This window comes from Actinomadura oligospora ATCC 43269 (assembly GCF_000518265.1).
GTDB classification, from domain to species: Bacteria; Actinomycetota; Actinomycetes; order Streptosporangiales; family Streptosporangiaceae; genus Spirillospora; species Spirillospora oligospora.
The window spans coordinates 1-54,420 of the sequence record NZ_JADG01000013.1 but is presented as its reverse complement, the minus strand read 5'-3'; the positions used below and the strand labels follow the sequence as shown (position 1 = coordinate 54,420).

The 54,420-nt window shown below is 72.2% G+C and carries 61 protein-coding genes (1 of these 61 only partly in view); 27 read left to right on the top strand and 34 right to left on the bottom strand.

Annotated features, from left to right (window positions below; genetic code table 11):
- Positions 1-644, top strand: partial view of an ABC transporter permease gene (locus P696_RS0122310; protein ID WP_026414075.1) — the final stretch only. Its footprint begins 1,732 nt before the window's first position; the window shows 644 of its 2,376 coding nt (coding positions 1,733-2,376); its start codon lies off the left edge, out of view; the stop codon is at positions 642-644.
- Here the strand turns inward: P696_RS0122310 and P696_RS0122305 are convergent.
- Genes P696_RS0122305 through P696_RS0122295 form a run of 3 tightly spaced genes read right to left on the bottom strand, consistent with a single transcriptional unit; the run spans position 641 to position 4,251 of the window.
- On the bottom strand, positions 641-1,498 hold the full coding sequence (locus tag P696_RS0122305) for a hypothetical protein (protein WP_026414074.1): 858 nt from the start codon (positions 1,496-1,498) through the stop codon (positions 641-643). The genes P696_RS0122310 and P696_RS0122305 overlap by 4 nt on opposite strands.
- Before the next feature lie 35 nt (positions 1,499-1,533).
- Positions 1,534-3,459, bottom strand: coding sequence for an FtsX-like permease family protein (locus tag P696_RS0122300; protein ID WP_157429855.1), 1,926 nt, complete (start codon positions 3,457-3,459; stop codon positions 1,534-1,536).
- Positions 3,460-3,471: 12 nt separating this feature from the next.
- Complete coding sequence (locus P696_RS0122295) at positions 3,472-4,251, bottom strand: ABC transporter ATP-binding protein (protein WP_051468002.1); 780 nt, start codon at positions 4,249-4,251, stop codon at positions 3,472-3,474.
- A gap of 172 nt (positions 4,252-4,423) precedes the next feature.
- On the opposite strand from P696_RS0122295, the gene P696_RS0122290 reads away from it, so the two are divergent.
- The 3 genes from P696_RS0122290 to P696_RS47310 all read left to right on the top strand — a co-directional run bounded on the left by P696_RS0122290 (position 4,424) and on the right by P696_RS47310 (position 6,965).
- The gene (locus tag P696_RS0122290; RefSeq protein WP_026414071.1) at positions 4,424-5,074 is read left to right on the top strand and encodes a maleylpyruvate isomerase family mycothiol-dependent enzyme; all 651 of its coding nucleotides are present in this window, start codon (positions 4,424-4,426) and stop codon (positions 5,072-5,074) included.
- 135 nt (positions 5,075-5,209) lie between these two features.
- Positions 5,210-5,803, top strand: coding sequence for a TetR/AcrR family transcriptional regulator (locus tag P696_RS0122285; RefSeq protein WP_026414070.1), 594 nt, complete (start codon positions 5,210-5,212; stop codon positions 5,801-5,803).
- Positions 5,804-5,936: 133 nt separating this feature from the next.
- Complete coding sequence (locus P696_RS47310) at positions 5,937-6,965, top strand: alpha/beta hydrolase (protein WP_051468001.1); 1,029 nt, start codon at positions 5,937-5,939, stop codon at positions 6,963-6,965.
- A gap of 7 nt (positions 6,966-6,972) precedes the next feature.
- Here P696_RS47310 and P696_RS0122275 read toward each other — a convergent pair whose 3' ends face one another.
- Positions 6,973-7,620, bottom strand: coding sequence for a TetR/AcrR family transcriptional regulator (locus P696_RS0122275; RefSeq protein WP_026414069.1), 648 nt, complete (start codon positions 7,618-7,620; stop codon positions 6,973-6,975).
- A gap of 62 nt (positions 7,621-7,682) precedes the next feature.
- Between P696_RS0122275 and P696_RS0122270 the strand changes: the two genes are divergently transcribed.
- Positions 7,683-8,468: an SDR family NAD(P)-dependent oxidoreductase gene (locus P696_RS0122270; protein WP_245627769.1), complete on the top strand. Its 786-nt coding sequence runs from the start codon at positions 7,683-7,685 to the stop codon at positions 8,466-8,468.
- 59 nt (positions 8,469-8,527) lie between these two features.
- Here the strand turns inward: P696_RS0122270 and P696_RS0122265 are convergent, their stop codons facing one another.
- Positions 8,528-9,007, bottom strand: coding sequence for a MarR family transcriptional regulator (locus P696_RS0122265; protein ID WP_026414067.1), 480 nt, complete (start codon positions 9,005-9,007; stop codon positions 8,528-8,530).
- 82 nt (positions 9,008-9,089) lie between these two features.
- On the opposite strand from P696_RS0122265, the gene P696_RS0122260 reads away from it, so the two are divergent.
- Together P696_RS0122260 and P696_RS0122255 are read left to right on the top strand one after the other, a co-directional pair.
- A complete protein-coding gene (locus P696_RS0122260) occupies positions 9,090-9,950 on the top strand; it encodes a nitroreductase/quinone reductase family protein (RefSeq protein ID WP_026414066.1) in 861 nt (286 codons plus the stop codon).
- A 113-nt stretch (positions 9,951-10,063) separates the two neighbouring features.
- The gene (locus P696_RS0122255) at positions 10,064-11,260 is read left to right on the top strand and encodes an MFS transporter (RefSeq protein ID WP_051468000.1); all 1,197 of its coding nucleotides are present in this window, start codon (positions 10,064-10,066) and stop codon (positions 11,258-11,260) included.
- On the opposite strand, the gene P696_RS47305 is transcribed toward P696_RS0122255, so the two are convergent.
- The gene (locus tag P696_RS47305; protein ID WP_051468058.1) at positions 11,179-12,444 is read right to left on the bottom strand and encodes an FAD-dependent monooxygenase; all 1,266 of its coding nucleotides are present in this window, start codon (positions 12,442-12,444) and stop codon (positions 11,179-11,181) included. The genes P696_RS0122255 and P696_RS47305 overlap by 82 nt on opposite strands.
- Before the next feature lie 59 nt (positions 12,445-12,503).
- Entirely contained in the window at positions 12,504-15,599 is a 3,096-nt protein-coding gene (locus tag P696_RS47300; protein WP_051467999.1) for an ATP-binding protein, read from the bottom strand.
- A 67-nt stretch (positions 15,600-15,666) separates the two neighbouring features.
- On the opposite strand from P696_RS47300, the gene def reads away from it, so the two are divergent.
- Positions 15,667-16,230, top strand: a complete 564-nt coding sequence (def, locus tag P696_RS0122240; protein WP_425394160.1) for a peptide deformylase — start codon at positions 15,667-15,669, stop codon at positions 16,228-16,230.
- 11 nt (positions 16,231-16,241) lie between these two features.
- Here def and P696_RS0122235 read toward each other — a convergent pair whose 3' ends face one another.
- Positions 16,242-16,853 carry a DJ-1/PfpI family protein gene (locus tag P696_RS0122235; RefSeq protein WP_026414063.1) on the bottom strand — a complete coding sequence of 204 codons (612 nt, stop codon included), beginning with the start codon at positions 16,851-16,853 and terminating at the stop codon, positions 16,242-16,244.
- Entirely contained in the window at positions 16,850-17,809 is a 960-nt protein-coding gene (locus P696_RS0122230; protein ID WP_026414062.1) for a GlxA family transcriptional regulator, read from the bottom strand. Before P696_RS0122230 ends, P696_RS0122235 begins: the two co-directional genes overlap by 4 nt.
- Before the next feature lie 378 nt (positions 17,810-18,187).
- Between P696_RS0122230 and P696_RS56145 the strand changes: the two genes are divergently transcribed.
- Positions 18,188-18,346: a hypothetical protein gene (locus P696_RS56145; RefSeq protein WP_157429854.1), complete on the top strand. Its 159-nt coding sequence runs from the start codon at positions 18,188-18,190 to the stop codon at positions 18,344-18,346.
- Between the two features lie 54 nt (positions 18,347-18,400).
- Here P696_RS56145 and P696_RS0122220 read toward each other — a convergent pair whose 3' ends face one another.
- The 4 genes from P696_RS0122220 to P696_RS47290 form a co-directional block, all read right to left on the bottom strand.
- The gene (locus tag P696_RS0122220) at positions 18,401-18,922 is read right to left on the bottom strand and encodes a GNAT family N-acetyltransferase (protein ID WP_026414061.1); all 522 of its coding nucleotides are present in this window, start codon (positions 18,920-18,922) and stop codon (positions 18,401-18,403) included.
- Positions 18,923-18,984: 62 nt separating this feature from the next.
- The gene (locus P696_RS47295; RefSeq protein WP_051467998.1) at positions 18,985-19,530 is read right to left on the bottom strand and encodes a DUF1269 domain-containing protein; all 546 of its coding nucleotides are present in this window, start codon (positions 19,528-19,530) and stop codon (positions 18,985-18,987) included.
- Between the two features lie 98 nt (positions 19,531-19,628).
- The gene (locus P696_RS0122210; RefSeq protein ID WP_026414060.1) at positions 19,629-20,120 is read right to left on the bottom strand and encodes a nucleoside deaminase; all 492 of its coding nucleotides are present in this window, start codon (positions 20,118-20,120) and stop codon (positions 19,629-19,631) included.
- Between the two features lie 31 nt (positions 20,121-20,151).
- Positions 20,152-20,598 carry a carboxymuconolactone decarboxylase family protein gene (locus tag P696_RS47290; protein WP_051467997.1) on the bottom strand — a complete coding sequence of 149 codons (447 nt, stop codon included), beginning with the start codon at positions 20,596-20,598 and terminating at the stop codon, positions 20,152-20,154.
- A gap of 113 nt (positions 20,599-20,711) precedes the next feature.
- On the opposite strand from P696_RS47290, the gene P696_RS47285 reads away from it, so the two are divergent.
- Entirely contained in the window at positions 20,712-21,623 is a 912-nt protein-coding gene (locus P696_RS47285; protein ID WP_051467996.1) for a LysR family transcriptional regulator, read from the top strand.
- A gap of 68 nt (positions 21,624-21,691) precedes the next feature.
- Here the strand turns inward: P696_RS47285 and P696_RS0122195 are convergent, their stop codons facing one another.
- Positions 21,692-22,738 (bottom strand): S1 family peptidase, encoded by a 1,047-nt coding sequence (locus P696_RS0122195; protein WP_245627768.1) that lies wholly within the window; start codon positions 22,736-22,738, stop codon positions 21,692-21,694.
- 384 nt (positions 22,739-23,122) lie between these two features.
- Here P696_RS0122195 and P696_RS0122190 point away from each other — a divergent pair, with 384 nt between their 5' ends.
- Entirely contained in the window at positions 23,123-23,599 is a 477-nt protein-coding gene (locus tag P696_RS0122190; RefSeq protein ID WP_211245833.1) for an RrF2 family transcriptional regulator, read from the top strand.
- A 70-nt stretch (positions 23,600-23,669) separates the two neighbouring features.
- Positions 23,670-24,149 (top strand): carboxymuconolactone decarboxylase family protein, encoded by a 480-nt coding sequence (locus P696_RS47280; RefSeq protein WP_051467995.1) that lies wholly within the window; start codon positions 23,670-23,672, stop codon positions 24,147-24,149.
- 134 nt (positions 24,150-24,283) lie between these two features.
- Here P696_RS47280 and P696_RS0122180 read toward each other — a convergent pair whose 3' ends face one another.
- From P696_RS0122180 to P696_RS0122170, 3 genes are all read right to left on the bottom strand, one after another.
- Positions 24,284-24,997 (bottom strand): MgtC/SapB family protein, encoded by a 714-nt coding sequence (locus P696_RS0122180; RefSeq protein WP_084338014.1) that lies wholly within the window; start codon positions 24,995-24,997, stop codon positions 24,284-24,286.
- Between the two features lie 161 nt (positions 24,998-25,158).
- Positions 25,159-26,028, bottom strand: a complete 870-nt coding sequence (locus P696_RS47275) for a polysaccharide deacetylase family protein (RefSeq protein WP_026414056.1) — start codon at positions 26,026-26,028, stop codon at positions 25,159-25,161.
- Between the two features lie 110 nt (positions 26,029-26,138).
- On the bottom strand, positions 26,139-27,155 hold the full coding sequence (locus P696_RS0122170; RefSeq protein ID WP_026414055.1) for a nitronate monooxygenase: 1,017 nt from the start codon (positions 27,153-27,155) through the stop codon (positions 26,139-26,141).
- A gap of 102 nt (positions 27,156-27,257) precedes the next feature.
- Here P696_RS0122170 and P696_RS0122165 point away from each other — a divergent pair, with 102 nt between their 5' ends.
- Positions 27,258-28,166, top strand: coding sequence for a 2-hydroxyacid dehydrogenase (locus P696_RS0122165; RefSeq protein WP_026414054.1), 909 nt, complete (start codon positions 27,258-27,260; stop codon positions 28,164-28,166).
- A gap of 7 nt (positions 28,167-28,173) precedes the next feature.
- On the opposite strand, the gene P696_RS0122160 is transcribed toward P696_RS0122165, so the two are convergent.
- The 5 genes from P696_RS0122160 to P696_RS0122140 form a co-directional block, all read right to left on the bottom strand.
- A complete protein-coding gene (locus P696_RS0122160) occupies positions 28,174-28,629 on the bottom strand; it encodes a DUF4334 domain-containing protein (protein ID WP_026414053.1) in 456 nt (151 codons plus the stop codon).
- 73 nt (positions 28,630-28,702) lie between these two features.
- Positions 28,703-29,827 carry an NAD(P)-dependent alcohol dehydrogenase gene (locus tag P696_RS0122155; protein ID WP_245627767.1) on the bottom strand — a complete coding sequence of 375 codons (1,125 nt, stop codon included), beginning with the start codon at positions 29,825-29,827 and terminating at the stop codon, positions 28,703-28,705.
- Positions 29,828-29,834: 7 nt separating this feature from the next.
- Positions 29,835-31,085, bottom strand: a complete 1,251-nt coding sequence (locus tag P696_RS0122150; RefSeq protein WP_026414051.1) for a cytochrome P450 — start codon at positions 31,083-31,085, stop codon at positions 29,835-29,837.
- 77 nt (positions 31,086-31,162) lie between these two features.
- Positions 31,163-31,927, bottom strand: coding sequence for a crotonase/enoyl-CoA hydratase family protein (locus tag P696_RS0122145; protein ID WP_026414050.1), 765 nt, complete (start codon positions 31,925-31,927; stop codon positions 31,163-31,165).
- Positions 31,928-32,044: 117 nt separating this feature from the next.
- Complete coding sequence (locus P696_RS0122140; protein ID WP_034486279.1) at positions 32,045-32,599, bottom strand: PaaI family thioesterase; 555 nt, start codon at positions 32,597-32,599, stop codon at positions 32,045-32,047.
- A gap of 138 nt (positions 32,600-32,737) precedes the next feature.
- Here P696_RS0122140 and P696_RS0122135 point away from each other — a divergent pair, with 138 nt between their 5' ends.
- A complete protein-coding gene (locus P696_RS0122135) occupies positions 32,738-33,475 on the top strand; it encodes a PaaX family transcriptional regulator C-terminal domain-containing protein (RefSeq protein WP_026414048.1) in 738 nt (245 codons plus the stop codon).
- Between the two features lie 64 nt (positions 33,476-33,539).
- Here the strand turns inward: P696_RS0122135 and P696_RS0122130 are convergent, their stop codons facing one another.
- Positions 33,540-36,005, bottom strand: coding sequence for a beta strand repeat-containing protein (locus P696_RS0122130; RefSeq protein ID WP_026414047.1), 2,466 nt, complete (start codon positions 36,003-36,005; stop codon positions 33,540-33,542).
- A 356-nt stretch (positions 36,006-36,361) separates the two neighbouring features.
- Between P696_RS0122130 and P696_RS47270 the strand changes: the two genes are divergently transcribed.
- The 5 genes from P696_RS47270 to P696_RS0122105 all read left to right on the top strand — a co-directional run bounded on the left by P696_RS47270 (position 36,362) and on the right by P696_RS0122105 (position 41,397).
- The gene (locus P696_RS47270; protein WP_157429853.1) at positions 36,362-37,696 is read left to right on the top strand and encodes an esterase/lipase family protein; all 1,335 of its coding nucleotides are present in this window, start codon (positions 36,362-36,364) and stop codon (positions 37,694-37,696) included.
- A 109-nt stretch (positions 37,697-37,805) separates the two neighbouring features.
- On the top strand, positions 37,806-38,396 hold the full coding sequence (locus tag P696_RS0122120; RefSeq protein ID WP_026414046.1) for a hypothetical protein: 591 nt from the start codon (positions 37,806-37,808) through the stop codon (positions 38,394-38,396).
- Positions 38,397-38,475: 79 nt separating this feature from the next.
- The gene (locus P696_RS47265) at positions 38,476-39,552 is read left to right on the top strand and encodes an ABC transporter substrate-binding protein (protein WP_034486277.1); all 1,077 of its coding nucleotides are present in this window, start codon (positions 38,476-38,478) and stop codon (positions 39,550-39,552) included.
- Positions 39,545-40,630, top strand: a complete 1,086-nt coding sequence (locus tag P696_RS0122110; protein WP_245627766.1) for a FecCD family ABC transporter permease — start codon at positions 39,545-39,547, stop codon at positions 40,628-40,630. Before P696_RS47265 ends, P696_RS0122110 begins: the two co-directional genes overlap by 8 nt.
- Positions 40,630-41,397: an ABC transporter ATP-binding protein gene (locus tag P696_RS0122105; RefSeq protein ID WP_026414044.1), complete on the top strand. Its 768-nt coding sequence runs from the start codon at positions 40,630-40,632 to the stop codon at positions 41,395-41,397. The genes P696_RS0122110 and P696_RS0122105 overlap by 1 nt, the downstream gene beginning before the upstream one ends.
- Positions 41,398-41,493: 96 nt before the next feature.
- Here P696_RS0122105 and P696_RS0122100 read toward each other — a convergent pair whose 3' ends face one another.
- The 4 genes from P696_RS0122100 to P696_RS0122085 form a co-directional block, all read right to left on the bottom strand.
- On the bottom strand, positions 41,494-41,856 hold the full coding sequence (locus P696_RS0122100; protein WP_026414043.1) for a hypothetical protein: 363 nt from the start codon (positions 41,854-41,856) through the stop codon (positions 41,494-41,496).
- Positions 41,857-41,941: 85 nt separating this feature from the next.
- A complete protein-coding gene (locus P696_RS0122095) occupies positions 41,942-42,739 on the bottom strand; it encodes a Rossmann-fold NAD(P)-binding domain-containing protein (RefSeq protein WP_034486276.1) in 798 nt (265 codons plus the stop codon).
- 63 nt (positions 42,740-42,802) lie between these two features.
- Positions 42,803-44,056, bottom strand: coding sequence for an MFS transporter (locus tag P696_RS47260; protein WP_084337959.1), 1,254 nt, complete (start codon positions 44,054-44,056; stop codon positions 42,803-42,805).
- Between the two features lie 114 nt (positions 44,057-44,170).
- Entirely contained in the window at positions 44,171-44,833 is a 663-nt protein-coding gene (locus P696_RS0122085; RefSeq protein ID WP_026414041.1) for a DUF4097 family beta strand repeat-containing protein, read from the bottom strand.
- A 256-nt stretch (positions 44,834-45,089) separates the two neighbouring features.
- Between P696_RS0122085 and P696_RS47255 the strand changes: the two genes are divergently transcribed.
- From P696_RS47255 to P696_RS0122060, 5 genes are all read left to right on the top strand, one after another.
- A complete protein-coding gene (locus tag P696_RS47255; RefSeq protein WP_245627765.1) occupies positions 45,090-45,479 on the top strand; it encodes a PadR family transcriptional regulator in 390 nt (129 codons plus the stop codon).
- A complete protein-coding gene (locus P696_RS0122075) occupies positions 45,476-46,549 on the top strand; it encodes a hypothetical protein (protein ID WP_157429852.1) in 1,074 nt (357 codons plus the stop codon). The genes P696_RS47255 and P696_RS0122075 overlap by 4 nt, the downstream gene beginning before the upstream one ends.
- A 264-nt stretch (positions 46,550-46,813) precedes the next feature.
- Entirely contained in the window at positions 46,814-47,038 is a 225-nt protein-coding gene (locus tag P696_RS0122070; protein ID WP_026414039.1) for a hypothetical protein, read from the top strand.
- Entirely contained in the window at positions 47,039-47,611 is a 573-nt protein-coding gene (locus P696_RS0122065; protein WP_026414038.1) for a DUF6879 family protein, read from the top strand.
- On the top strand, positions 47,604-49,754 hold the full coding sequence (locus P696_RS0122060) for an ATP-binding protein (RefSeq protein ID WP_211245827.1): 2,151 nt from the start codon (positions 47,604-47,606) through the stop codon (positions 49,752-49,754). The genes P696_RS0122065 and P696_RS0122060 overlap by 8 nt, the downstream gene beginning before the upstream one ends.
- 40 nt (positions 49,755-49,794) lie before the next feature.
- On the opposite strand, the gene P696_RS0122055 is transcribed toward P696_RS0122060, so the two are convergent.
- The 6 genes from P696_RS0122055 to P696_RS47245 form a co-directional block, all read right to left on the bottom strand.
- The gene (locus tag P696_RS0122055) at positions 49,795-50,220 is read right to left on the bottom strand and encodes a hypothetical protein (protein WP_026414036.1); all 426 of its coding nucleotides are present in this window, start codon (positions 50,218-50,220) and stop codon (positions 49,795-49,797) included.
- 54 nt (positions 50,221-50,274) lie between these two features.
- A complete protein-coding gene (locus tag P696_RS54720) occupies positions 50,275-50,484 on the bottom strand; it encodes a DUF397 domain-containing protein (protein WP_084337957.1) in 210 nt (69 codons plus the stop codon).
- 83 nt (positions 50,485-50,567) lie between these two features.
- The gene (locus tag P696_RS52785) at positions 50,568-51,419 is read right to left on the bottom strand and encodes a helix-turn-helix domain-containing protein (protein WP_051467994.1); all 852 of its coding nucleotides are present in this window, start codon (positions 51,417-51,419) and stop codon (positions 50,568-50,570) included.
- A gap of 7 nt (positions 51,420-51,426) precedes the next feature.
- Positions 51,427-51,939 carry a DUF6879 family protein gene (locus P696_RS0122040; RefSeq protein WP_026414035.1) on the bottom strand — a complete coding sequence of 171 codons (513 nt, stop codon included), beginning with the start codon at positions 51,937-51,939 and terminating at the stop codon, positions 51,427-51,429.
- Complete coding sequence (locus P696_RS56140; RefSeq protein ID WP_157429850.1) at positions 51,899-52,138, bottom strand: hypothetical protein; 240 nt, start codon at positions 52,136-52,138, stop codon at positions 51,899-51,901. The genes P696_RS0122040 and P696_RS56140 overlap by 41 nt, the downstream gene beginning before the upstream one ends.
- 56 nt (positions 52,139-52,194) lie before the next feature.
- Complete coding sequence (locus P696_RS47245; RefSeq protein WP_157429849.1) at positions 52,195-52,482, bottom strand: hypothetical protein; 288 nt, start codon at positions 52,480-52,482, stop codon at positions 52,195-52,197.
- 451 nt (positions 52,483-52,933) lie between these two features.
- Between P696_RS47245 and P696_RS0122025 the strand changes: the two genes are divergently transcribed.
- Genes P696_RS0122025 through P696_RS59095 form a run of 3 tightly spaced genes read left to right on the top strand, consistent with a single transcriptional unit; the run spans position 52,934 to position 54,137 of the window.
- Positions 52,934-53,740, top strand: coding sequence for a helix-turn-helix domain-containing protein (locus tag P696_RS0122025; protein ID WP_026414034.1), 807 nt, complete (start codon positions 52,934-52,936; stop codon positions 53,738-53,740).
- Positions 53,737-53,934, top strand: a complete 198-nt coding sequence (locus P696_RS0122020; RefSeq protein ID WP_026414033.1) for a DUF397 domain-containing protein — start codon at positions 53,737-53,739, stop codon at positions 53,932-53,934. The genes P696_RS0122025 and P696_RS0122020 overlap by 4 nt, the downstream gene beginning before the upstream one ends.
- On the top strand, positions 53,931-54,137 hold the full coding sequence (locus tag P696_RS59095) for a DUF397 domain-containing protein (RefSeq protein WP_084337955.1): 207 nt from the start codon (positions 53,931-53,933) through the stop codon (positions 54,135-54,137). Before P696_RS0122020 ends, P696_RS59095 begins: the two co-directional genes overlap by 4 nt.
- Here the strand turns inward: P696_RS59095 and P696_RS0122015 are convergent.
- Positions 54,127-54,420: IS5/IS1182 family transposase (locus P696_RS0122015; protein ID WP_026412871.1), on the bottom strand; the 294-nt coding region annotated here is incomplete at its 5' end. The genes P696_RS59095 and P696_RS0122015 overlap by 11 nt on opposite strands.

Sequence of the window (54,420 nt, the reverse complement as noted above, 5' to 3'; positions counted from 1 at the left end):
TCGGCGACAGCGTCGCGTTCGCGCTCGCGGACGGCACGCGCGTCACGCGGAAGGTCGTCGCCGTGTACGGGCGCGGCCTCGGCTTCGGCGACCTGACGCTGCCGTACGACCTGGTCGCGGCGCATTCCGACTCCCCGATGGGGACGGTGCTGGTGTCCGCGCCCGGCGTCCGGGCGGACGCGCTGCGCCACGTCCTGCCTGCGGGGATCTCCCTGGCGGGCACGGCCGAGGCGAACAAGGGGACGGACAACGCGTCCGCCGTGAACTACCTGGCGCTCGGGCTGATCGTCGCCTTCGCCGGGATCGCGATGGTCAACACCCTCGCGATGGCCGTCGCGGGCCGGTCCCGCGAGCTGGCGCTGCTGCGGATGGCGGGCGCGACCCGCCGCCAGGTGCTGCGGATGCTGCGCTGGGAGACCCTGGCCGTCGCGCTGATCGCGACCGTCCTCGGCACGGTGATCACGCTCTGGACGCTGACCTCCTACAGCGCGGGCATGACCGGCGACGCGACGCCTCGTGTCCCGGCGCTGGGCGCTCTCGGGATCATCGCCACGGCGACCCTGCTGGCGCTCGCCGCGACCGCGCTGCCCGCCCGCGCCGCCCTCCGCGCCGACCCGACGCGAACCCTCGCCGCCCGCGACTAGACGGACGCCGTCGCCAGGAGCCCCTCGCAGGCCGCCAGAAGGCGGCGGCGCAGGGGCTCGGCGCGTTCGGTGAAGCCCCGCTGGAGGACCGCGTACTCGGCGCGGCCCTCCGCCGTCTCGATCCGGACGGGCGGGTAACCCAGGTCGGCCAGGTCGTACGGGCTGGCCCGCATGTCCACGGCGCGGATGTCGCGGGCGAGCGCGAAGCAGTCGGCGACCAGCTCGGACGGCACGAGCGGCGACAGCTTGTACGCCCACTTGTAGAGGTCCATGTTGGCGTGCAGGCAGCCGGGCTGCTCCAGCTCGTGCTGCGTCTCGCGGCTCGGCTGGAGCACGTTCAGCGGACGCGCCGCCTCGGTGAAGAACCGGAACGCGTCGAAGTGGCTGCACCGGACGCCGCGCGCCTCGACGATCCCCGCGACCTCGTCCGGGGGCAGCCGCATCGGCCACGCCTCGTGCCGCACCTCGGGCGTCCGGTAGACCATGGCCCACTCGTGCAGGCCGAAGCAGCCGAACTGGGCCGGACGGGACGCCGTCCGCGCCAGCAGTTCGGCCGTCCAGGCGATCGAGGACCGCCGCCGTCCGACGAGGCCGTCCACGTCCAGGGTCGCGCCGCGCTCGGTGTCCACGTAGTCGCGACCATGGTCACGGGCGCCTTCGAGCTCCACGAACGCGCCGGGATGCCACTGCTGGAGCCGGTTCGGCCGGAAGCTGTAGTAGGTGAAGAGGAAGTCCTCGACGGGGTGCTTCTCCCCGCGCCGACGCCGCTCGAGGTGCGGCCCGAGCCAGGCGTCGACGCGTCGGCGGTGCGCTTCCGCGCGCGCCCGCCACTCGTCCGCCCCGAGGATTTCCACCCATTCATGCTAGGCGGGACGGGGCCCTGACCGGGTCATTCGCGGGCGGCGGCGAGGGTGACGGGGGCGGGGCGGGTCGCGGACCGGGTGGTGAGGACGCTGGTCAGGCTCGAGATCCCGAACGCCCCGAGGACGATCAGGACGATCAGCGTCCACGGGACGGCGAGGATCTCGGTCCCGGACGGCCCGAACAGGAACCCGCCGAGCGCGGCGAACGCGACGACCAGGCCGAGGCCGACCCCGATCAGCGTCACCCCGGACGCCTCCAGCAGCGCGGCCTGGACGACCTGGCGGCGGGACAGCCCGGTCAGCCGCGCGACGGCGAACTCGCGGCGGCGCTCGGTCCCGGCGATGACCATGGCGTTGACGATCGCGACGATCGCGTAGACCGCGGACAGGCCCATCAGGACCATCATCACGCTGTTGTTCTCCTTCATCTGGCGGCCGACCCGCGCGTCCGCCCACGCCGAGACGGTCTCGACCTTGCCGATCCGCAGGTCCCGCAGCCGGTTCGCGACGTCCGCCGGGTTCGTCCCCGCCGCGACCTTGACGGTCGTCTCGGACTCGGCCTTGGCGAGCATGTCCGGCGGCAGCAGCGAGCGCGGGACGAAGAACGCGTCGGCGTTGTTCTCCAGGGTGGCGGGCATCCGCGCGACGACCTTGAGCCTCACCTTCCGGCCGCCGATCTCGGCGACGGCGGTGGTGCCCGTCCGGATGCCGTCCTCGGCCGAGCCGGGCCCGGCCATGGCGGCCCTGCCGCGCAGCTCGCCGAACGTCCCGGAGACCGGCTTCAGCGTGTGCGTGGCCTGGTAGGCGGCCGGGTCGATGGCGAAGATCCCGGACCTGACCTTCTTCTTCTGGCGTCGTCCGTCCTCGGTGCGGGACACCGTGAGCACGATGTCGGCGACCGTGGACGTCGACGCCGCCTGGACGCCCGGCACCGACGCGATCCTCGCGGCGTCCGCGCCGGTGGACGTGACCACGTACTCGCCGACGATCCTGCGCTTGACGTCCGCGCCGCCCGCCTTGGCCTGCGTGCCGAGCATCGCCATGAGCCCGACGACCAGCGCGGTCAGCACGATCATCGGGGCGGCGGTCGCGGCGGCGCGGCGCCTGCCGTCCCGCAGGTTGGCCTGGGCGAGCTCGGCGAGCGGCCCGAACCGGGTGAACGGCCGCAGCAGGTGTCCCGCCAGCGGGACGACCAGGGGACTCAGCGAGCTCAGCCCGATCGCCCCGGCGAAGGACACGCCCATCGCGATCAGCATCGCGCCGAGGAAGTCGGCCTTCCCCTCGCCCGACACCATGAGGGCGGTCAGCGCGAGCATGGTCACGCCCCAGATCCAGCGGCCGAGCGTCATGACCCGCGCGGCGCCCCCGATCTCGCGCAGCGCCTCCAGCGGGCGGACCCGCGCCGCCCGGACGGTCGCGGCGACCGAGCCCGTCAGGGCCATCCCGACGCCCGCGCACACCGACGCGATGAGCACGCCGTTGTCCCACTGCGGCGCGAACGAGCCGGGCAGGATCCCGGTCGAGGTCAGCAGGTACGCCTGGATCCACATCAGCGGGATCCCGAACAGGATCCCGCCCGCCGAGCCGAGCAGCCCGAGCAGCACCGCCTCGCCGAACAGCAGCGTCATCACCTGGGGACGGCTGCCGCCGAGCGTGCGCAGCAGCGCGAGGTCGGCGCGGCGCTGCGCGACGGTGAACGCGAACGTCGAGCCGACGATGAACACCGCGAGGAAGCAGGCCAGCATGGCCGTCATCCCGAGCAGCGACCCGGCCCCCTCGTAGGCGTCCCTGAGCCGCTCGGCCTCGCGCGGCGAGGTCCCGGCCGGGATCGCCGGGTCCTCCGCCCCGAGCGACACCATGATCGACGCCTGGACGAGCCCGACCCCGAACACCACGGTCAGCAGCGCCCCCGCGAACAGCGTCCAGCGCTCGCGGAAGGTGCTCCACGACATCCGCCACACGGGTCAGTCCTCCAGGGTCGCGAGCCGGTCGGCGACGTCGCGGGCGGACGCCCCGACGAGCCGGTCCACCAGGCGGCCGTCGCGCAGGAACACCACCGCGTCGGCGGCAGCGGCGGCGACCGGGTCGTGCGTGACCATGACGACGCACTGCGCCGGGCTTCCGTCCTGCGGGCCGGGCGAGTCCACGACCCGGCGCATCAGGTCCAGGACGGTGCGGGCGGAGCGGGAGTCGAGCGCGCCGGTCGGCTCGTCCGCGAACAGGACGTCCGGACGGGTCGCCATCGCGCGCGCGATGGCCACGCGCTGCTGCTGGCCGCCGGACAGCTCGCGCGGACGGTGCTTCCCGCGATCGGCGAGGCCGACGTCGGCGAGCGCCGCCCTGACCGTGCGGCGGTCCAGGCGCGCCCGGGCCAGGCGCATCGGCAGGGCGACGTTCTGCTCGGCGGTCAGCGCGCCGACGAGGTTGAAGTTCTGGAAGACGAACCCGAGCGAGCGCCGCCGCAGGTCGGTGAGGACGGCCTCGGGCGCGCGGGTGATGTCGCGTCCTGCGACGACGACGCGTCCCTCGTCGGCCCGGTCGAGCCCGGCGGCGCAGTGCAGCAGCGTGGACTTGCCGGAGCCGGACGGGCCCATCACGGCCGTCCAGGTGCCGGACGGGAACGCGATGCTGACCCCGTCGAGGGCCGTGACGGTCGTGTCGCCGGACCCGTAGCGGCGCACGACGGACTGGAGCTCGACGGCGGGCGGGGCCAGCGGCGAAGGCCCCTGCGGGATCGGTGGCATCCCGTACGGGGCGGCGGGGCGGGGGGCTGGGAACGTCATACTCCGATCCCATCCGTTCCGTCCCTCCGCCGGAACGGGGGCATCCACCGGATCGGCCTTCGGGTTCTCCCCACCCCTCCCGAACCCTCCCGGGGCCCTTCACATACAGGCAGCCTGTATGTATGGTCGGCGCATGACCCGACGACTCGACCGCGACACGACGGTCTCCGGCCTGATGGCCGAGTTCCGCGCCTTCGCCGACCTGGTGGAGGGCCTGACCGAGGACGAATGGAACACCCCGACGCGATGCGACGGATGGCTCGTCCGGGACGTCGCCGCGCACGTGCTGGGCAACATCGTGGACGTCATCGCCGGGGAGGCGGGCCACCGCTCCCCCGACGACCAGGCGCACGCGCTGCGCGAGGACTCCCCCGCCGACTACGCGACGACGCTGCGCGCGGCGGTCGACGCCCTGGAACCCCGGTTCGCCCGGCTGACCGACGAGCTGTGGGCCGCCCCCGGCCCCCTCGACCGGACGATCGGCAACGGCGTCACGATGCTCTGGTACGACGCCTACGTCCACACCGACGACGTCCGCGACGCGCTCGGCCGCCCGGCCGCGTCCGGCCCCGGCCTCGGCGCGGCGCTGTCCTGGCTCCGCGACGAACTGGAGGACCGCGTCGCCGTCACGCTCCGCCTGGACGGCTACCCCGAGGCCGAGGTCGGCGGCGGCGGGACGGTCGTGACCGGCGACCCGCACCGCTTCGTCCTCGTCGCGACCGGACGGCTCGACGCGTCCACGCTGGGCCTCCCCCCTCAGGTGAACGTCCACGGCGCGCATTGACCGCGGGCCCGTGGGCAGGGACCGCGCGCCCGTGGGCAGGGACCGCGCGCCCGTGGGCGGTGATCGTGCGTGGCGGGCGGGGGTCGCACGGCGGGCGATGACCGGGCAGCGCGCTCAGGTCCCTACCATGTGCGCATGAGCAGGAAGGTCGAGCAGGGCGACGCGACACGGCAGCGGCTCGTGGACACGGCCGTCGCCCTGTTCACCGAACACGGCTTCGCCGGGACGTCCACGACGGCGGTGGTGAAGGCGGCGGGCGTCACGAGGGGCGCGCTCTACCACCACTTCGCCGACAAGGAGGCCCTCTTCGAGGCCGCCTACCAGCAGGTCCAGCGGGAGGTCGCGGACCGTTGCGCCGCCGCCGCGCAGGCGGTCGCGCCCACCCCGAAGGACCGGCTGTGCGCGGGCATGGCCGCCTACCTGGACGCCTGCCTGGAGCCGCACGTCCAGCGCGTCCTGCTGAGGGAGGGACCGCTCGTCCTCGGCTGGGAGCGGTCGGTCACCTACGACGACCCGTACTGCGCCCGCAGGCCGATGCGCACGGGGCTGCGCGAGGCCGAGCGGCTCGGGCTCGTCCCGGCCGGACGGGCCGACGCCCTCGCCCACCTGCTGTTCGGCGCCGCCAACCAGGCCGGGGCGGCGATCGCCGTGGCGTCCGACCCGGCCGCCGCCCGCGCGGAGATCGGCGCGGCCATGGACGACCTGATCACCCGCCTCCTCACCCCCTGACCGGACATGTACGGGTAGGTGACCACCGGCGGAACTTTCGCCTTTCGGGTGGCCGACCCTATGCTCCTGCCCGTTCGTGTGCTTCTGTGATCTGTTTCCGGACACACCGGGACGGCCTACGGGGAGGCCACAAATGGAACCACGACGGAGGACGCGCGGAATCGGGGCCGCGCCCACCACCAAGCTCACCGCCACGCTCGCCGGCGTCGCGCTCGTGGCGTCGACTGCCGCCGCGTGCGGTTCGAGCGGCGCGAAGGCCGCGCCGCCACCGTCCACGAAGCCCGCGCCGGCGACGCCCGCCGGACGCGCCGCGCCGCCCGTCGAGATGCCGACCGGCCCGAAGGCCCACTTCACCTTCTCGCACAGGACGTCCGGCGGCCCGATCATGGTCACCACGCTCAAGGGCGCGAAGTCCGGCGTCACGGGCAAGGTGTGGGTCTGGCTGCCGCCGGAGTACAAGGACCCGCGCTACGCGCGGAGCGGCTTCCCGGTGCTGATGCTCTACACCGGCAACACCGGCGTGAACTACAACTTCTGGGCTCACGAAGAGGTCGAGCCGATGCAGAAGACCGCCGTCCAGATGGAGAAGCGCCACAAGGCGCACCCGTTCATCATGGTCATGCCGGTGCTCCAGATGTCCACGGGCCAGGACACCGAGTGCAGCGACATCCCGGGCATGCCGAAGATGGGCACGTTCCTGGGCGACGACGTCTACAGGATGGTCAAGGCCAACTTCCGGACGCTCCCCGGACGCGACGGCTGGGGCCTCGGCGGCGCGTCGTCCGGCGCGTTCTGCGCGGTGAAGCTGGCGCTCCAGCATCCCGGCCGGTACCGGTCGGCGATGTCGTGGGCCGGGTACTTCGAGCCCGAGCCCCAGGCCGGGCCGCACTGGACGCCGCAGCAGATGCGCGCGAACAGCCCGGTCGAGATGGTCAAAAAGCATCCGGACGTCCGGCTTTACCTCCTCGCGGGCGACCGCAAGCTGTTCCGGTCCGACAAGGAACGGATCGTGGCGTTCCAGCGGCTCGTCCGGCCGCCCACGACCGTCCAGGTGAGGATCCAGAAGAACGGCGGGCACTACACCGCCGATCTCCAGAAGCTGCTGCCGGACATCCTCGGCTGGTTCACCAGGAACCTGGAGGCCCCGGTCCCTGCCGGGTAGTGGCCGCCTAGGCCAGGGCGTCCAGGTTCGCGGTGAGCTCGCGCATCGCGCGGACGCCCAGGTCGGCGGGGGAACCGGGCCCCGAGTCGGGCTCGTCGCCGAGCGCCCAGGTCTCGACGGCGACGCGGATCGCCGCGCTCGCCGCGGCGGCGGCCAGACGCGTGTCGAACCCGGCAGGACGTCCGGTCAGGTCGGCGAGGATCGGGACGAGCCGCTCCTCGGTGTCGTGGTTGACGCGCAGCCACACCGCGCGCAGCGCCGGATCGGCGTGCGCGGCGCGAAGCAGGCCGCGGGTCCAGGTGAAGGACGCGCGGCCCTCGTCGTCGGCGGGAGCGAGCGCTTGTCCGGCCGCCGAGACCAGCGCGTCCCTGAGGGGCTGGTCGCGGGCGGTCTCGGCGAGCAGCCGCAGCCAGCGTTCCGCGCCCTGCGCGAGCAGCGGCGCGATCGCGTCCTCCTTGGTGCGGAAGTACCGGTAGAAGGTGCGCAGCCCGACCCCGGCGCGCCGCGCGACGGCCTCCGCCGTCACGTCGGCCGACGCCGCGCCCGCCTTGCCCCCCGCGCCGGATCCGGCGAACAGTTCGGCCGCCGCCAGGGCGATCTCCATCTGGGTCGCGGCGCGGCGGCGCTCGGTCAGGGTCGTCCCGCGGTCCGTCATGGCTCCATCGTAGGCATAAAGTGCAGGAGTGGCACGTTGTGCCATATAGACACAATCTGCCAATGGAGGTAGGGATCATGGACCGCTTCGAGGGACGCCGCGTCATCGTCACCGGGGCCGGGTCGGGCATCGGCCGCGCCACCGTCCACCGCCTGCTGAGCGAGGGCGCCCGGGTCACCGGCTTCGACGTGAACGCCGCGGGGCTCGAGGAGACCGCCGGGCTGGCCGCCGCGAACGGCTCCGCCGACCGGCTGACCACCACGGCCCTGGACATCTCGGACGAGGCCGCCGTGAAGTCCGGCGTGTCCGCGGCCGTCGCGGACATGGGCGGGCTGGACGTGCTGGTCAACGCGGCGGGCATCCTCCGCTCCGCGCACACGCACGAGACCACGCTGGACTTCTGGAACACCGTCCTGAAGATCAACCTGACCGGGACGTTCCTGGTGACGCGCGAGGCTCTGCCCGCGCTGCTCGCCACCGGCCGGGGCGTCGTCGTGAACTTCTCGTCCACCTCGGCGAGCTTCGCGCACCCCTACATGGCCGCGTACGCCGCGTCCAAGGGCGGGATCCAGTCGTTCACGCACGTCCTGGCCGGCGAGTACGCCAAGCAGGGCCTGCGCGCGGTGTCGGTCGCGCCCGGCTCGATCGAGAGCGGCATGACGACCGGACGCGGCCCCGGCCTGCCCGAGGACGCCGACATGAGCCTGTTCGTCAAGCTCGCCCCGGCCCTCGGCCAGGGCTTCGCGGGCCCGGAGACCGTCGCGGGCGTCGTCGCGATGCTCGCCTCGGACGACGGCGCGTTCGTCACCGGCACCGAGGTCCGCATCGACGGCGGCACCCACTTCTGATCACGCGAGATCCCCCATCACGCCGGGCCCGGGCGGAGCGTCCGGGCCCCGCGCGTTGGTCAGAGGTCCCTGGTGGCGGTCTCGTAGCGGCGGATCGTGTCGATGAAGACGCGGCGCTCGGACGGGGTGAGGGGTTCGAGGGCGGTGCGCCAGGCGTCGGCGCCGCGGGCCAGCCAGCCGTGGATGCCGTCGACGTGGTCCGGCGCGATCGCGACGATCGTGCGGCGGCGGTCGGCGTCGTCCGCGCGGCGCTCCAGGATGCCCTGGCGGGCGAGGTCGCCGACCATGAGGCTGACCGTCGTCGGGGCCACCTCCAGGCGCTCGGCCAGGGCGTTCACCGGCATCGGGCCGTCGAAGACCAGGTAGCCGAGCAGGGAGAGGTGGCGCGGCGCGAGCGCGAACCCCGAGAGCGACGCGGGCGGCGGCAGCTTCTTCGTCCGGCCGACCAGACGCGGCATGAGCAGCAGCATCGCGCGGATGCCCGTCTCGACGTCCGCGCCCTCGACGTCCGCGCCCTCGCCCTCCGGCCCCGTTGACATACAGATACCTTTGCATCCAAAGTAGATTTGCTTGCAAAGCAAACATGATTCGGCGGGTTCAGCTTAAGCGGAGGCCAGGGGCATGACCTATACCGAGTTCAACCGTCCGGTCGTCGAGGAGTTCCGGGGCAACGGCGGGAAGGTCGGCGGGTACTTCGCCGGGACGCCGCTGCTGCTTCTCACCACCACGGGCTCCCGGTCCGGGGAGCCCCGGACCACGCCGCTCGCCTACCAGGAGGACGACCACGGACGGCCCGTCGTCTTCGCCACCAACGCGGGCAGCGACGACGACCCGCTCTGGTTCCGCAACCTGGTCGAGGACCCGCGCGTCACCGTCGAGATCGGGACGTCCACGTACGCGGCGACCGCGATCCCGGCGCACGGCGACGAGCGCGACCGGCTGTTCGCGCGGATGGTCGAGTCGTCCGAGGCGTTCGGCGAGTACCAGAAGCGGACGACCCGGACGTTCCCGGTCGTCGTCCTGTACGAGGTCGACCCGGAGCGCGAGAACGCGATCGGCGCCCAGCTCGCCCTCGTCCACGAGGACCTCCGGACCGCCCTCGGCGACCTGCTCGAGGTCGCCGCCTTCGGCACAGCCCCCACGCCCAGGCTGCTGGAGCAACTGCGCACGCACTGCCTCACCTTCTGCGGCGACCTGGAGTCGCACCACGGCAAGGAGGAGGGCGTCTTCCCGCGCATCGAGCGGCTGTACCCGAGCCTCACCCCGACGCTGGACGAACTGCGCCGCCAGCACGTCGTCCTCGCGGAGAAGCGCGCCGAGCTGGAGGCCCTCTGCGCTCGGGCCGACCTCGACCCGGAGGAGCGCCGCGAGGAGATCGAGCGGCTGTCGATCGAGATCGACGCCCACTTCGCCGACGAGGAACGCCGCCTGATCCCCGTCCTGGACGTCGTCGACCCCGCCGCGCTCCGCGGCCCGGCTTAGCCGCCGCGCACACCGCGGGGCCCGGAAAATAAGGCTATTGCCCGATCCCCGGATCCTCCGGGCGGCAGACGATGGGGATTCCCATCCTCTGTCCCCCGCGAGGAGCGTGACCCGTGAGCGTCCAGGATGTCCCGGTCAGGGCCCCCGCAACCGTCCGGCCGCCGATCCTCACCAAGGCGTACGTGACGCTGGGCGGGCTCTCGTTCGGCGGGATGGCCAGCTGCTACCTGCTGATGTCGACGATGCCGCTGTTCGCGGCGCGGAACGGCGGAGGCGGCTTCGGGGCGGGGCTGACGACGGGCGCGATGATGCTCGCGACGATCCTGCTGGAGCCGGTGACGCCCAGGATGGCGAGCCGGTACGGATACCGCGTGACGCTCGCGGCCGCGCTCCTGCTCTTGGGGCTGCCATCGCTGCTGCCGCTCGCGTCGGGCACGCTGCCCGTCGTGCTGCTGGCCTGCGCGCTGCGCGGCGCGGGGCTCGGGATCCTGGTCGTCGCGGGCACGGCGCTGATCGCCGAGACCGTCGCGCCCGAGCGGCGGAGCGAGGCGCTCGGGATCTACGGGGTCGCGGTCGGGATCCCCGCGCTGTCCTGCCTGCCGCTCGGGCTCTGGCTCAGCGAGCACGCCGGGTTCGGCGTGCTGTTCGTGGCGGCGGCGGTGGTCGCGGTCGCCCCGCTGGTCGCCCTGGGCGGACTGCCCGGTCTGCGCCACGCCCGCGACGGGAGCGAGGACGCGCCGCCCGAGCACGGCGGGCTGATCGCCGCCGCCCTGCGGCCGGAGCTGGCCCGTCCCGCGATCATGTTCGCGGCGATCACGTTCACCACCGGCGTGCTCCAGACGTTCCTGCCGCTCGCGGTGCACGGCGCGACGGCCGGGCTCGCGGCCGGGTCGCTGTTCGCCATGTCCCTCGCGACGCCGTTCACGCGCTGGCTGTCCGGCCGGTTCGCCGACCGGTACGGGTCGCGGGCGCTGCTCGTCCCGATGGTGGTGCTGACCACGGCCGGGGCCGCCACGCTCGTCTGGACGGGCAGCCCGGTCGCGGTGATCGTCGGGCCGGGGCTGTTCGGGGCCGGGTTCGGCATCGCGCAGACGGCCACGCTGGCGCTGATGCTCGGACGCGTGACCCGGACCGAGTACGGCCGGGTCAGCGCGCTGTGGAACATCGCGTACGACGCGGGGATCGGCGTCGGCGCGGTCGGGTTCGGCATCGTGGTGTCCGTCGCGTCCTACGCGGGCGGGTTCGCGATCACGGCCGGGCTGCTCGCGCTCACGATCGTCCCGGTCTGGCTGGACCGGCGCACGAGGTAGTCCTTCAGCGCGATGTTCTCGGCCGTCTTCCGGACGCTGTTCGCGATCATCTTCTTGCCCGGCAGGTACGGCATGAGCTTGTAGTTCTGCCGCAGCAGCCACGCGATCACGCGGTTCTCCGGCACCATCAGCCTCGCGACGCCCTGCCCCTGCTTCTGGCAGCCCGCGACGTACTCGCGCATCGCCTCCTCGTAGCGGGCGAACGCGACGACGTGGTCGCCACCGGCCTCGGCCAGCTCGCCCGCGAGGACGTACGCGGCGACCATGGCGAGGCCGGTGCCCATCCCGGACAGCGAGGACGGGCAGTACGCGGCGTCCCCGAGGAGGGCGACGCGACCGCGCGTCCAGCCGTCCATGCGGACCTGGCTGACCGAGTCGAAGTAGAAGTCGGGGGCGTCCGCCATCATGCCGAGCAGCCGGTCGGACTCCCAGCCGTTGCCCGCGAACGTCTCGGCGAGCAGCCGCTGCTGCGCGGCGACGTCCCTGCGGTCGATGTCGGTGAGCGGCGCGCCGAAGTAGAACACGGCCTTGGCCTCGGTGTTCTCCCGCGCGCTGTACATCGTGACGACCTTGCCGGGCGTGGTGTACGCGAGGCCCGCGTGGTCGATGCCGAGGTGGTTCGGGACGGTGAAGATCGCGCAGTAGAGGCCGAGGTGGGACACGTGGTCCTCCTCCGGCCCGAACGCGAGCCGCCGGACGCCCGAGTGCAGGCCGTCCGCGCCGATGACCAGGTCGTAGCGTCCGACCGCGCCGCTGTCGAAGGTGACGGTCACGCCTGTGCTCTCTCCAGCGACGCGCTCCTCGTCCATGCGGGCGATCGAGTCGCCGAAGACGTACCGGGTGTACGGCGCGGTCTTCTCGAACAGGATGCGGGCCAGGTCGCCGCGCAGGATCTCCACGTCGCCCGCGAACAGGTCGGCGGGCATGGACGCCAGCTTCTTGCCGTTCGCGTTCACGTAGACCATGGCGCCCGTGTGGGTCTGCTCGCGGCGGATGTCGTCCAGGACGCCCATCTCCCGGAGGATCCGCAGGTGCGCCTCACCCCGGAAGTCGACGGCGTAGCCGCCGTCGCGGAGTCCGGTGGCCTTCTCGACGATCGTGACCGAGTGGCCGTGGCGGTGGAGCCAGTAGGCGAGGGCGGGACCGGCGACCGAGGCGCCCGAGATCAGGATGTTCTTCGTCATGGCCATGACTCTGCGGGAGGCCGCTCACCGCGACCTCACCGCAGGCTCACCGCCGCTGTTCAGAACTCCGGGAGGACATTCAGAGGCGTCTTCTGGACGGTCTCCTCGGACAGGCCCGCCAAGAGCAGAACCTCATCGTGGCTGAGCCGGAGGCCCTCGCGGTACGCGGCCGTATAGGCGTCGTCCCCGAGCTGTTCGCGCACCGTCTCCTCGATCTCCGTGACGTCGGGATCGGCCACCGCGTCCATGCCGCGTAGGACGGTCGCCGCGCCGAGCATGCGCGCGGCCTCCTTCCCTTCGTGCACGTGCGCGAGCGCGACGACGGCGCGTGCCGCCTCCGATAGCGCTCCGATGACGGCGGCCACTTCGACGGCCTGACGGTAGAGGTCGGCTGCCTTCGGGGCGGGTTCGGCGATGCGTCCTAGGCCGATGAGGGTGCGGACGCGGTTTCCGACGCTCTTCACCCAGGTCGCGTCGAAGCGGTCGAGCGCCTCTTCGTAGAGGCGTTGCGCTTCGTCCTTGTCACCCTTGGCCAGGGCCATATCGGCCTGACCGCGCAGGGCGGCTGCGAGGCAGGTGGCGTTCCCGGCGCGGCGGGCCACGGCGGCGGCCTCGGCGTAGTCGGCGCGGGCGGCCTCCGGGTCGTCCGCCGCGCGGAGGTCGCCGCGGTTGCAGAGCAGGTCGGCGAGGTCGTCGGCCGCGCCGAGCTCCCCGGCGAGCGTCAGGGCCTCGTCGGTGAGGGCGACCGCGCGGGCGGTGTCGCCGGTCGTCGCGGCGAGCCCGGCCAGGGCGTCCAGCGCGAGCGCCGTCCCCCAACGTTCGCCCAGCTGGCGGAAGCCGTCGGCGGCCGTCTGGTACTCCTGTTCGGCCTGCGCGAGGTCACCCTGCGCGAGCTGCGGGTAGCCGGACATCAGGTGCGCCGCCGCCCGCGCCCACCGGTCCGGGCTCTCGCGCTCGGCCATCAGCGTCCTGTACTGGACGCTCACGTCGCCGCCGCCGACCGAGTTCATGAGCCACTGCAACGCGGTCATGGAGTTCCTGAGCGGACGGTCCGCCTCGGCGAGCGCGGACGCGGCGCGCTCGCGCTGCCGGTCGGTCGCGTGCGTCCCGGCGATCGTGACGCAGACGGCGTACTCCTCGGGCGGGAGGTCGACGGACGGATCGGACGCCTCCAGGTCCAGGATCGCGGCGGCGAGAGGGGCGGCCGAGCCCGCCAGGCCCCGGATCCAGAGGTAGATCGACATGGCCGTGAGCAGGCGGGACGCGGTGCCGACGCGCCCCGCCCCGATGGCTCGGCGGAGGGCGGCGAACAGGTCGTCGTGCTCGGCGGCGAGCCGGTCGAGGGCCGCGAGCTGGCCGGATCCGAGCAGGTCGGCATCGGCGGTGAGGGCAAGGAGATGGGCGGTGTGCGCGGCGTGGAACTCGTCCGTCTCGCCCGCTTCGTCCAGCTTCTCGGTGCCGTAGGCGCGGATCGTCTCCAGCATCCGGTAGCGGCCTTGGGAGAAGTCGAGAAGCGAGCGGTCGGCGAGCGCCGTCAGGGTCTCCTCGTCCGCGCGCGCGACCTTCAGCGCGGTGGCGGCGGTGGCTCCTCCGGCGAACACGGTGAAACGGCGTGCCGCCGCGCGTTCGTCCTCGGTGAGCAGCTCCCAGCTCCAGTCGACGACGGCGCGGAGCGTCCGGTGCCGGGCGTCGGCGGTGCGGCTGCCGCGCGCGAGCAGCGCGAACCGGTCGTCCAGGCGTTCGGCCACGTCGGGCAGCTCGTGCGTGCGCAGCCGGGCCGCCGCCAGCTCGATCGCGAGCGGCAGGTCGTCCAGCGCGGCGCAGACCTTCCGGACGAGCGGCCCGTCCAGGACGACGTCGCGGCGCGCGGCCCTCGCCCGCTCCTCGAACAGGCGCGCGGCGTCGTCCTGCGGGAGCGGGCGGACCTGCCACAGCCGCTCCCCCGCCACGTCCAGCGGCTCCCGGCTCGTCGCGAGGATCCGCAGGTCAGGGCACTCGGAGAGGAGCCGCCAGGCCAGGTTCGCCGCGTCCCCGACCACATGCTCGCAGTTGTCCAGGACGAGCAGCAGACGGCGTTCGGCGAGCGCGGCGACCAGGCGCTCCTCGGGGTCCGGGTCGCCGCCGCCGCCGCTCAGCAGGCCGCGTTCGCGCAGGCCGAGGGCCTGGAGCACCGCCTGCGCGGGGTCGGCGACGGGCGCGAGCGGCGCGAACGCGACCTCGCCGTCCCAGCGCCGCGCGACCTCCCCGGACAGCCGCGTCTTGCCGACGCCGCCCGGCCCGAAGAGGGTGACGAGGCGTCCGCTCGCGAGGCCGTCCAGGACTCCGGCGAGGTCGTCGTCCCGTCCGACGAAACCACTGATGGGAGTGCCGGGACGGGCCGTCCGGGGGCGCGGCCTCGCCGCCGGGGGCGGCGCGGCGGCCGTGCCCTGGAGGAGGGCCCGGTGAAGAGCGGTCAGCTCGGGTGAGGGGTCGGCGCCCAGTTCGTCCGCCAGCAGGACGCGCGTCTCCTCGAAGAAGGTGAGCGCCTCGGCCTGCCGTCCGCCCGCCGCGAGCGCCCGCATGAGCAGGGCGCGCAGGTCCTCGCGCAGTGGATGCCGGGCGACCAGGTCGCGCAGTTCGGCGACGGCGGCGTCGTGGCGGCCCAGCGCGAGGTCCGCCTCGGCGCGGGCGACGAGCGCGGCGAACCGCAGCTCGTCCAGCCGGGTGGCCGCCGCGCCGCCGGACGCCGTCTCCGCCGCGTCCGCGAAGGCCGGGCCGCGCCACAGGCCGAGCGCCTCGGCGAGCAGGTCGGCGGCGCGGGACGCGTCCCCGGCCGCGAGCGCCGCCCGGCCGTCCTCCGCCAGGGCCTCGAACCGGGCCGCGTCGGTGTCCGTGCGGGTCAGCCGGTATCCGGCGGGGGTGCTCTCGATGTCGGCGTCCGGGCGCAGGACGCCCCGCAGCCGCGACACCTGCGACTGGAGCGCGTGCGCCGGGCCGCCCCGGCCCGCCTGCCCGCCGCCGGTGTAAAGCTCGTCCGCAAGGCCCTCGGCGGACACCGCCTCTCCCGGCCTGACCAGCAACAACGCCAGCAGAGCGCGGCGTGCCGGGCCACCGAGCGGGACCGGGGTCCCGTCCGTCCGCCACGCCGCCGTCGCTCCGAGAACCCCGAACCGCATGAACGTGATTATCGTCCCGAACCACTCTTTGCGCAGGCCCGACCGTCGGCTGACTACCATGCAGGCCATGACGAGCGGACAGGCACGACCGATCACCGTGGTGGGGGAGCCGATCCTCCACCGCTCCCTGCGTCCGGTGGAGAGCTACGACGCCGACCTCGCGGCCCTGGTGGACGACATGTTCGCCAGCATGTACGAGGCCGACGGCGTCGGGCTCGCCGCGAACCAGATCGGCGTCGACCTGCGCGTCTTCGTCTACGACTGCCCGGACGGCGACGACGTCCACCAGAAGGGCGTGGTCTGCAACCCCACGGTCGTCCTGCCCGAGGGCCCGGACCGCCACCTCGACGACGGTGACGAGGGCTGCCTGTCGGTGCCCGGCCCGCACGCGCCGCTCGCCCGGCCCGACCGCGCCACCTGCCACGGCTTCGACGTGGACGGCAACCCCGTCACCGTCGAGGGGACGGGGCTGCTCGCCCGCTGCCTCCAGCACGAGACCGACCACCTGAACGGCAAGCTCTACATCGACCGCCTCTCCACCCGCGCCCGCAAGAAGGTGCTGCGCGAGATGGAGGAGATCCGCGCCGAGGTCGAGGCCAACGCCCAGGCCGACGCCGAGCAGCCTCTGTAGCGGCCCGCGGTTCAGCCGGCGTAGGGCGGCTCGGGGAAGTACTGCACGTACTTCTGGACGCCGCGCGCGTGGTCGACGCCGTGCAGCCGGCCGACCAGCCACAGGGCCATGTCGATGCCCGCCGACACGCCCTGGCTGGTGACCACGTTGCCGTCCACGACGAAGCGCTCGCCCCGGACGAGCGTGACGTCCTCGCGCGCGTCCAGCTCGTCCTCGGCGGCCCAGTGCGTCGCGGCGCGCCTGCCGTTCAGCAGGCCCGCGTCGTGCAGCAGCAGCGAACCGGTGCACACGCTGGTCACCCATCGCGCCTTCGGCGCGGTCGCCGCGAGCCAGCCGGTGATCGCGGGGTCCTTCCCGGCCTGGACGCGCCCGTTCCCTCCCGGGACGAGCAGGACGTCCAGGTCGGGGTGGTCGTCGATGGTGTGGTCCGGCAGCACCCGCATGCCCTTGTTGCACCGGACGGGCCCGTCCGTCGCGGCGATCAGCACCGCGGTGTCCGCGCCCTCCCGGGTCATCGAGGAGGCCGTGAAGATCTCCCAGGGCCCCGCGAAGTCGAGCTCCTCAGCGCCCTCGAACAGCAGCAGTCCGTAGGTGAGCCCCTGCCTGGATCCGTCGGTCGTCATCGGACGTCCCTTCCCGTCGATCGGAATCGTTCGCGATAGTCGGACGGCGCGACCCCGACCGTCCGGTGGAAAGCGCGGCGCAGCGTCTCGCCGGTGCCGAAGCCGAGCCGCCGGGCGAGTGTCTCGACCGGTTCGGCGGTCTCGGCGAGCGCGCGCCGCGCCGCCTCGATCCGGACCCGCTCGACGTATCCGCCGGGCGGGACGCCCATCTCCGCGGTGAACCGGCGCTGCAGCTGCCTCGGGCTGAGCCCGGCGCGTTCGGCCAGGTCGCCGATGCCGTGCCGGTCGCCGGGGCGGGCGTTGACCGCGTCCACGGCCGTCCGGATGGGGTCGCTCCCCGGACGGGCCGTCCACAGCGGGACGCTGAACTGCGACTGGCTGCCGGGGCGGCGCAGGAACAGCACCAGCTCGCGGGCGACCGTGTGCGCGACGTCCCGGCCGAGGTCGTCCTCGACCAGGGCGAGCGCGAGGTCCATCCCGGCGGTCACGCCCGCCGAGGTCCAGACCCGGCCGTCCCGGACGTAGATGGGGTCGCAGTCGACCACGGCCTCCGGATGCGCCCGGCGGACCTGCTCCGCGCGCTCCCAGTGCGTCGTGACGCGCCTGCCGCCGAGCAGGTCCGCCGCGCCGAGCAGCAGCACGCCGCTGCACACCGACGCCACCCGCCGCGCGCCCCGCGCCGCGTCCCGGATCCAGCCGACCAGCGCCTCGTCCTCGACGGCCGCGTCCACCCCGGCCCCGCCCACGACCACGACCGTGTCGACGCCCTCGGACGGGTCCAGGTCGCGGACGCCGTGCCGGGCGACGACCGGCAGCCCGCTGAAGGCCCGGACCTCCCCGGCCTCGGGCGCGACGACCAGGCACTCGTACCGCCCGGTGAACGAGAACACCTCGAACGGACCGGACAGGTCGAGCGACTGGAACCCGTCGAAGACGACGAACACGACACGCTTCACGCCTCCGAGCGTGCCGCCCGGCGGGCGATGGCGTCAACGACGCCTACCCCACAGATCGCGCCAAACGGCGCGCGGCGCATTATTCCGCGAATTATCAGTTGACAACGGACCCGGGTTTCCCACTAATATCGCTGCCATGGAGCTGTGAAACATCTTCCGGGTTGAGCCGCCCGCCACGTGCCCGTCCTGAACGACGGCCCGCACGTCCGCGGCCCGCTCCCCGTCTCCCCCACCGGCCGTCCTTCGGTCTCGTCGTGCACGCCTGTCACGCCGTCACACGCGCGTCCAGCCATGCCCGACGCCTGCCCGCGGACCGCCGACCCTTCTTATCGCGGCCTTTCACAGGCCGAATTCGAGCATGCCCGGAGGTGTCTCTTTATGCGATTCCAAAACAACGACGAAACGCCCTTCGCCAAGGCCATCGCGAAGAAGAAGTCCAAGAACGACTTCAAGAATCCGCGCGCGGCCTCCCTGGCGGACCACGGGCGCAGGAACGCCGGGCGCACGCCCACCCGGCAGTTCAACCGAGGCCGCTAGTCCCCCGTCCGGCCGCCCCGCCCGGGGCGGCCGGACTCTGCTGCCGGGTAGCCCTCACTCCTGCGCGCGGACGAGCTGGTAGAGCGCGTGGTCCTGCCAGCGTCCCGCGATCTTGCAGTAGTCCGGAGCGACCCCGTACCGGACGAAGCCGTTGCGCCCCAGCACCCGCTGCGAGCGCTCGTTGTGCACGAGCGTCGCGGCCTGCACGCGGTGCAGGTCGAGGCTCTCGAACGCGATCCGCACGATCTCCGCGACCGCGCGCGTGGCCAGGCCGCGCCCGTTCGCCGCGCCGCTCACCCAGTACCCGAGGTGCGCGTTCTGGAAGGCCCCGCGGACGATGTCGACCAGGTTGACGCGTCCGGCGATCGCGCCGTCGTCGTCCAGGATCACGCGCGGCACCGCCCTCCCGCGCGCGTGGTCGTCCAGCATCACGGCCAGCACGTCCCCCTGCCCGGCCTCGGTGAAGAACCGCTCCTCGCGGACGGGCTCCCAGGGCGCGAGGAACTCCCGGTTCGCGCGGTACAGGTCGGCGAGCTCGGCCGCGTCCGCAAGGGTGACAAGTCGGGTGATGCTCATCCGCCCATGATCGCCGAATCGGGACGCCCCTGACGAACCGGGCTCAGCCCCCGTCCGCGCGGTCAGTCGGCGGGCATGACGCTTCCGGAGTCGTGGTGCTCGGGCGCGGGGCCCTCCTGCGCGGGCTGCTGCTCGAGGGCCTCGCGGAGCTGCTCCTCCTGCTCCTCCGACAGCGAGGTCTGGATGACCTGGCCGCCGAACTGCGCGAGTTCGGGCAGCACCTTGTCCGGCGTGCTCTTGGTGATGAGCAGGAAGACCGCCGCCGCGCCCGGACGCAGGCCCTCGCCGAGGCGGCGCATGAACGCGTCGTCGATGCCGAGGTCGGTGACCGCGCCCATCGCGGCACCGGTCGCGCCGCCGATGGCCGCGCCGATCAGCGGCTGGAGGAAGATCAGCCCGATCAGCCCGCCCCAGAGCGCGCCGCCCGCCGCGCCCCCACGGACCGTGTGCACCGCCTGGTGCAGCTTGATCTTCCCGTCCTCGCGGCGCTCGACCACCACCGCGTCCTGGACCTCGATGATGTGCTGCGTCTGGAGCTCCCGGACCTTCTCCCGGACCCGCTTGGCGGTCTCCACGTCGTTGTAGGCGATCGCCACGAGATCACTCATCGTCGGTTCCCCCCGATCCTTCCGGACGGCCGTTCCACCGCCCCCCGGAGGGACCCATACCCACGCTTAATGAGCTTCCACCGGCCTGACCTGCGCGTTCACCCCCGGCCGTGCAGGGCGCGGTGCAGCTCCCGGATCTCCTCGGCGAACTCCTCCACCGGCCCGTCCACCGGGACGCCCGGCGCGACCGCGTTCACGGCGAGCGGACGGACGGGCGCGGGCGCCACGCCCAGCTCGTCCAGCCAGACGACGAGCTGCATCGTCGAGGACGCGTAGACGATGCGCCCGAGGCCGACCCAGGCGTGCGCGGCCGAGCACATCGCGCAGTGCTCGCCGGAGGTGTACACGGTCGCCTGCTCGCGCTTGGACGCCGGGACGTTCTCAGCCGCCCAGCGCGCGATCTCGAACTCGGGATGCCGGGTCCGGTCGCCGCCCTTGACGCGGTTGCGGTCCTCGAACAGCACCTCGCCGGACGCCGACACCAGCACCGAGCCGAACGGCTCGTCGCCGTCCGCGAGGGCCTCGGCGGCCAGGTCCACGCAGCGGCGCAGGTGCGCGCGCTCGGTCTCGGTCGGCTCGTACCAGGTCATCGGTCCCCCTCGGTCTGTCCCCAAGCCGAGGTTAGGCGATCGTCACCTGCTGATCGTCGGGCAGGTGGTCGCGGCCGTCGCCGCTGTTGCGGACGGGCGGCAGGCCGCGCTCGGCGAACACCCGCTTGGCGACGAGCGTCGCGTTGATCGCGCGCGGCATCCCGGCGTAGACGGCCGCGTGCAGCAGCGCCTCGGAGATCTCCGTGGCGGTCAGCCCGACGTTCAGCGCCGCGTTGATGTGCACGTCCAGCTCGATCTCGCAGCCGCCGAGCGCGGTCAGGATGCCGAGGGTGACCAGCTGGCGGTCGCGCGGCGGCAGCTCGGGCCGCGCGTACATGTCGCCGAAGGCCCAGGCCACGACCTGGTGGCCGAGCTCGGGCGACACGTCGCCGAGCGACGCGACGACGCGGCGCCCGCCCTCGCCGTCCACCCGCTCCAGGATCTCCATGCCGTGCTCGAAACGCTCGTTCCGGTTCATCGCGTGCTCCCTTGTCGCATCCGTTCAGGCGATGTCCCGATCCTGTCCCGGCGCGGCCGGGCAGCTGCCCTGGAGGCATGTGACTCTATGCTTGCTATGCCTGGGAGGTATGGATGGAGATTCGGCTGCTCGGCTACGTCGTCGCGATCGCCGAGGAGGGGTCGGTCAGCGCGGCGGCGCGGCGGATGCACCTCACGCAGCCGACGCTGAGCCGTCAGCTGCGCGACCTGGAGCGGGAGCTCGGCACACGGCTGTTCGAGCGGGAGGGCCGCGGGCTCGTGCCGACCGAGGCCGGGCGGGCGCTGCTGCGCCGGGCCCGGGTGATCCTCGCCGAGGCGGACGCGGCGTTGGAGGACGTCCGGCTCGCCGCGCGCGGGCTGTCCGGACGGCTCACCGTCGCGTTCGGGCCGTCCGGGATCAACGGGCCGCTCGGCGGCGCGCTCGGCAGGCTGCGCCGCGAGCTGCCGGGCGTCGACCTGCGGCTGGAGGAGAGCTTCAGCGACGCCGACATGTCCGACGGCGTCCTGTCCGGCCGGTACGACCTGTCCGTCCACCGCCTGCCCGGACGGGACGCGCGGCTCGCGGCCCAGGTGTGGTGGCGGGAGCCGATGACGCTGTTCGTCCCGGAGAACCACGCGCTCGCGGCCGGGACGGGCCCGCTGGCGCTGAGCGCGCTCGGCCGGATCCCGCTGGTGCTGTGGCCGCGCGAGGCGTCGGCGCGCTCGCACGACGAGATCATCGCGCTGTGCGACCGGGCCGGGGTCGTGCCCGTGATCGCGGCCGAGGGACGCACCGTCCCGACGCTGCTCGCGCTGGTCGCGGCCGGGTTCGGCGGCGCGGTGCTGCCCGACGCGATGCGCTCGCTGCGCCGGGTCGGGGTGGCCGCGCGCCCGCTGGCCGGGACGTCCACGGCGCAGCACCTGGTGTGGCGCGCGGACGATCCGAACCCGCTGGTCGGACGCGCCCGCGCCGCGCTCGCCGAGCTCGGGCGGGGCGGGGTGCCCGGCCGGCCGCCCGCGGGGTGACGGCGGCCGGCCGGGGAGCGGGGGGCCGGTCACCTGGCCGGGGCGACGGCCAGGCGACCGGCCGGAGGTCAGCCGACGTCGACGCCGTAGGCGCCGAGGACGGGTCCGACCGGCTGGAAGAAGGTCTCGCCGCCGGACGAGCAGTCGCCGCTGCCGCCGGAGGTGAGGCCGAGGGCGGAGGTCCCGTCGAACAGCGAGCCGCCGCTGTCGCCGGGCTCGGCGCAGACGTCGGTGTCGATCAGTCCGTAGACGGTGCCCTCCTGGTAGTTGACCGTCGCGTCCAGGCCCTGGACGGTGCCGCCGTGCACGCCGGACGTGCTGCCGCTGCGCTGCACGGACTCGCCGACGTAGGCGTCCGCGGCCTGCGTGATCGGCTGCGTGGTGCCGTCGTACAGGTCCACGTCGCTCGGGTGGTCGACGTTCCCGGTGTACTGGACGATCGCGTAGTCGGTGCCCGGGAAGCGGCTGTCGTAGGTCTGGCCGAGCACGTTCCCGGACTCGTCGGTCCAGGTCGCCGCCTCGTTCCCGCAGTGACCCGCGGTGATGAAGTAGTCCGTGCCGCCCGGGTCGTGCACGTTGAAGCCGAGCGAGCAGCGGATGTTCCCGCCGTAGATCGCGTCGCCGCCGCTGATCAGCGGCCTGAAAGCGCCACGGACGTGCTTGATCCGCACCGCGGGGCCGAGTTCGGCCGCCGCGGCCTTGACCTTGGCGAGCCTCGCGCCGGTGACCGTCCGGTCCACCGACAGGACGACCTGGTCGGTGCGCGGATCGATGGACCACGCGGTGCCGGGCACCTTCGCGGTCCTGCCGAGCCGGGCGGTCGCGGCGCGCAGCGCGGAGCCGTCGCGGCCGACCGTGCGGGCCTCGACTCCGGCGGCGCGGACCGTCCGCGCGTCGGCGTCATTGGTGACCGTGACGACCAGCTTGTGGCTCGCCCGGTCGACGTAGGCGCCCGCCGAACGTCCGCCGAGCTGCTTGGCCAACTCTCGGGCGGTCGTCGCGGGGTCGTGCGGCTTGGGCTGGGCCGCGTGCGCGCCGGGTGCGGCGGCAGCGGTCAGCGCCACGGCGGCGAGGACGGTCAGTCCGGCACGCCTGGGCAGGTGGTGGGAGCTCACGGGGCCTATCCCTCCGTGGGACGAGGGCGCGTACCTTGGCGACGCGCCCGCGGGCGACCGGTCGCTCCTGAGCACACCCCAACCGTCGGCCTCGCGCGGGTCCCAGTCGCGCGTGGCCGCTTGAGCGGCCCCCTCGGCTATGGCGGCACCGAGGGGACCGCACCGTCGCGGTCGGCTCCGGACGCGACGCGCCCTTGGCGGTGGAGCACACCCGACGGCGGGGTGGGAGCCCCGGTCTCCATGCAGCCTGAACGTCCCCCCATAGCAGGACAATGGTTGCGGATGCCGCATAGGGCAATCCCTATGCCGCGCGAGTCGTCGGGGAGGCGCCGGAAGACGTCGTTGCGCCCGGGAACCTGGATATGTAAGGTCCTGATTGTGCGAATGAACGAGGGCGTCGAGTGGGCGGTGCACGTCTGCCTCCTGCTCGACTGGATGGGGACGGGCGAGCCGGTGTCGACGACGCGGCTCGCGGCGGGCTACGAGCTGCCGCCCCCGTACCTCAACAAGCAGCTCCAGGCGCTCGCCCGCGCCGGGATCCTCGCCTCCACGCCGGGCGCGCGCGGCGGGTTCCGGCTGGTCAGGCCGCTGGAGAAGATCACCCTGATGGACGTGGTGACCGCGATCGAGGGCCCGGACGAGGCGTTCCAGTGCACCGAGATCCGGCGACAGGGCATGGGCGCGAACCATCCGGAGAGCAGCTTCGAGCTGCCCTGCACCGTCCGCACCGCGATGCGCGACGCCGAGTTCGCCTGGCGGCGCGCGCTGGCCGCGCAGACCCTCGCCGACCTCAAGGCCAAGACCGAGCGCATGTCACCGGCGCTGGGTGACCGCATCCGCGCCTGGTACGAGCTCAACTGATTCCCCCCGGCAGGCCCGCCCTCCGCGCGGGCCACGAATCTGGATATAAAGTATCCAGGAAGGAACCGTCATGCAGGCCCGACTGAGCACCATCCGGACCACGACCGCCGACGCCTACAAGGCGATGCTCTCCCTGGAGGCGGCGCTCGGCCGCGGCACCGTCCCCCGGGTCACGCTCGACCTGCTCCGGCTGCGCGTCAGCCAGATCAACGGCTGCTCGTTCTGCGTCGACATGCACTCCGCCGAGCTGAAGGAGCAGGGCCAGAGCGACCGGCGCGTCTGGTCGCTGGCGGCCTGGCGCGAGTCCACCGTCTACACGGCCGAGGAGCGCGCCGCGCTGAACCTGGCCGAGTACGCCACCCGCATCGCCGACACCCCCGACGCCGTCCCGGACGCGGTCTGGGACGAGGCCGCCGCCCACTACTCCGAGGACGACCTGGCCTACCTCGTCATGACGATCGCGTCCATCAACGCCTGGAACCGCATCAACGTCACCATCCGCAACACCTCTACCTACGAGGCGCACCGGCCCCCTTCTCACCAAGGGTGACCGCCTCTTTACGCGACGCCGAGGCTGGCTTATGGTGAACGCGAAGGGTCCGAACGCATGGCATTCCTCGTCGGCCGAGTCCGCGATGGGGCGTCATGCACGGGCCTTTCGCCATTCCAGGAGAAAGCCCCCGGTCAGTCGCGGTCGTCGTGGTCGCCGCCGGTGTGGACGGCGATGACGCCGGACATCTCCGAGAGCGCGGCGGTGAGGTCGGGGATGTCGCCCGAACCGTCCAGGACGAGGGTGACGGCGGCCGTGCGGTAGTGGTCGGCCTCGTCCCGGCCGTGCCGCTCGTCGCGTCCGACGTCCGGCTCGTCGTCGAGGTACTCGCGGTCGACGGAGGCCTCCTCGACGGCGAAGCCGCGGCCGGTGCACTCCATGAGGACGCGCCGCAGGACGCCGCGTCCGTCCTTGTAGGTCAGGCGCACGCGGACGCGTCCGGGGTGCCGGGCGAAACGTTCCAGCGGCAGCCAGCCGGCGACCGTGTTCAGCCCGAGCACCACCGCGAAGTGCGCGACGGTGACCGAGACCGCGAGCAGCCAGAGGCCGCCGCCCGCGGCCATGCCGACGGCGGCGGTCACCCAGACCACGGCGGCGGTGGTCAGCCCGCGCACCGCGTCCCGCCGGACGAAGATCAGCCCGCCGCCGATGAACCCGATGCCGGACACGATCTGCGCCGCCACCCGGGACGGGTCGAACGACACGTGCGCGCCCGGCACGTGCTGGAAGCCGTACTTGCTGACCAGCATGAACAGCGCCGCGCCGACGCCGACGAGGGTGTGGGTGCGCAGGCCCGCGCTCTTGTTGCGCAGGCCGCGCTCGACCCCGATGGCCGCCGACAGCACCATCGCCAGCAGCAGCTCCCCGAGCTGCACCCACCCCTGCCCCTGCACGCCCGATCGTCACCTCCGTCCGGTGGATTCCCTTTCCCCGGTGACGGCGGAACGGAAACTCCGGACGGAATCGGTCAGACACGGCGTCCCCGGCTCAGGCCGGGATGTGGGCCGGGTCAGGCGGGTGGGCGGACGTAGTCCTCCAGGCGGGCGACGGTGTAGCCCTGCTTGGTGATGTGCTTCAGGAGGGCCGCGAACATCTGCGTCATGGTCGAGCCCTTGAGCTCCTTCGGGCCCCGGAAGTGGGCGAGGATGATGTCGCCCGGGTGCAGCTTCCTCATCCCGTCGTCGTACTGCATGTCGTGGATCTGCATGGACTCGCGCCACAGCGCGATGCCGTGGATCCCGCAGGACGCCGCCGCCTCCTGGGTGGCCATGTTGTACATGCCGTAGGGCGGGCGGAACAGGTACGGCCTGGTCGTGTACTGCTTCACCAGGATCGTCTGGTCGCCGCAGATCTGCGCCTTCTGGGCCTCCGGGCCGAGGTTGCGCATGACCGGGTGGTTCAGCGTGTGGTTCTGGACGTGGTTCCCGAGCGCCTGCAGCGGCTTGAAGTAGCCGTAGTTCGCCAGGATCGCGTCGTTCATCAGGAACATCGTGAACGGGACGCGCAGCTCGCGGGCCATCTCGACGAACCTCGGGTCCTTCTCCGCGCCGTCGTCGATCGTGACGAACACGATCTTCTCCTTGGTCGGCACGGTGCTGAAGACCTTCGCCGGGCCCTTCTTCGAGAGCCTGATCGGCTTGTCGGCGTCGGCGGGCGGCGCGGGCGCGGGCCGCATGGGCTTCAGCCCCCACTTCCGCCACGTGGACGGATCGACCTGCTCGACGCCGCTCCCGCCCTTGATGTTCTCCGGCGCGTTGGCCTTCCCCTTGTGTTCGGACGCGCTGGACGCCTTGCATCCGGCCAGTCCCGCCAGCAGAAACGCCGCGCAGCCGACGCCCGCGACAAGCCGCCCGGAGGCAGCAGAAATACCGGTCCCCACCCGGCAACCTCCCCGTCAAAGATCCCCGATGGGCACAACCTAGCGGCGTTTCACACCTGTTTGTCACCCGCCCCGCCGGACCGTCCGGCCAAACGTCCGGGCACGGAGGATCAGCGCGGGGTGAGGCGGTCCAGGACGTCGGCGGCGGGGCTCTCGGTGGCGCCGCGGAAGCCGGTTCCGGCCCAGAGGTTGACGGCCTCCGCGTCGCCGCGCGCGGCGGCGGCCCTGCGGAGCGGGGAGGTGACGTAGTGGACGTCCGGGTAGGCGGCCGGGGCCTCGTCCGAGTGTTCGAGCAGGAACCGGTTGACCAGGCCGCGCGCGGGGCGTCCGCTGAACGCCCTGGTCACGGCCGTCTCGGTGAAGCGGGGGTCGGCGAGGGCGGCCTTCGCGACGGGCGTCGCGCCGCTCTCCGGGCAGCGCAGGAACAGCGTTCCGACCTGCGCGGCGACCGCTCCGAGTTCCAGGAGTTCGGCGACGTCCCCGGCGGTGGCGACGCCTCCGGCGGCCATCAGCGGAAGGCCGGTGATCGCGTGGACGGCGGGCAGCAGCTCGCGCAGCGGCAGCGCGCCCTCGGTCGTGTTGGTGAACGAGCCCCGGTGCGCGCCCGCCTCGGCGCCCTGGACGCAGAGCGCGTCGACGCCCGCGTCCACGGCCTCGCGCGCCTCGTCCACGGTCGTCACGGTGACCACGGTGATGACGTCCTCGCGGCGGAACGCCCGGACGACGTCCCGTCCGGGGCAGCCGAAGGTGAAGCTCACGAACTCCGGCGGGTCGGCGAGGAGGTCGGCGACCTTGGCGTCGTAGTCGTCGTCGCGGGCCTTCGGCACGCCGGGCTCGACGCCCAGGCGGGACGCCTCGTCCGCGAGCCGGTCACGGTAGGCGGCGACGGCCGCGTCGTCGACCTCGTCCCGGGACGGCATGAACAGGTTCACGCCGATCGGGCCGCCGGTCAGCGCCCGGGTCGCGTCGAGATCGGCGCGCATCTGCGCGGCCGTCTTGTACCCGGCCGGAAGAAAGCCCAGGCCACCGGCCTCGATCACGGCGGCGACGAGCTCCGGGCGGCCCGCGCCGCCCGCCATCGGCGCCAGCGCGACGGGCCGAAGCCCGGCCCATGCCGCACCGCCCATACGAACCTCCCGAGCTCCACCGGGCCCCCCGACCGGCGGGGACGTCCCTCCTCTCGGCAAGATAGCCGTCGGACGGCGCGGAGCGATCGGGAGGGGGCCGGGGTGCGGATCCTGCTGCACTACGACAGGGAGTTCGACCGGCCCGGGTGGGACGTGGTGACCTGCTCGGAGCAGGACGAGGCGAGGTTCGCCGAGCTGCTCCCGGACGCCGAGGTCATCTGGCACGTCCTGCGTCCGCTGACCGGCGCGGACTTCGACCGCGCGCCGAAGCTCCGGCTCGTCCAGAAGCTCGGCACGGGCGTCAACACCATCGACCTGGACGCGGCGGAGGAGCGCGGCATCGCCGTCGCGAACATGCCCGGACGCAACGCGCCCGCCGTCGCCGAGACCGCCCTGCTGCTGATGCTCGCCGCGCTCCGCAAGGTCGTCCCGTTCGACGCGCACACCCGCGCGGGCCGGGGCTGGCCCGCCGACCCCGCGCTGACCGGCGGCGAGATCCGCGGACGCACCGTCGGCCTGCTCGGCGGCGGCGAGATCGCGGTGCTGCTGCGCTGGATGCTCAGCGCGATGGGCGCGCACGTCCTGTACACGTCGCGGACGCCGCGTCCGACCGACCCGAACTGGCGTCCGCTGGACGAGATGCTGCGGGCCAGCGACATCGTGTCCGTGCACGTCCCGCTCACCGACGAGACGCACCACCTGCTGAACCGCGAACGGCTCGCGATGCTCCGTCCCGGCGCGATCGTCGTGAACACCGCGCGCGGGGCGGTCATCGACGAGCGCGCCCTCGTGGACGCGCTCGACTCCGGCCACCTCGCGGGCGCGGGCCTCGACGTCTTCGAGCAGGAGCCCGTCGCCCCGGACAATCCGCTGCTGGGGCGCGAGGACGTCGTGGTGATGCCGCACGTCGCGTGGCTCACGCACGAGACGTGGGACCGCTACTTCGAGGTCGCGACGGAGAACGTCCGCCGCCTCACGGCGGGCGAGGACCTCCTCTATCGCGTCCGCTGAGCGGGCCTCACCGCTCCCCGGGGTCGCGCGTGAGGTGGAAGTAGAGCGTGGACGCCTCGCCCTTGGCGTCCATCGCGCCCATGAGGACGTCGCCGCTGATCCGGCGGAAGTGGTCGATGATCGGCCGTCCGTCGTAGATCATCGCGGCGGACGCGACGCCGTCGCGCACGACCTCGCGCAGCCGCGCCGAGCCCATCCCGTCGTAGGTGTAGAGGGCGCCGTCGTCGGTGCGGCAGACCAGAGGGTCCACGTTCTCGGGGTCGGTGAACCGCTTGCCGTACCAGCGCAACCGGGTGAGCAGGCGGGCCATCCGGTCCTCCGGGTCGAACACGCCGCCGCGCCACAGCCCGGTCAGGCCGCCGGGCTCGACGGGCGGCAGCGCCCGGAACAGGGTCGCGAGCTCGCCCGGGTCCGGGCGGGCCTCTCCGAGAACGAGGGCGAGGGCGCGGTCTTCGGTGCTCATGTCCACCTCAGGGGGTTCACGAACGTCGCGGAAGAGCGGGGCGGCTGTGCAGGTACTCGCGGGGGGGTGGTCCTCAGGGGAGAAGGACGGGCTTCACGGTCGTGCCGGACGTCGCGTCCGCCTCGGCGCGGGCGATGTCGGCGAGCGGATAGGTCTGGATCAGGCGGTCGAACGGCAGCAGCCCCCGCCGCCACAGGTCGAGCATCCGGGGGACGAAGGTCTGGGGAACGGCATCGCCCTCGATGATGCCCCGAACCGTCCGGCCCATCAGCATGAGGGTGGAATCGAGTCGATAATCCTCACCTCCCACCCCCACGAGACCGCAGGTCCCGGTGGTGCGGAGCGCGGCGACGGCGGTCGCGACCACGTCCGGCCGCGCGGTCGTGTCGAGCGCGTGGTGGAAGCCGTCCGGGACCAGGGCCCGGAGGCGTCCGGCGAGGTCGGGGTCCGCGCCGTCCAGGGCGTGCGTCGCGCCGAGTTCCAGGGCCAGGTCGCGACGGGAGGGGTGCAGGTCGACGGCCACGATCGGGTCCGCGCCGACGAGCCGCGCGGCCATCACGGCCGACAGCCCGACCGCGCCCGCGCCGAACACCGCGAGCGCCTCTCCCGGACGGACCGAAAGCGCCAGCAGCACCGATCCCGCGCCGGTCTGGACCCCGCAGCCGAGCGGCCCGAGCAGTTCGATCGGCGCTTCAGGATCGACCTTCACGGCGTTCCGGACGGTCGCGATCGCGTGCGTCGCGAAGGACGACTGTCCGAACCACCGGTTGTGGACGGGCGATCCGGCCTGGTCGAAAGCACGCGGACGGCCGTCCGGAACCACGGCGGCCATGTTGAGGCGCGCCATCCGGGCGCAGTAGCCGGGCCGTCCGTCGCGGCAGTTCGCGCACAGCCCGCACGAGTCGTACGACAGGACGACGTGGTCGCCGACCGCGAGCCCGCCGCCCTCCCCCGGCCCGACCGCCTCGACCACGCCCGCCCCCTCGTGCCCGAGGACGACCGGCTTCGGGACGCGATCGCCGGGGACGCGTCCGAGCAGGTCGGTGTGGCACAGGCCCACGCCCGCGATCCGGACGAGCACCTCACCCGGCCCCGGCTCGGACAACTCCACCGGCTCCACCACGAACGGCGCGTCATGCGCCCGCAACACCGCCGCGCGGGCGCGCGCCGTCGCGCTGGGCTCTGCCAGGGGCGGCACGGGCGGGTCAGCCCTTCAGGGTGTAGCGGATGGGGAGGCGCTTGAGGCCGCCGACGAAGGTGGTCGCGGTGCCGGTGGGCTCGCCGTCCAGTTCGAGCGTCTCCAGCCGGGGCAGCAGTTCCTCGAAGAACGCGCGGACCTCGATCCGGGCGAGCGCCGCGCCCAGGCAGTAGTGGACGCCGAACCCGAACGCGAGGTGCTTGTTCGGATCGCGTCCGACGTCGAAGCGGAACGGGTCGTCGAAGACGTCCTCGTCGCGGTTCGCGCTCGGGTAGGAGAGCAGGAGCGAGTCGCCCTTGCGGATCGTCACGCCGCGCAGCGCGTAGTCGGTCGCAGCCGTCCGCATGAACTCCTTGACCGGCGTGACCCAGCGGATCATCTCGTCCACGGCGAAGGGCATGAGGGACAGGTCGCCGCGCAGCCGGTCCAGCTGGTCGGGGTGGGTGACCAGGGCGTGCAGGCCGCCCGCGATCGTGGACGAGGTGGTGTCGTGCCCCGCCGTCGCGATGATCACGTAGTAGGACGCGGTGTCCATGTCGTTCAGCGGCTCGCCGTTCACGCGCGCGTTCGCGATGGCCGAGGCGAGGTCGTCGGTGGGGTGCGCGCGGCGCGCGGCGGTGAGCTCCTGGAAGTAGGCGAAGAAGTCGAGCAGGACGGCGAGCTTCTCCTCCGGCGTCCGGCCGCGCTGCATCTCCTCGTCGTCGCCGCCGAACAGCTCCTGGGTGAGCTTCAGCATCCGGTCGAAGTCCGACTCGGGCAGGCCGAGCAGCGACAGGATCACGTACAGCGGGAAGTGGACGGCCACCTCCCGCGCGAAGTCGCAGCGTCCGCCCAGGTCGGCGAGCCGGTCGACGTAGCGTCGGGCCAGCTCCCGGACGCGCGGTTCGAGCGCGCGCATCGCCTTCGGCCGGAACCAGTCCGCGCCGATCGCCCGGACGACCCGGTGGTCGGGGTCGTCCATGTGGATGAGGGTGCGCAGCGCGATGCCCTGGTCGACGCGGGCCTGGTTCATCCGGTCGAACTCGGCGGTGCCGAGGATCGGGCGCGGCGCGCTGAGGAACAGGTCGTTGCGGCGCTCGACCTCCAGGATGTCGGCGTGCCTGGTGATCGCCCAGAACGGGTTGTAGCCGTCCGCCTCGACGCGGTGCACGGGCGACTCGCGGCGCAGCAGCGTGAGCGCCTCGTGGAGCCGTGCGTCGTCGGCGTAGGCGGACGGGGTCGCGAGGGCCCGTCCCGCCTCGCCTGCCGTCAGTGTCATCTCGGCTCCTCAGGGGGTGGTCCGTTACGGAACCTAGAAGCCGGATAACGCTCGGTCAAGCCTTGTCGATCTTGTCGTTAGATGTCGCTGAAATCCCCATGCCGTCCGTGTCCGGCGGCGAACCGCGCGGCGCCGGTCAGCGCCGCGTCCAGCGAGCCCAGACCGTGCCGGTACTCGACCGCGATCGCGTCCTCCACGGGCCTGCCCTCGCCCTCCAGCACCGCGAGGCGGTCGCTGCGCAGCGTCGACTGCGGGAAGCACGCGAGCGACGCCGCGAGCTCCTCGGCCGCCTCCCGCGACGTCCCGTTCGGGACGACCCGGTTCGCGAGGCCGATGTCGAGCGCCTCCTCCGCGTCCACGGGACGTCCGGTGAGGATCATGTCCATCGCGCGGGACGTCCCGACCAGGCGCGGCAGCCGGACCGTGCCGCCGTCGATCAGCGGGACGCCCCAGCGGCGGCAGAAGACGCCGAACACCGCGTCCTCCTCGACGACCCGCAGGTCGCACCAGAGCGCCAGCTCCAGCCCGCCCGCGACGGCGTGCCCGGCGACGGCCGCGATGACCGGCTTGGACAGCCGCATCCGCGTCGGGCCCATCGGGCCGTCCCCGTCCGGGGCGACGCGGTTCGCGCGCCCTTCGCCCAGGCCCTTGAGGTCCGCGCCCGCGCAGAACGTCCCGCCCTCGCCCCACAGGACGGCCACCGACGCGTCGTCGTCGGCGTCGAACTCCCGGAACGCCTCGGCGAGCTGCTCGGCGGTCGGCCCGTCCACCGCGTTCCGCACCTCGGGCCGGGACAGGATCACGGTGGTGACGGTCCCGTCGCGTTCGACGCGAACACCCATGACGATCAGCTCCTCTTGTGGCCGTCCTGTCCTTTGCCCGCCGCCCGCGCGGGCCCGCCCGTGGCTCGTCCGCCCCGGGCCCGCCGCCGCTCGCCGTGCTTGCCTGTAGCTTGCCCGTCAGCCCTCCGGAACGAAGTGCTCTCCCGGAACCTCGATGAAGACGGCGGCGGCCCGGACGGCGATCGTCCCCTCCGGCCCGCCCACGCGCGCCTCACCCTCCAGGTAGGCCTTGCGCCCGTCGACGCCGGTGCACCATGCCCGCACGAACACGTCCGAGTCGACCGGGACCGGCGCGAGGTAGTCGGTTTCCAGCCGTCCGGTGACATAACGGTTACCGAGCAGCCAGGCGGCTCCGCCGAGCGCCTCGTCCATCGCGGTGGCGAGCACCCCGCCGTGGCACAGGCCGGGCGCGCCCTGATGCTCCTTCCGGACGGTGAACTCGCAGGTCACGACGCCGTCCTCGGCGCCGGTGTGACGGATCCGCAGGCCGCTCTCGGCCTCGCTGCCGCAGCCGAAGCACCCGTCGAACCCGGCCAGCGAGGCGAGCGCGACGGCGAGGTCACCCGAGGGCGCGGGCGTCGCCGCTCCGGGCGGCGGGGTCGTCCGGGACGAGGCGGGACCGGGCCTCGCGGGCCTCGGGACGGACGGGGAAGCGGACGGGGAGGACGTCATGCGCACCACACTCCGAGCATCGTTCGGTGAACCACGCGCAGCGTACGAGGCCGCCGTCCGGCGTCCCGCACCCGGGCCGGGCCTTACAGACCAGCCACACGCAACATAAGCATGTAATCACGGTAAGGTCCGCACAGGATGTCGAACCATCTGGGACTGCGCCCGCTCACCGCCCGGTCGGTCGTGCTCAGCACGCTTCTCGGCGTGCACCCGCCCCGGCTCCCGGCGCGCTACCTCGTGCGCGTGGGCGAACGCTTCGGCATCGCCGAGGGCACCGTCCGGGTCGCCATCTCGCGCATGGTCGCGTCCGGCGACCTCGTCCAGCGGGACGGCGCGTACGCCCTGTCCGAGCGCCTGATCTCGCGCCAGCGCCGCCAGGACGAGTCCCGCGACCCGCGCACCCTCCCCTGGGACGGCTCGTGGGAGATCGCCGTCGTCACCGCCGAGCGCCGTCCCGCCGCCGCCCGTGCCGAGTTCCGCCAGGCCATGTCCGAACTACGGCTGGCCGAACTCCGCGAGGGCACCTGGCTGCGCCCGGCGAACCTCGCCCGCCCACGCCCGGACATCGTCGAGGACCAGTGCGTCTTCCTCACCGGCCACCCCGAGCAGCCCCCGGCCGACCTCGCCGCGACGCTCTGGGACCTCCCGGCCTGGGCCGCCACCGCCCGCGCGCTCCACGAGGCGCTCGGCACGTCCGACACGTTCGCCGAGCAGTTCACGATCTCGGCCGCCGTCCTGCGCCACCTGCTGAAGGACCCGCTCCTCCCGGACGACCTCCTCCCGCCGGACTGGCCGGGCGCGGCCCTCCGCGAGCGCTACCGCTCCCTCGCCGCGGCCCTCGACCGCCTCATCCTCGAACACGTCACCACCCCCTGACGGGCGGCGACCCCCGCCCGCGACTCCCCGGCGGGCTGCCCTGTGAGGGACGACGGCCTGGCGCCTACGTCCTCCTGCGGGCGCGCCTGGACTTGCCGGTGGCCAGCAGACCCGCCCCGACCAGCAGCATCAGGAACCCTGTCGCGACGAGGGAAGCGATCAGCGTGGGCGCGCCCGTGCGAGGGAGCAGGCCACCGCCGTGGACGGGGTGCGGATGCGGGCGCGGATGCGGATGCGGCTTCACGGTCGGCGTCGGCTTCGGCGTCGGTTTCGGTGTGGGGGGCGTCGGGGTGGGCGTGGGGGTCGGGGGCCCGCCCGGCTTCCACACCGCGTAGAGGTCGGTGTCGCCGGTGATCGTGAAGGTGTCGCCCGGCTGGTACTGCGCGGTGGTGGCGTTCGGGTCCGTCGACCAGCCCGCGAACGTGTGTCCGGTCTTGACCAGGTCGCCGGGTTCGAGCACCGTGACGACGCCCCCCAGGGAGTAGGCGAAGGCGTCGACCGGGGCGGTGCCGCCCGTGTTGCCGTTGCCGTGGTAGGTCACGGTGTAGGCGATGGGCTCGAGGAACCGGTGGTTGATGTCCCAGTTGTTGTAGCCCTGGGTCAGCGGGCTGGTCCAGTCGGTTCCGTGGATGTTGGCCGCGTAGACGGCGTCCTGCGCGGGGTTGCGGGCGAAGGGACCGACCGCGGAGTTGTCCGAGAACACGACCCCGGCGGCCACGGTCAGATTCTCGTAGTCCTGGGTGAACACCCCTCCGCCGTCGTTGGTCGCGGTGTTCTCGGAGACCGTGCCGGCGGTGATGTCCACCGTGGCGTTCGACGTCGTGTAGATGCCGCCGCCATCGTGGGCCGCGCGGTTCTGGGTGACCGTTCCGCCGTCGATGGTCACCCTTCCCTGCCGGAAGACGGCACCGGCGGAGGTCAGGAGGGCGTCGTTGTAGACGCCGCCGCCGTCCTCGCTCGCGGCGTTGTCCTGGATCGTTCCACCGGTCATGGTGAGGTCCGACCCGACGTTGAGGACGCCGCCGCCGCGAACCGCGCGGTCGCCCGGATCGGTGTCGGCGCCGTTGTCGGCGATGGTGCCGCCCGTCATGGTGAACCGCGCCGGGGCGAGGAGCGGGTCGAGGACGTTGAGCCAGTTCATGACACCGGCGCCGTCCGGGGCGGTGTTGCCGGTGATGGATCCGCCGTTGACGAAGAGGTTGGAGCTGGCGTTGCTGATGCCCCCACCGCCGAACACCAGGGAGGTGTTGCCGGTGATCTCGCCGCGGTTCAGGACGAACGTCGCGCCGCGGATGCCGATGAACACCCCGCCGCCGGATCCCTCCTGCCCGCCGATGGTTCCCGCCGTGTTGCCGGAGATGACGCCGCCGTTCATCTCGAAGCGTCCCGCCGCGCCGTTGACCCGCACGCCGCCGCCTGATCCGGCCGCGCGGTTGTCACTGATCGTCCCGCCGTCCATCACGGCCTGGCCGCCGTTGACGTAGACGCCCGCGCCGTCGCCGTGCCCGGAGGTGTTGACGGCCTCGTTCCCGGTGATGAGCCCGCCGTGGATCTCCAGGGCTCCGTTGATGGTGGTGACGGCGCCCGCCCGGGAGGTGTTCCCCGAGATGGTGGCCTGGTTGATGACGATGAGGGAGGTCCTGTTCACCCCCAGGAGGGCGGCGCCGCTGCCCGCGGCGTCCGCGTTGGCGGTGTTGTCGGTGAACCGGCCGCCGTTGATGACCGCCTTCACCACGCCGTCACCGGACGTCGCCCCCAGGACGGTGACGCCGGAGCCGTTGCCCTGGGTGGCGGTGTTGCCGGTGATCTGGCCGCCGTTCACGGTGATGGTGCCCGACGTGCCCGCGGTGCCGCCCGCCATCATGACGATGCCGGTGTTGGCGGCGTTCGTCGCCGTGTTGCCGGTGATGACGCCGCCGTTGATGGTGATGCTGGTCGGGGTCGCGCCCGCCCCGGCGGCGATGCCGTGGATGGCCGCGCCGCTCGCGCCGGTGTTCGTGAACCCTTCGATCGTGCCGCCGTCCATGGTGACCGCGGAGCCCGCGTTGACGTAGACGCCGTTGGACGACGCGCCGTCGTCCGGCTTGGTGATCGTCCCCGACTCGAACACGAACTCGCCGGGGTCTGCGGCGCTGCCGACGTTCACCGCGTACCGCGCGACCGCTCCGGGGGCCTTGGTCAGCGTGGGACCGTCCAGCGTCAGCCTCCCCAGGACGGTGAAGGTGTGCGAGGCCGTGCTCCCGGTCAGCGAGTGGACCCCGCCGACGGTGCCGAGCGTGACGTCCGCGCCGTCCGGGACGGTGATGGTGGCCGCGTTGGACGCCAGGACGATGTCGGCGCCGAGGTCGACCGCCGTCGGCCCGCTCGCGCCCTGGACGGCCGCCCGCAGCTCCGCCTCGGTCGTCACGGTCGTCGCCGCCCGGGCGGCCGTGGGCGTGAGGACCACCGAACCGGCCAGCACGACGAGCGCTCCGACGGCCGACGCGAGACGCGTCACAGGCGTGGTGGTCCTGGTGCTGCTGCGCATCATGCCCCCGTGCTGACCTGGGCGTCCATCCCGGTGAGTCATCGATATCTAGCGGATGGGTGACAGGCAGTGCGGGCGGCACGCGCCCGCCTTTCCTCATTTTTTCCTCTTTCATATGCGTGCGGCGTGCTCTCGTTCAGCGTCAGCGCACGCATTGCGCACCACCCTCACACCCGCCTCCGGCACTCCCGCCGGTCACGGGAGCCGGAAAGCCTTTTCTGGACGCCCGACTCCTGTAAGGAGCGGATTCAAGGGTCACGGAAAGTCACTCAGCGTCCTTAATCGGGTGCTTGTTGTCACCGGTCGAGCCGCCGTCGTAGAGATGTGAGGCATCAGCCCCTGGATCGCGGAGGTGGTCAGTGGACGCACGGATCGACGTCAAGGCAGGTAGCAGGCCCTCAGGGGACGAGGCGCTCCCCGCCGAACAGATGGCCCAGGTCGCGGCGGCGCTTCCCGGGGGAGTCCTGTTCTCGCCGCCCTTCCCGAACACCACGGCGGCGCACCGTCCGCCGGACGAGGAGTGGCCCCTGGTCGGGGCCTGGAGCTACAAGGGCCTGCCCGCCACCGGCACCGCCCACGTCTACCGGGCGAGGGGGCGCTCCGAGCTGCAGCGTCCGCTGATCTTCGCGGACGGCTTCCGCTACGGCCCGAGCGACATGCCCGGACTGTACGACTACCTCAACACGCGGTACGCGGACGGACGGTCCGGACTGCTGGACGAACTCCAGGAGCAGGGCTACGACGTCATCCTGCTGGGCTTCGGCGAGCGGCACACCTACATCCAGGCGAACGCCGGGGTGGCGGCGTCCTGCATCTTCCGGGCCAACGCGCAGAAGATCGGCGGCGAGCCGATGGCGGTCGGCGGGATCAGCATGGGCGGCCTGGTCACCCGCTACGCCCTGGCCCGGCTCGAGTACAACCGCATGGACCACAACACCGGCGTCTACTTCTCGCTGGACTCGCCGCACAACGGCGCGTGGATCCCGCTGATCCTGCAGCAGCTCGCGTACTTCTCCGAGAAGTACGGCGAGAAGCCGCCGCCCGGCCAGCCGTCCCAGGCGGACCTGATCAAGAGCCCGGCCGCGCAGCAGCTGCTGTGGGCGTGGGTGCCGTCCGAGGACTACTCCGGCCCGGTCGCCACGGCCAGCCCGCTGCGCGGCGAGTTCCTGCAGGACCTGCGCGACGTCGGCTGGTTCCCGCAGCGTCCGATCAAGCTCGGCATGGCCAGCGGGCGCGGCGACGGCACCGGCAACGGCGTCCCCGCCGGGGCGCAGGTCTTCGACTGGAACGGCCCGCTCGGCGTCAACGCCACCGCGCTCACCCAGCCGGACGGCGGCGTCGACCAGTACGTCGGCGGCAAGAAGCTGCTGTGGCGGACGAACTCCACCACCACGGCCGTCCCCGCCCACGACGGGGCCCCGGGCGGCACGCTCGACTCGTTCAAGCTGGTCGCCGAGGGGCTCGGGGTCGAGATCGACCCGGTCTTCGAGAACACCTGCTTCGTGCCGACGATCAGCGCGGTCGCCGCCTCCTACGACCCGGTCACGTGGCCGATGGACCTGTCCACGGCCGCCAACGACCTCAACCCCGACCAGTACGACCTCGACGCGTTCGTCTGCGACGAGACCAACTCCCCGCACGGCCAGGTCACCGAGCCGCTCGCCAGCTGGCTCCTCGACCAGCTCGGCAAGTGATCCCAGGACGGCAGTCCACCAGGTGACTCCCGGTGCCGCCGGCCTCCGCCGCCGCTCCACGGCGGGGGTCGGCATCGGGCACCCCAAAGTTGATCTTAGGCTTGGGCGGGTGACCACTCCGGGAGCGGCGGCGCCGCGGTGCGCGCGGGGACTGTTCCTCGCCGCGGCCTGCACCGCGCTCTCGCTCGCCGGACACACGCTCGGCGGACGCGGTGCGTGCTGCGTCCCGCCCCTCCCGGCGGTGGTCGGGGCCGGCGCCGTGGTCGGCCTGCTGTGCGTGGCGGTCGCGGGCCGGATGATGTCGTTCTGGAAGATCCTGGTCGTCGTGGGCTGGGCGCAGGTGGCCTTCCACGTCGCGTTCACCGCGTTCGCGCCCGGCGGGCCGGGCATGCATCACGGGACGATGCCGCCGCCCGGGATGGCGGCGGGCGGTCTGACCTGGTCGATGCTGGGCGGTCACGCGCTCGCGGCGGTCGCCGCGTCGGTGCTGCTGGCCGGGGCCGAGCGCGCGCTGTGGTGGCTGTGGGACGCGGTGTTCGCCGCCGCCGTGGTCGTCCTGCTGGTGCTCGGCCGTCCGGTCGTCCTCGCGCGGACGCCTCGGATCGCGGCCGTCGACGTCCCCGCTCCCCGGCTCGGCGTGCTGCTCGCCCGGGCGGTGCTGCGGCGCGGTCCGCCGGTGGTGTCGCCGCACGCCGCCTGAGCCCCCCTCGTTGGTCGGTGGGCCGGTCAGGTGTGCCTCGCATGCCCCCACACCACCGGATCACAGGGAACGAATCCCCATGTTCAACCGCAGAACACTCGCGGCCGTCACGGCCGCCGTACTGACCGCGTCCGGATGCGCGGGCACGGGCTCCGGCTCCGGCTCGTCCGGCGCGCTGGACGGCATCCTGTCCTCGCCCGGAAGGACGACCTATCCGTTCAGTGTCGACAACTGTGGACGGAAGGTCACGTTCACGCGTCCGCCGGAGCGGGTGCTGATCCTCAACGGGACGTCCGTGGCCGAGGCGGAGAGCTTCGTCATGCTCGGCCTGCAAGGACGCGTCCTCGCCAACGCCCAGTCGTACGGGGTCTCGGACGACCCGACGATGACCGCGCGCGTCGCGTCCCTGCCGCGGCGCAACCTCACGATGAACCGCAACTTCGAGGTGCCCGCCGAGCAGGCCCTCGCCCTCAAGCCCGACCTGGTCATCTCCACCTGGACGGGCGGCTTCGACCCCAAGCGCGGCCTCGCCACGCGCGAGCAGTTCGCCGCGGCGGGGGCGAACACGCTGGTCAACCCGGTCAACTGCGCGCTCGGCAAGCCGGAGGCCACTCCGCCCGAGAAGAAGGCGTACGCCGGGGTGTCGATCGACTCGTCCCGGACGTTCCTGCTGCTGCTCGGCCGGATCTTCGACGTCCAGTACAAGGCCGTGGACGTGGCACATGACCTGCGGAAACGCGTGGACGCCGTGCGTCGCGCGGTCGCGGGGAAGCCCGCCCGGAAGGTCCTGCTGGCCTATCCCGGCATGGCGATGATGAACGCGAACGGGCTGCCCGCCGTCATGACCGGCCGCATCACCGACGACGTGATCCGCGCGGCGGGCGGCGTCAACGCCTTCGCGGGCCGCGACCGCGACACCACGAGCACCCTGAACAAGGAGCAGCTCGCGTCCGCCCAGGTGGACGTCCTGGTCGTCGGCGTCTTCTCCGCGAAGGAGGACCCGGCCGCCGAGGCCCGCGCCCTGTTCGACGCGTATCCGCAGTGGTCGGCGTCCCGCACCCGGACCTACACGACGGTGTCGGACGGCGCGTTCCTCGGCCCGCTCAACGCCTGGGCCGTCGAGCGCATCGCGAAGGCGGTGCACGGCGTTGGCTGACACCCTCAGAACGAACGCCGCGACCAGGCCGCGCGACGGCGTCCGGCGTCCGCACCTCGTGTCCGGGGCGTGGACGGGCGTGCTCGTCGCCGGGCTCGCGGTCGCGCTCTGCGTCGTGTGCGTGGTCGCGATCTCGCTGGGTTCCGTGAACGTCCCGGTCGGGGCGACGTGGCGGGTGATCGTCGCGCACCTGACCGGGGGCGGCGGCACGGACCCGCTGCACGACCAGGTCATCTGGGACATCCGCACCCCGCGCGTCCTCGTCGCGGCGCTCGTCGGGGCCGGGCTGAGCGCGGCGGGCGTCGCGCTTCAGGCGCTCGTCCGCAACCCGCTCGCCGATCCGTACGTGCTCGGGGTCTCGTCCGGGGCGTCGCTCGGCGCGGTGCTGGTCGCGGCGGTCGGCGCGCCCGCGCTCGGCGGGCTCGGCGTGACGGGCGCGGCGTTCGTCACGGCGCTGGCCAGCGTCCTGCTCGTGTACGTGCTGGCGCAGCGCGGCGGGCGGCTGCTCGACTCGCGGCTCGTCCTGGCCGGGGTCGCCGTCGGCTACCTGTGCCAGGCGGCGACCAGTTACGTCCAGTTGCAGCTGGACCCGTCGGAGTTGCAGAAGCTGATGTTCTGGCTGATGGGGAGCATCGCGGGCGCGACGTGGAACGACCTGCGGCTGCCCGCCGCCGTCATCGCCGCCTGCACCCTCTTCCTGCTCTCGCAGGCCCGGCGGCTGAACGCGCTGCTGGCCGGGGACGACGCCGCGACCTCGCTCGGCGTCCCCGTCCGGACGCTGCGGATCGTCCTGCTCGCGGTCGCGTCGCTGCTCACGGCCACGGCGGTCAGCGTCGTCGGCGGTATCGGGTTCATCGGGCTGATGGTGCCGCACGCGGCCCGGTTCGCCGTCGGGGCCGACCACCGCCGCGTCCTGCCGGTCGCGACGCTGCTCGGCGCGGTGTTCCTGGTCGTGGTGGACCTCGCGACGCGCACCGTGGACCGTCCGAACGAGCTGCCCGTCGGGGTGTTCACGACGGCGATCGGCGTGCCGTTCTTCCTGTGGCTGCTGCGCCGCCGGACGGGAGGGACGGCCTGATGCGCCTCGACCTCTCCGACGTCACCGCCACCGTCGACGGCGCCGACATCGTCACCGGCGTCCGGCTGACCGCCGAGCCCGGCCAGTTCGTCGGCCTCATCGGGCCCAATGGCAGCGGCAAGTCGACGCTGCTGCGCACGGTGTACCGGACGCTCCGTCCGACCACGGGTGTCGTCTCACTCGACGGCGACGACCTGTGGCGGATGCGCCCCCGCACGGCCGCGCTCCGCCGCGCCGCCGTCACCCAGCACGGCGACCCGGGCGGCGAGTTCACCGTGGCCGAGGTCGTCGCCATGGGACGCGGACCGCACCAGGGCCTGCTCGACCGCGAGTCCGAGGCGGACCGCGCCGTCATCGCCGAATCCCTGGAACGGGTCGGCATGGACGGCCGGGCCGACCGCCTGTTCGCGACCCTGTCCGGCGGCGAACGCCAACGCGTCCTTCTGGCCCGCGCGCTGGCCCAGCGCGCGCCGCTGCTCGTCCTGGACGAGCCGACCAACCACCTGGACGTCGGCGCGCAACTCGGCCTGCTCGACCTGGTCCGCTCGCTCGGGCTGACCGTCCTCGCCGCCCTGCACGACCTCGACCACGCCGCCGCCTACTGCGACCACGTCGTCGTCCTGCGCGACGGGCGCGTCCAGGCGTCCGGCCCACCCCTGGAGGTGCTCACACCCGAGTTCATCGGCGAGGTGTTCGGCGTCCGCGCCCACATCGGCCCCCACCCCCTCACCGGCCGTCCGCACATCTCCGTCGCGTCCCCCGCCTGACGGGAGCACGTGGCCTCCGGCTGGACCGGAGGCCACGTGCTCCTTGCGCGCGGTCTCGCGCGAGACTTCGGTGAGCCGGTCACTGCGGCTCCTGGTCTACCCCTGCTTGGACACCATCTTGGCGAGTGGTTTGAGCTCGGGGCAGGCGCTGGCGAGCCCCTCGAAGGCGGCCTTTGCCACCGCCTTCTCGTCGCCGCCCCTCGCGGCGGCGTCGTCGATGATCCGCGCGATCTCCGGTTTCTTGGACTGGTCCTGGACGAGGTCCAGCAGGACCTTCTTGACGTTGGACGGGGTCTTCTCCTTCAACCCCGTCATCGCCTTGACCAATTTTCCGACGTCGTAGCACTTGCGGGCGGTGGTCGGGGACGACGCGGACGCCGACGCGGGCATCAGGAGCGTGCCCGCGCACAGCGCCGCCGCGACCGCGCCGCCGCAGGCGCGAGAGAGTTTCGTGATCATGGCCGCACTCCACCGGACCGGTGGCCCCCCGCTTCGGCGCACCGCCGACGTTGACCATGTCTTGCCCCGGTCCGCGCCGGGACGGTCAGGTCCAGGTCGTTCGCCTGGCGTAGTCCTCGAAGCCGCGGGGTTCCCGGCCCAGCGCGCGCTGGACGCCGTCGCTGAGGTGGGCGCCCTCGTTCTCCGAGATCCAGCCCATGAGCTTGGCCTGGAGGTTCGCGAAGCGGTCGGTCTCGCCGTCGGCGACGAGGCGGCGCACGTACTCGTCCGGCGTGGTCTCCCGGTACCGGACCGGACGTCCCGAAACTTCCGCGATCACCCGCGTGGCCTCCTCGAACGACAGGGCGCGCGGCCCGGAAAGCGCGTAGATCCGCTCGTCGTGCCCGGGTTCGGTCAGCGCCGCGACCGCGACGTCGGCGATGTCCTCGGTATCGACGAACGCCTCCCGTCCGTCGCCCGCCGGAAGGCGCAGTTCACCCGCGCGTATGTCGGCGCGGAACTGGCCCTCGCTGAAGTTCTGGAAGTACCAGGTGGGCCGCAGGATCGTCCATGCGGCTCCGGAGTCCTGGATGACGCGCTCGCGCGGACGGTCCATACCCTCCCCGCCCGCGCGGGCCGAAAGGAACACCAGCCGCCCGGCACCCCGGGACACCGCACGCTGGACGAAGCCCTCCAGCACGTCGATCGGCTGCAACTCCGGCCGGACGACATAGACCGCGCCCATTCCGTCCAGGGCCTCGTCCCAGGTCGCCGGAACGTTCCAGTCGAACGCCGGCGTCCCTCTCCGCGACGCCGCCCGAACACGGACGCCCCGCTCCTCAAGGCGGGCGACCACGCGCCGCCCCGTCTTCCCACCGGCGCCCAGCACCAGAACCTCATCCATGCCGAGGACAACCCGTCCCGCCCCCGGCTCTCTTCCCACGCAACCGGACGAAGTCCGGCGCGATCAGTTCCGGTGCAGGCCGCGAAGCGGTTTCGAGGCCAGGCCCAGGACCCCCGCGCCGCAGACGGCGAGCGCGCACACGCCCGCGGCGATCACGGCGGTCCCGGCGTCCGCGAGGACGCCCAACGCGTTGTTGGCCACCAGCAGGGCCAGGCTCTGAACGAGTGTCAGCAGGGCCTGCACCCTGGACAGATGCGTCGCGGGGACACTCGTCAGCACCAGCGGACCGATATGGCAGGCGAACAGTCCCGAGCCCCCGCCGACCACGACGCCTCCGGCCACGGCCACGCCGGTCACCGGAGCCACGGCCACCACCGCGATCCCCAGCGCCGCGACGCACAGGCCCACCGCCGCGCCGACGCCGATGCGGCTCATCGCTCCCCGCCGCGTGACCGCCAGCGACACCGCGATCATTCCCACGCCCTGACCGGCCGCCACCAGACCGGCCGCGCCCGCGCCCCAGCCGTGCTCCCTGGCGAGCAGCGGGTTCAGCAGCGACACCACCGGCAGGAGGAATCCCGCGGCGGCGGCCGTCAGCAGCAGCGCGGGACGCAGCACGGGATCCTTCACGGCCAGCCGCACGCCGTCGGCCGCCCCCGCCAGGAGGCTCTCGTCGCGTGAGGACCGCTCGACGTCGAAGGCCGGTTTCACGCAGAGGAGCACCACCAGGACGACCGCGAAGGTGCCCGCGTCCACCAGGGCCGCGCCGGGCAGTCCGGCGGACGCGACGAGCACGCCGCCGAGCGGCGCGCCGAGGAGCGTGGCGATCTGGCTGCCCGCCTGTTGCATGCCCAGCGCCCGGGGCAGCTGCTCCTCACCCACCAGGCGGCGGGGCATCGACCCCGTCGCGGGCAGGTAGAACGCGTCGACCACGCCGATCACCGCGGCGACCACGACGAGCAGCCAGGGCCGCGTCCCCCAGTGGGAACTCGCCGCCGCGAGCACGAGCGCGGCCGTGAGCATCACGGCGTCCCCGGCGATCATCACCCGGCGGGCGCCGAACCGGTCGCCGACGGCGCCGCCCAGCAGCAACAAGACGGTGCGCGGAAGGTTGATCGCGGTGAGGACCAGGGCGGCCATCGTCCCGCCGTGGGCGCTGGCGGCCCAGCCGAGCGCGAAGTACATGGCCGCGTCGCCGAGGACGGAGGCCCGGGTTCCGGCGAGCCAGGCGAGATACGGCCGCGGGAGCGCCGCCCGGGCCGAGGTCGCCGCCCGGGCCGAGGTCGCCGCTCTGCCGATGTCGAGTTGGGAAGCCACGCGGGCCGACCCTAGAGGCCGCCTCCGACATCGCCCCCGCCGCGGACGGCCGAAGCGGCGACCGAGGAGTCCTCGATCGCCGCCGGCCGGGCCGGACCGTCCTCACGCGCACCCTCAGAGGCTGCGGGCGGTGATGTCGCCGTTGGGCGTGGTCGCGTGGATCTCCAGGGTGGCGTCGCCGTCGTTCTTGAGGGAGTTGGTGACGCGGCCGTTGGAGGTGCCCGCGTCCAGCGAGGCGGAGACGCCCTTGGCGGCGCCGATCGAGATGTCACCGGTCTGGGTGCTGAGGACGACCTTGCCGCCCGCCGCCTCGGCGATCTTGATGTCGCCCCGGCTGGTGCTGATCTCGGCGGGGCCGCCGAGGCGTCCGACCTCGACGTCGCCGTCCACGGCCGTGAGGCGCAGGGCCGCCACCTCGTCCAGCCTGATCTCGTTGTAGGCGCCGTCGAAGGAGACGTCGCCGAGGCGTCCGGTGGTGGTCAGCCCGGCGCTGGCCGCCTTCGCCTCGACCGTGGACCCGGCGGGCAGCTGGACGGTCACCTCGATGGAGCCGGACGCCCCGAAGTGCTGGTTCCTCACCGGGTTCTCGATCCGCAGGACACCGTCGGCGAACTCGACCGTGGTCTGCTCGGCGGCCTTCACGTCCCGGCCCTTGGAGTCGTTCGCGGGCAGGACCACCACGGTCGTCTCGGCCTGCTCGGCGGCGACGATCCGGATGCGCCCGGCGGGGACAGCGAGAACGGCGGCGATCGGGGCGGTGGTGTCGAACTTCTGCATCGTGCGCTCCTGGGGGATGAGGGCGGCTCCGCACCGCCCGTCGTTTCGAACAATGGAAACGCTACGTTGCTTTCCAAATTTCTGCAAGTCTCTCGTTGCACAAATCAAGCATCTCGGCAGCTCACAGCCTCGAAATCGTTGCAACACTATCGAAAGTAATGCAACGAGCCGTTGCATTGAAATGAGCGTGAACGCTACCCGCCCCGTCCACCTCGCCGCGGTTGCGATAGTCAGATCATCGATATATAAAGATCACATGAGCAAGGCCATGCAAGAGCCGACCTTCCTGATCCTCACCGCACTGGCCGAGGGGGCCCGGCACGGCTACGGGATCATCTCCGACATCGAGCGCATCTCCGCCGGACGGACGCGCATGCGCCCCGGCACCCTGTACGCCGCTCTCGACCGGCTGCAGGCCGAGAAGCTGATCACCTCCGACCGCGAGGAGGTCGTCGACGGCCGGCTGCGCCGCTACTACCGCCTCACCGAGGACGGCGCCGCCGCGCTCGCCGCCGAGGTCGAGGCGCTGCGCCGCCGGACCGAGGTCGCGGCCCGCCGACTGGCCGCCCGTCCGAGCCTCGGCGCCACCGCCTCCGCACTCTTCGCCCCGGTGCTGACCGGGCGTCTTTCAGGGGAACTCCGTTGAGCACACTCGAAGCCCGCTACCGCCGGTTGCTGGCCTGGTACCCGGCCGCCCACCGCGCCACCCACGAGCGGGAGATGCTGGACCTCCTGCTGTCGGCCGCGCGTCCCGGCCAGACCCGTCCGTCCCCGGCCGAGATCGCCGACCTGCTGGCGGGCGCGATCCGGATCAGGCTGCGGCCCGCCGTCAGCGGCGACGGCCCGTCCGCCTGGCCCGCGGCCCTCGCCCTCACCGGGTTCCTCGCGCTGCTCCAGCTCCTGGCCAACGGCGTGCGGTTCGTCATCAACATCCCGACCACGACGTCCCTCGCCAACCAGATGATCGTCCCCTGGTCGACGGCGCACCAGATGACCGTCCTCTACGGCATGGGGCCGTACTGGCTGGCCTGGGCGGGCATCGCCGTCCTGGCCTGGCGCGGCCGGCGCGCCGCCGCCGCCCGCGCCGCCTGCGCGGTCACCGGCGTCCAGATCGTCCTGGCCGCCTACGGGCAGCTCTTCGCGACGCACGCCTTCGGCCCCTTGGCAGCCACCTTGACGGGGCAGTCGCTTCCCCTCGCGCTGCTGGCCACCGCGTCCCTGGTCGCCTCCCCCGGGCCCTTCCACGCCGCTCGCCTGGCCGGACGCGTCCGCGTCACGATCGCGGCGGCGACGGCGGCGGCCCTCGCCGCGGGCTTCTCCTCCGAGGGCTTCGCCCTGCTGTTCGGGTACGCGCCCGTCCCCGGCCACGACCAGCCCACCAGGGTGTTCCTCGACGACTTCACCGCCTGGGAGCAGATGCAGCTGGCGGGGATGTCGGTGGCCGCCGTCCTGGTCTTCGCGGTGCTGGCGCGGACCCGCGAAGGCCGCCGCGCCTGCGCCCTGCTGGCGATCGCCGCCGTGCCCGCCTTGGGCCTCCAGGCCAACGCGTCCTTCGAGACCACGCTGAGCGGCCTGGTCAACGGCAACGGCCACGCCGACCCCTCACTCGCGATCGCCTACGGCCTGATCGGCTTCGCCCTCGCCATGCTCTGCGTCCGCCTCGTAGAACTCCCCACCCAAACCCGAACCACCCGCCAGGAGCACATCCCCGGCTGACCGAACCGGAGATCGAGACCTCAGCGACGGGCCCCGCACACAAAGAGCGGAGCCCGTCGCGCCTGTTCAGAGGCCGAGCTGGCGCGCAGACCGCGAGACGGTCACCCGCCTGTACGGCGGTCCGTCGTCCGGCACCCGGACCGGAATTCCGGACATGGAACCCTGTTGACCAGCGCATCCGTCGCGGCGGGCCTTGTTGGCATGGCGGGCGCTTCTTAGACTCAGGACGAAGCCGGTGTGCTGATCTGCTGAAGGTGGTTGGCCGTGAAGCTTGTCTTGCTGAGTAAGGACAAGGGATCGGGCGGCAACGGCTGTCCCTCGGTCTACCTGGCGGAGTCGGGTGAGCTCGTCGTCCAGGGCGGTGAGGTGGACACCGCCACGCATGCGGAGTTGGACAACGTCCTGCCCGGCGAGACGGCGGTGCGGATCGCGCCGGAGGTGTTGCTCGAGGCGGTCGAGCGGCTGCGGGCCATGGGAGGGACCGGTTAGGTGGGGCGGATCTTCCACTCGCTCGCGGACCCGGAGTTCAACCGGCTGTTCGCCGACTTCCGGTTCACCGCGTACCGGCTGGAGTCGTTGCAGCGGTACGGCGTCTTCTACGAAGAGGACGAGTTCGCGCTGTTCATGGACGGGCAGGAGCGGGGCGAGTTCCCGGGCATCGCGGACTGGATCGAGGGGACGGTGCGTCCCGCCGTCCGCGCGGGCAAGCGCATGCACCGCGTTCATGTGGTGGAGGAACCGCTGTCGGACTACGTCCGGTTCGAATGCGCCTGGTCGTATGAGCACACGGTGGCCGCCGGCGAGGACGTGCGGATCGCCCCGGTCTATCAGGGCGAGTGGCTGGACGGGCTGCCGCACTACGACTACTGGCTGTTCGACTCGCGTCAGCTGGTCACGATGCACTACGAGGACGACGGAACGTTCACCGCCGCCGAGATCGTCGAGGATCCCGAGCAGCTCGTCCTCGCCAACCACTGGCGTGACATGGCCGTCGCGTCGTCCATGCCGTACCGGGAGTTCGCGGCACGGCACGGTGGCCGATTCTCCCCTGGCCGTGCCTGAGAACACCGGCGGCGGGCCGGGCCTGACGGGCAACCGGTACCGCGGGGACGCCAGGACGGCCGTCCAGGTCCACAACCTCCACGGGGACATCCGCCTGGGCCGGGCGTCCTCTGAGCCACCGGCGCCCCGGCAGTTGCCGTTGGACGTCTCGGGGTTCGTCGATCGGGAGGACGACCAGCGAGTACTGGACGAGCTTCTCGCCGCCGGTTCTTCGGGCGGCTCGACCGTCGTGGTGTCCGCGATCGCCGGAGCGCCGGGCGTGGGCAAGACGGCTCTGGCGATCCACTGGGCGCGCCGAAGGCGGGACCGCTTCCCCGACGGTGACCTGTACGTCGACATGCGCGGGTACGGACCGGGCCTGCCGCTGACGGCCGACGACGCGTTAGGCGGGTTCCTGCGGGCGTTGGGCGTTCCCGCAGAGGCCATCCCTGAGGACGTCGGCCAGCGCGCCGCGCTGTACCGGTCGATACTCGATGGCAGAAGCCTGCTGGTCGTCATCGACAACGCGGCGTCCACGGCGGCGGTGCGGCCGTTGCTGCCCGCGTCACCTGGATGCTTCGCGGTGATCACGAGCCGCAGCAGGCTCGCGGGGCTGGCCACCAGGGAGGGAGCGACACGAGTGACACTCGACATCCTGTCTCCCGAGGGAGCGGTGGAGCTGCTCGGCCAGGTGATCGGGCACGACCGTGTGGCCGCGGAACCGGAGGCCGCCCTTCGGCTGGCCGAACTGTGCGGCCACCTCCCGCTCGCGCTCCGCGTCGTCGCGGAACACGCCGCCTCCCGTCCATGCCTGCCGCTGAGCGGCCTGCTCGACGCGCTGAGCGCCGAACTGCACAGACTCGATGCGCTGGCCGACCGCGAGGACGAGCTGAGCGACGTCCGCACGGTGTTCTCCTGGTCCTACCGCACGCTCGATCCGGATCTGCGGCGGACGTTCCGGCTGCTCGGACTGCATCCGGCCCCCGAGTTCGGCATCGGCGCGGCGGCGGCGCTCACGGGCACCGACGAACGCACCACCGCGCGACGGCTGCGGGACCTGACCAGCGCGCACCTACTCCAGGAACCGAAGGACGGCCGCTTCCGCCTGCATGACCTGCTTCGGGCGTACGCCCTCGAACGCACCACGGCGGAGGACGCCCAGCACGTGCGGACCCAGGCCGTCCGGCAGCTCCTGAGCTGGTACCTACACACGACCGACAACGGCCGCAAGGTGATCCTTCCGTACTCGCACGAGATTCCCCTCGTCCCCGCCGAGCAGCTGAGCCTGCCCCGGTTCCCGGACGCGACCCACGCCATGGAGTGGTTCGAGCGAGAGCGTCCGAACCTGCTCGCCGCGATACGCCAAGCGCTTGAGTTCGGGCAGTACGACATCGCCTGGAAGCTGCCGGTCGTCGCGGACGGCTTCTTCGAACTCGGATCCCACCGGGCCGACTGGACGAGGATCCACCAACACGGCCTGGAGGCGGCACAAGCCCTGGGTGACGCGCTCGGCGAGGCGTCCAACCTGATCTGCCTCGGCGACGCCGCGTGGTGCGGAGGCCGGCACGAGGAAGCCGTCGAGTACTACCACCGCACCCTCGACATCGCGCGCGACCTCGGCGACACCTGGCTGGAAGGTTTCACCCTGCGCGGACTCGGCCTCATCCACGAGGAACGAGACGAACGCGAGGGCGCGAACACCCTGTTCCGCAGCGCCCTGGACGTCTTCCGAGAAGCCGGATGGCGTCGGGGAGAAGGGATGGCCCTGCTCAGCCTCAGCAGGAGCGCACTCGCCCAAGGCGGCATCGAGCACGCCGTCACCCTGGGCGAACAAGCCACAGGAATCTTCGAAGCGCTGCCGGACGAGTGGAGCACGGCCTGGACCGCCCTCACCCTCGGACCGGCACTGCGGCGACTGGGCCACACCGCCGAGGCGGAGGCCCGCCTCAACCGGGCCATCGACACCTTCGTCCGCTTCAGCGACCAGCAGAGCCAGGCGATGGCGTGGGAAGCACATGCCGAGGTGCTCGAAGCGGTGGGCAACCACTCAGACGCGCGACAAAGCTGGGCCAAAGCCGCTGAGCTGTACGAGCTCCTACGAAACGACAAAGCAACCGAACTATACGAACGCGCCGCCCATCCGCCATTGCCGCCTGAACATTGACGCCAGCGCCACAGAAGGACCAGCAAAACGCGCGACGGGGTCAGTGGCAGTCTTGTTCGGCGACCACCAGGTACAGGCCGATGTAGTGGGACGCGTCGAGCGTCCAGAAGCCCCAGGTCACGCCCTGTCCGAGGCGGAGTTCGTAGAGTGCCCTTCCTAGGCGGGTCTCGTCCGGAGGGTCCTGCGCGCCGGAGACCTTCGTCTTCAGGCCGTCCCACTGCCGAGACAGCCAGGCGACACCGTCGTCCGGCGTCCGCGCCACGTGGTCGATGAGCCGCGCGGGCTTCCGAAGCCATTCCTGGACGACCAGCGGCGCAAGCTGAGAGGCCGGATCCCGCCGCTCGGCATCATTCCGATACTGCTCAGCACTCGCCCTCCACAGATGGCAATGCCAGTGGACGCCCCTGGCCGACCACGCCGTCGGCTCGCCCTTCCAGTAGTCATAGTCAAACGCCCCCGCCTCCACACCCACCCCCTCCGTAGTGCCGGGCCCCAGTGGGGGCCCGGCACCCCAGTGCGGTCAGACGGCGCAGCTCACCGCCGTGACGGACTCGCCCGGAACGTCGAACTCGCCCTTCTTCACGCCCGAGACGAAGTCCGCCCACTCCCGATGGTCGAAGATGGACGTCCCGCCCTTCTCGTCGGTGACCACGACCGCCTCGCGCACAATGGCGACGTTCACACACCCGTCACTGCACGGACCGCCACACAGACTGGACTTGATGAACACCCGCGTCTCCCTTCACCGAAGGCACCGGAAACTCACGGTGGAAACGCTATTGTCAGCCACTCGGCCCGAGCCAGATGTTTTCATCATTTTTCAGCGACGCGGGCACGCGCCAGCTCGATCTGGCGACGGACGGCGGCCCCGTAGACGGCAGATGCGCGGAGCAGCTCAAAAATGCGAACATATTCCGCTATCTCATGAGGACGATCCGTCCGATATTCGACCGTCCACATCTCAGAGCGAACGAGCCTGTCGTCGAAGATGTAAAATCCCTCACCGGCCCAGATCCGTCGAGGTGCGCCCGCTGGGATGACGCCGAACGAGACGTGCGGAAGCCGGGTGACCTCAGCGAGGAAGTCGAACTGGCGCGTCATGACCGTCTCATCGGCTATCGCGAGCTGGAGGGCCGAGCCTTCGAGGACGATGGAGAAGGTGTTCTTGCCGTTGGGGCGCGTGAGCAGTCCTTGACGGCGAAGGCGCGTCTCGGCCGCCTCCTCCGCGTCCTCGCCTCCGGAGAGGTCATGGACCTCGGAGACCAGGTCCATGAGAGCGTGAACGTACCCGGAACACTGCAGGATGCCGGGCAGGCGTGACGCCTCATAGATCCGGACGAGCCGCGTCCGCTCGTACAGGTCCCCCTCCCCTTGGACATGCTTGAGCCCTGCTTTCAGCGCCTCGCGGTGTTCCTGCCACATCTGGAGGACCTCGCGCCGGATCGCGATCATCTCGGGGATGTGGCGGGCCACTCCGCACGCGGTCATCCAGCTCCGGATCTCGGCCTCGTTCGGGTCCAGATGGCCGTGCTCGATACGCGAGATCTTGGTGTTGTGGATTCCTGTGACCTCGGAGAGCCCGCGACCGGAGAACCCGGCGTCGAGGCGGAAGCCCCTGAGGCGGATACCGAACGCCTTGCGCGTGTTCTTCGCTTCCTCGGACAACGGCGCTCTAGACGGGCCGATAGTCCTGGTGCGGGATCGCGCGCGCCCAGGCGGCTTCGAAGGCCCCGAGGCAGGACTTCACCTGGCCGGGATCGTCGGCGAACTGGATCTCGGCGCACTGGTTCGCCCCGTCCAGGACGTTGAACATGAGCGTGGCCTCGTCCAGGACGAACATGTCGTTCCCGGGCAGCAGGAGTGTCGAGGCGAAGCGGCGGGGAAGCCATCGAATGTCCTCACCAGCGTCCACGGCCGCATCCTGGATGTCGAAGATGAAGCGCTGGTACTCGGACAGGGGTTCGGACACCACCCTGATCCGGCGAGTGCGCTGGCCGCGCGCGAAGTCCACGCGCACGTCGTCCGCCCACTGGTCGATGAACGATGCGACGGCCGCGCTGCCCGACCCGCGCCAGGCGGCGAGCAGCGCCTGGTCGACACCGTAGTCATCCCGAAGTTCGAGCTTGAGAACCCGAACTGCGGCGTCAATCAGCTCGTTGCGCCGCTCCATCGAGATCGAGTCCATATCTCTCCTTCACGTATCGGCGCACCAGATGGTCCAACAGCCGTTCCGGAATCTCCACGTAGGACTCGGAGGGCTTGAGGCCGACGAGCTGTTCCTCCACCTCGGGCCTCATGCGATCACCCTGAACCACCCAGGACGCGCGATCCGTGCGGTAGAAGATCGCGCAATCCTGCTTGGTGACGCTCGTTGACACCCGCACACCCGGCTTCTTTCACAGAAGGAGCCAGCACGGATTGTGCTGGCTCCTTCCTTCGGTCAGAGGCCGGATCGGGTGTGGAGGTGGGTGAGGCGGTGGGCGAGGGCGTCGGGGGTGGGGGCTTCGATGAGGCGGCCCAGGCCGGGGGCGGGCACGTAGGCCCACCAGCTGAACGTGAAGACGCCCCACCAGAAGTGGACGCCCGGGAAGCGCGTGCGCAGACGCTCGACGGGGCTGGGGAGCCGCCCGTCCGGGACGTCCCTCCTCGGGATGTGCGGGACGTCGCCGGACGGGCGGGGTGGAACGGGGGGCGGGGGCGCGGACGGTGCGAGTGGGGGCACGCCCACCGGCCACACCCCCTCCCCCCAGCGGGCCGCGCTGTGGCTGTGGGGCGGGGTCACCAGGAGCCTCCCAACTTCCTGTTCCCCCACCCGTGCGCGCGCAGCGCGGCCCGCAGCTCGGTGGCGGTATCGGCGTCGAACGCGTCCTTCTCGTGCAGTTCGTCCATGGCCAGCGGTCCCCTTAGTGCCCACCAACGTCCCTTATCGCTGACGATGAATCGCCACGCCGGGAAATCCTCTTCAAGGGCGGCAAGAGCCACACAGTCGGGGATGCGCCGCATGTCCATATCGGGAGAACCTTCGCGTTTGAGAGCCGATTTGAATTTCGTGTGAACACCATCACAGTCACGGGGTTACTCTCGGAAGGGCATGAGCAAGACCGTCGCCTGACCAGCCCCCGGTGCAGGCGAGATCCAAGGTGACCGGCGCGTCCGGTCACGCTCCCCGGGAGGGTCGAATGTCGGACGTCCTCAACCCCGCCTGCGTGTTCTTCGGCCGCGAACTTCAGCGCAAGCGCGCCGCTCTCGAGCTCACCCAGGAAGAGCTCGCGTCGAAACTCGGATGCACCCCTGGCTGGGTCTCAAAAATGGAGAGCGGAAAGAAGATCTCGAAGGACAGCGCCGACGACCTCGACACGTTCTTCAAGACGGACGGCATCTTCTTCCGGATGTGGGAGCTCTCGAAGGAGATCGAGCTCCACGCCGCCGTCCCCCCGGGCTACCCCGAGTACCTGACCCGCGAGAAGGCGGCGACGTCCGTCCGGAAATTCGACGGATACCTCGTTCCCGGGCTCCTGCAGACGGAGGCCTACGCAAGCGCCGTTCTGAGCGCGAACGAGTTCCCTGACATGGCCGATCGCCTGCTGGCCGAGCGTCTTACGCGGCAGGAGATCTTCACCAAGCCGAACGCTCCCCACTGCTTCTTCGCCATCGACGAAGTGGCGCTGAGGAGGCGCGTGGGGAACGCGGAGATCATGCGTGCGCAGTACGAGGCTTTGCTGCGCGCCAGCGAACTCCCGAACGTCACCATCGTGGTCATTCCCGAGAACACGGGCTACTACCCGGGTCTCGCGGGCAGCTTCACCGTCCTCGGCATGGAGGACGGCTCCCACATGGCCTACACGGAGTCGGCTGGAGCTGGCATGCTGATCGGTGAGCGTGCGCGCGTCGCCAAGTACCTGCTGAGGTACGAGACGCTCGTGGGTTACGCCCTTCCGGTTACGGAGTCCCTGGCTCTGATCAGGAAACTCATGGAGGAACTGTGAACCTGCCGGATCTGACCATGACGCAATGGCGCAAGAGCAGTCACAGCGCGCACGAAGGCGGCGATTGCATCGAGGTCGCGGCCACGACGGATGTCGTCGGCGTGCGCGACTCCAAGGATGCCGACGGCCCCCGGCTCGTCCTTACCACTGCGAACTGGCAGGCCCTCACACGCCAGATCAAGAACATCGCATGACCGCCCAAGCGCACTGGCGCAAGAGCAGCCACAGTGGTCACGAAGGCGGCGACTGTGTGGAAGTGGCGGACCTGACGAAGGTCGCAGGAGTACGCGACTCCAAGGGCTCGGGGCACTGGCGCAAGTCAAGCCATAGCGCGCACGAGGGCGGCCAGTGCGTGGAGGTCGCTGGCCTAGGGCCTGTCCGGTGGATCATGTGTTGATCCAGAGGAGTGTGCTGACCAGGGTGAGTGCTGCCTGGTAGTTGCGGGCGAGTTTGTCGTAGCGGGTGGCGATGCCTCGCCATTGCTTGAGTCGGCCGATGCAGCGTTCGACGACGTTGCGGCGCCGGTAGAGGGCCGGGTCGAAGGTGGGTGGGCGTCCGCCGCGGGTGCCTTGCCGGGCCCGTCCGGCCTGTTGGTCGGCGCGCTCAGGAATCGTGGCGGCGATCCCCCGGCCGCGCAGGTGGCGGCGGATCGCGCGCGAGGAGTACGCCTTGTCACCGGT

Excerpts from the sequence above, each read along its gene's own strand:
- P696_RS47285 (WP_051467996.1), top strand. The coding sequence starts at position 20,712 with ATGGAGATTCGGCTGCTCGGCTACGTCGTCGCGATCGCCGAGGAGGGG.
- P696_RS0122180 (WP_084338014.1), bottom strand. The coding sequence starts at position 24,997 with ATGGTGCTGTCGGCGGCCATCGGGGTCGAGCGCGGCCTGCGCAACAAG.
- P696_RS47310 (WP_051468001.1), top strand. The coding sequence starts at position 5,937 with ATGGAACCACGACGGAGGACGCGCGGAATCGGGGCCGCGCCCACCACC.
- P696_RS0122265 (WP_026414067.1), bottom strand. The coding sequence starts at position 9,007 with ATGTCAACGGGGCCGGAGGGCGAGGGCGCGGACGTCGAGGGCGCGGAC.
- P696_RS0122275 (WP_026414069.1), bottom strand. The coding sequence starts at position 7,620 with ATGACGGACCGCGGGACGACCCTGACCGAGCGCCGCCGCGCCGCGACC.
- P696_RS0122130 (WP_026414047.1), bottom strand. The coding sequence starts at position 36,005 with ATGATGCGCAGCAGCACCAGGACCACCACGCCTGTGACGCGTCTCGCG.
- P696_RS47305 (WP_051468058.1), bottom strand. The coding sequence starts at position 12,444 with ATGACGAAGAACATCCTGATCTCGGGCGCCTCGGTCGCCGGTCCCGCC.
- P696_RS0122145 (WP_026414050.1), bottom strand. The coding sequence starts at position 31,927 with ATGGGTGTTCGCGTCGAACGCGACGGGACCGTCACCACCGTGATCCTG.
- P696_RS0122300 (WP_157429855.1), bottom strand. The coding sequence starts at position 3,459 with ATGTCGTGGAGCACCTTCCGCGAGCGCTGGACGCTGTTCGCGGGGGCG.
- P696_RS0122220 (WP_026414061.1), bottom strand. The coding sequence starts at position 18,922 with ATGAGCATCACCCGACTTGTCACCCTTGCGGACGCGGCCGAGCTCGCC.
- P696_RS0122025 (WP_026414034.1), top strand. The coding sequence starts at position 52,934 with ATGTCGGACGTCCTCAACCCCGCCTGCGTGTTCTTCGGCCGCGAACTT.
- P696_RS59095 (WP_084337955.1), top strand. The coding sequence starts at position 53,931 with ATGACCGCCCAAGCGCACTGGCGCAAGAGCAGCCACAGTGGTCACGAA.
- P696_RS0122095 (WP_034486276.1), bottom strand. The coding sequence starts at position 42,739 with ATGGATGAGGTTCTGGTGCTGGGCGCCGGTGGGAAGACGGGGCGGCGC.
- P696_RS0122135 (WP_026414048.1), top strand. The coding sequence starts at position 32,738 with ATGTCGAACCATCTGGGACTGCGCCCGCTCACCGCCCGGTCGGTCGTG.
- P696_RS0122290 (WP_026414071.1), top strand. The coding sequence starts at position 4,424 with ATGACCCGACGACTCGACCGCGACACGACGGTCTCCGGCCTGATGGCC.
- P696_RS0122295 (WP_051468002.1), bottom strand. The coding sequence starts at position 4,251 with ATGCCACCGATCCCGCAGGGGCCTTCGCCGCTGGCCCCGCCCGCCGTC.
- P696_RS0122190 (WP_211245833.1), top strand. The coding sequence starts at position 23,123 with ATGAACGAGGGCGTCGAGTGGGCGGTGCACGTCTGCCTCCTGCTCGAC.
- P696_RS47300 (WP_051467999.1), bottom strand. The coding sequence starts at position 15,599 with ATGCGGTTCGGGGTTCTCGGAGCGACGGCGGCGTGGCGGACGGACGGG.
- P696_RS56145 (WP_157429854.1), top strand. The coding sequence starts at position 18,188 with ATGCGATTCCAAAACAACGACGAAACGCCCTTCGCCAAGGCCATCGCG.
- P696_RS47265 (WP_034486277.1), top strand. The coding sequence starts at position 38,476 with ATGTTCAACCGCAGAACACTCGCGGCCGTCACGGCCGCCGTACTGACC.
- P696_RS0122170 (WP_026414055.1), bottom strand. The coding sequence starts at position 27,155 with ATGGGCGGTGCGGCATGGGCCGGGCTTCGGCCCGTCGCGCTGGCGCCG.
- P696_RS0122105 (WP_026414044.1), top strand. The coding sequence starts at position 40,630 with ATGCGCCTCGACCTCTCCGACGTCACCGCCACCGTCGACGGCGCCGAC.
- P696_RS47290 (WP_051467997.1), bottom strand. The coding sequence starts at position 20,598 with ATGAACCGGAACGAGCGTTTCGAGCACGGCATGGAGATCCTGGAGCGG.
- P696_RS0122235 (WP_026414063.1), bottom strand. The coding sequence starts at position 16,853 with ATGACGACCGACGGATCCAGGCAGGGGCTCACCTACGGACTGCTGCTG.
- def (WP_425394160.1), top strand. The coding sequence starts at position 15,667 with ATGACGAGCGGACAGGCACGACCGATCACCGTGGTGGGGGAGCCGATC.
- P696_RS0122085 (WP_026414041.1), bottom strand. The coding sequence starts at position 44,833 with ATGCAGAAGTTCGACACCACCGCCCCGATCGCCGCCGTTCTCGCTGTC.
- P696_RS0122100 (WP_026414043.1), bottom strand. The coding sequence starts at position 41,856 with ATGATCACGAAACTCTCTCGCGCCTGCGGCGGCGCGGTCGCGGCGGCG.
- P696_RS0122270 (WP_245627769.1), top strand. The coding sequence starts at position 7,683 with ATGGAGGTAGGGATCATGGACCGCTTCGAGGGACGCCGCGTCATCGTC.
- P696_RS0122160 (WP_026414053.1), bottom strand. The coding sequence starts at position 28,629 with ATGAGCACCGAAGACCGCGCCCTCGCCCTCGTTCTCGGAGAGGCCCGC.
- P696_RS0122285 (WP_026414070.1), top strand. The coding sequence starts at position 5,210 with ATGAGCAGGAAGGTCGAGCAGGGCGACGCGACACGGCAGCGGCTCGTG.
- P696_RS0122040 (WP_026414035.1), bottom strand. The coding sequence starts at position 51,939 with ATGGACTCGATCTCGATGGAGCGGCGCAACGAGCTGATTGACGCCGCA.
- P696_RS0122150 (WP_026414051.1), bottom strand. The coding sequence starts at position 31,085 with ATGACACTGACGGCAGGCGAGGCGGGACGGGCCCTCGCGACCCCGTCC.
- P696_RS0122210 (WP_026414060.1), bottom strand. The coding sequence starts at position 20,120 with ATGACCTGGTACGAGCCGACCGAGACCGAGCGCGCGCACCTGCGCCGC.
- P696_RS47280 (WP_051467995.1), top strand. The coding sequence starts at position 23,670 with ATGCAGGCCCGACTGAGCACCATCCGGACCACGACCGCCGACGCCTAC.
- P696_RS0122260 (WP_026414066.1), top strand. The coding sequence starts at position 9,090 with ATGACCTATACCGAGTTCAACCGTCCGGTCGTCGAGGAGTTCCGGGGC.
- P696_RS47255 (WP_245627765.1), top strand. The coding sequence starts at position 45,090 with ATGAGCAAGGCCATGCAAGAGCCGACCTTCCTGATCCTCACCGCACTG.
- P696_RS47295 (WP_051467998.1), bottom strand. The coding sequence starts at position 19,530 with ATGAGTGATCTCGTGGCGATCGCCTACAACGACGTGGAGACCGCCAAG.
- P696_RS0122140 (WP_034486279.1), bottom strand. The coding sequence starts at position 32,599 with ATGACGTCCTCCCCGTCCGCTTCCCCGTCCGTCCCGAGGCCCGCGAGG.